The organism is Pseudomonas sp. AM8, assembly GCF_036346475.1.
Classification (GTDB): Bacteria; Pseudomonadota; Gammaproteobacteria; order Pseudomonadales; family Pseudomonadaceae; genus Aquipseudomonas; species Aquipseudomonas marginalis.
On sequence record NZ_JAOTNX010000025.1, the window covers coordinates 1 to 49,974 of the forward strand.

A 49,974-nucleotide genomic window follows, 5' to 3' on the forward strand; every position below is an offset into this window, starting at 1 on the left:
GATCTATGTGATGCCAATTATATTTTGAACCGAGTAACCACCGCATTCATTTCTATTGCCAGTCTCGACAGCTCTGTACTCGCAAGGGATGTCTGGTGCGCCCCTTCATTACTTTGTACCGAGAGATCGCGAATACTGACCAGATTATGATCGATCGAACGCGCGACTTGCGCCTGTTCTTCAGATGCGGTGGCGATCAACATATTCATACCGTTAATCTCTTGAATACCTCGCGCAATTTCAGTGAGTGCGGCGCCTGCCTCGTGAGCCACGCGGAGCGTGTCTTGTGCTCCCAGGCAGCTATCTTGCATTGATTTGGTGGCTAGCTCCGATCCTTGCAGGATGGCACCAATCATCTGTTCAATCTCCTGCGTCGATTGCTGGGTGCGATGTGCTAAAGCCCTTACTTCATCAGCCACAACTGCAAAACCTCGACCCTGTTCACCAGCGCGGGCAGCTTCAATTGCCGCATTGAGGGCCAGCAAGTTGGTCTGCTCAGCAATTGTCCTGATCACTGCCAGAACCTTGCTGATGTCATTAGATTGACCTGCCAGACGCTTTACGTCGGCGCTAGTGGCGAGGACTGTAGCGCTAAGCTTTTCGATTGCATTTACCGTACTGTTGACCCGCTGAGACCCAAGCAACGTGGATGCATTTGAATCCCTAGCTGCATCAGATGCAGCGGCAGCATTGCGTGCGACCTCGTCAACTGCCGCGGTCATTTCATTAACGGCAGTCGCTGCTTGTTCGATTTCCTGATTTTGACGACCCAACCCGTAGCTAGATTGTGCAGTAATGGTGTTCATCTCTTCAGCAGCTGAGGCCAATTGCAGTGAAGAATTACTAATTAATCCAATGGTCTGCCTTAAATTCTGTTGCATAGAAAGCGTTGACCTCTGCAGGTCGGAAAACTCGTCTTTACCTGAAATTAAGACTTCACTTCGGAGGTCTCCAGAAGCAATTCTGTCATTCGTAGCCAGCAGCTCCTTGAGTGGCCTTACTATACTACGGGTGAGCAAGATCGCCAGAACGACCGTAACAAATATTGAGATAATAATTATCATCAAAGTGAAGTTAAAGCCAGTCTCATAAGATGCCGCTGCACTTTTCTCTAACGCTTCAGCCTGATCTGAATTCATCTGAATAAGGGTATCAACCGCCGTCTGCAACGTCTGCGATACCGGAACCAAATTGGTGTCTGCGAACGCAACAGCCTCGCTATTAGCGCTTTTATTACTGAGATCAATAAGCGTCTCGCTAAGCGCAGCGAGTTTTGGAATAGTAGAGCTAACAGATTGATATATCACCCCTTCTTCTGTGCTACCCACAAATGAAGCATATGCATCGGACTGCTTTAGCAAATCATCTCTAGTATTTCTGAGGCGCTCAATAGTGACGGCCTTGGCTTGCGGATCAGTTTGCGCAATTAAACGCCTTATGTCGAGGCGCAAGCGCAAGGTGGCAATGCTAATCTTATTCGCAAGTGAGACGCTCGCCATGGCATCGGACTGAAGAGTGACCATATCATCCCGGAGTCTTTCCATTTTCCATAACGATATCGCTCCAAGCGCAATGAGCAAGCACGTGATCAGCATGAAGCTTGCGCCTGCTCGAACCGAGACCTTAAAGTTTCTCATTATCTTACCTCTGGAGGTGAGTGTTTCACGGGCTTACACCGCGCTATCGGCCACACTACGAGTAAGATTAACAAATAGTTCAATTGATTCTGTTCTGCGAGCCACAGCAGCCCCTCTAATAGTCCCTCACTCTCTCAAAGTTCGTCTGCGGCACTGCCCTGACGTTCTCATTGCAGGGGGCACTACCTGCTGGAGCGTTGCTTCTCCGGCATCGGCGCCTGCGCGCTGGCGGATTATCTTGGGAGATTAGTCGCAGTGCGGCGACTCTGCCGGGTTTGGTATTACCGCTACTTCACGCGGAAGTGTTTTTTTGAACTCCGGATGACCTTAGCCACCCGGAAAAGCCCTTGTTATAATCTCCATCTTCCATTGCGGCGTAATAGAAAAGTCGCAGGTGATGATCCTCATCTATTGTCAATTTTGAATACTCGAATGCGACGTGTCCAAGCTCCTCAATCCGTAAGCGTCGCCACCCGTGATCCGGGCCGTGAATGTCCTGCTGCTGCCACCACTCCTTAAAGTCTGGAGATACTTTTTCCAGGTCCTTGATCAAGGCGCAGATATCGGGTTCCTGCGTCGCATTGACGAAATCTCTCCTGAAGTGAGAAAGCATCTGGAGTGCTTGATCCTCCCAGGGATCGAAAAGCTCCTGGGTGAAGGGATCAGCAAACAGCATCCACAACAAATTGCGCCGCTCCGGCGTGTGCGAGGAAAAGCGGAACACCTTGTCGGCGGCCAGGTTCCAAGCCAACACGTCCCATCGTAGGTTGATCACATAAGCGGGACGTAACGCCAGATCACCCATGAGCCGATGGACCACCTGTGGGACGACACACCACGTCTTGCCGGGCTCAGCCGGTGGGCGCTGTTGAGTAAGAAGGTAGAGATAGCGTCGCTCGGCCGCATCCAGCTTCAGAACCCGGGCAAGGTTGTCCAAAAAAGTCGCTGACACACTGATGTCTCGCCCCTGCTCCAGCCACGTGTACCAGGTCAGCCCTACGCCGGCCAATGCTGCCACCTCCTCGCGGCGCAGCCCCGGCGTGCGACGGCGCGCTCCAGACGGGAGTCCGACCTCTGAGGGCGCTAGACGCTCGCGGCGACTCCGGAGGAACTCGGCCAATTCCTTCCTGACACGCTCCATATTACGAATAACACTCATCCAATCACTTTTAGTAACAGCATAAATAGTTAAATTGTAATAGATAAAAAGGCTGCACACAATCACTTCGGCTCGCCATCTCGGCCGTTCTTGGCCGGCAGTAGACAGCTGCCAAAACGCATATGAGGTGTAAAAAATAAGGAGAAATGAGCATGTACCAAAGTTTGCTGAGTGAAAAACTGAGTGAATTGAAGGCTTCCGGGCAGTACCGGACTTTCGTGACCTTGAATCGGATCCGTGGAAAATATCCGCTGGCGTGGCTCGAAGGCGAAGACAACCGTCCCGTCGTCATTTGGTGCAGCAATGACTATCTCGGGATGTCACAGCACCCGAGCGTGTGCAAAGCGATGCACGAGGCGATCGACATCTATGGCGCCGGCTCGGGCGGTTCGCGCAATATCGGCGGAACTCACGGGATCTACTGCCAGCTGGAGCGCAGCTTGGCCGACTGGCATGGCAAGGAGGCGGCGCTGGTATTCCCGACCGGCTTCAGCTCCAACGATACGACATTGCAATGCCTGCTGCGGCAGATTCCCGACTGCGTGGTGTTCAGCGATGAGAAGAACCATGCGTCCATCATCAGTGGCATTTGCGCGACCCGTGCCGAGCGCCAAGTGTTCCGCCACAACGATGTGGCCCACCTGGAGGAGCTACTGGCGCGCTACCCGCGCGAGCGGCCGAAGATCGTGGTGTTTGAGTCGGTGTATTCCATGGACGGCGATGTGGCCCCCATCGTAGAGATCGTGGCGCTGGTCCGTCACCACAACGCGCTGACCTTTCTCGATGAGGTGCATGCGGTGGGCATGTACGGCCCGTGCGGCACCGGGCTAGCGGCGCACTTGGGGGTCGCCGATCAGGTGGACTTGATCCAGGGCACTATGGCCAAGGCGATCGGCGTGATTGGTGGTTACATCGTCGGCGCTCAATGGCTGGTTGACGCCATTCGCTCGTTCGCCACCGGCTTCATCTTCACCACGTCGCTGCCGCCGGCCGTAGCGGCCGGTTGCCTGGCCAGCGTCGAACACCTGAAGGAGCAAACCGCCGAGCGTGACCGGCTGCATGCACAAACCCAGCGCCTGCGCCAAGCACTGGCCGAGAGGCGGATTCCGGTGATGGCGTGCTCCACCACGCACGTGCTGCCGGTGCTGGTCGGCGACGCCGGCAAGTGCAAGGCTGCGGCGGAGCGCCTGCTGCGCGTGCATGGCATCTACCTGCAACCAATCAATTTCCCTTCGGTGGCAGTGGGCACCGAGCGCTTCCGCGTCAATGCCACGCCTAACCACAGCGATGCGCAGATCGACCAGCTCGCCGAGGCGCTGGAAGAGGTCTTCGCGCATTTCGACATTCCGCTGCTAGCACACGGCGCCGCCGACGCCCTGCAGGAGGCGTCGTGAAATGTCGAAGGCATCCTGGAAGATTCGCCCAGCCACGCCATCCGATATCGAGGTGCTGGTAGCGCTACGAGCTCATCTGCTGGATGGCGCATCAACGGCAAGCTATGCGAGCCGCACGTCTGAGGAACGTTTGCGCTGGAAGGCCGCCTATCGGGACTGGCTGGAGCCGGTGCTAGCAGATGGCGAGCACACGAGAATCGCCGTCGCTGACCGGGACGGCGAAGTGGTGGCCTGCGCCACCGGCCTCATCGATTCACGCCCGCCCGCGCCAGACTGCCTGAGCGGCTGGTGCGGCTGGGTCCAGTCGGTGGTGGTGTCGCCGCCGTGCCGACGCCAGGGCATTGCCGAGAGGTTGATGCACGAGTTGTTGCAATGGTTCGCCGAGCGCGGCGTGACCAAGGTGCTGCTGGAGACCACCCCGGCCGCCGAGGCGTTGTACCGCAAGCTGGGTTTCGTGCGCAGCGTGGAAGGACTACTGAGTCTGTCGGGAGACCGGCCATGAAGCTGCTGATCGTCGGACTAGGCTATGCCGGCAAGCGCTACCACCGTGCCTTCCGCCATCTTGCTGGCACGCTGGACCTGCCGCTCGACATAGCCTATGTGGCACGCCAGCAGCGCATCAGCGAAGCCCTGCCCTACTACCCGGACGTTCCTCGGGCGCTGGCCGAATTCCACCCCGACGTGGTGGTGGTCAGCGTCAACGATCATGCGCACGTTGGCATCCTGCGCGACCTGGCCGGCTTCACGGGCTTCGTGCTCTGCGAGAAGCCGCTGGCCGCGCCGGGGGATGGCTGGCCTGACGCTTGCGCCGGAATGGCGAGTGCCCAGGGCTTCGCTTTGGATCTGGTGGAGCGCTATTCAGAGGCCAGCCAGCGGCTGAGGGACCGGGTGGCCGAGCAGGCGTGGTCGCTGATCCGCGCCAGCTTCCATTGGGGCAAAGACCGGCTGAACGACTATCGGCCCACATGCGGCGTGAGCAGCGAGGTCATCCATGCCCTGGACTTGGTGCAGTGGATCGGCGCGCCTGGCGAAACGTTGCGCCTACGGCAGGCGATCGGCATCGGCTCGGACTTTTCCCTTTCCGGCCCCGATGTTCCGGACACCGTGTTGCTCACAGCGACCCTGGGCGACGCGGTGGTGGCCGGCTACAGCAGCTTCGTCAACATCCAACGACAGCGCACCGTGGACTTCTCGTTCGTCGATCCGGCCGGCCGGATCTTCCACGCGCGCATCGTCTACGACACCCCGGCCTGGGACCACGACGAGTTGCGCATCTGGACCCGCGACGGCGAAGGACGGGAGGTGCTGGTGGATGCCTTCCGGACCGCACCGAGCGAGGTCGGACTCGAAACACTGCTCAAGCTGTCGCGCCTGTGCGAGGACGTTACGCGCGTGACTGCGCTGGGTGGAGCACCTAGGCGCCCCTTCGCCGGCCTCGATGAGGCGATCCGCCTTCAGGCTCTGCTCGACGGCATCGGCCGGCAGATCGGCACGCTGCCGCTTGCCCGATATGTACGCGGCGCGGCGCGGCTGCTCATACCCCAGAGCGCAGACCTTGAGAGCTTGGGCTAAGGCTTAACAACTATTTCAGGAGTGATTTATGTGTGGAATGACCGGCTGGCTTGCGTTCAGCCATCACCTGACGACGCACCGCGAGACTTTGCAACGAATGACAGACACCCTTGCACCGCGAGGCCCCGATGCAGAGGGCGTATGGATCGACGGCCCGATCGGGCTGGGGCACCGGCGTCTGTCGATCATCGACTTGGAGGGCGGCCGCCAACCGATGGTCGCCGAGCATAGTGGTCAGCATGCCGCCGCGGTCATCAGCTACACGGGAGAGGTCTATAACTTCCCGGAGTTACGCCGCGAATTGCTGGAGTGCGGCCACCGCTTCGAGACCCGCAGCGACACTGAGGTGGTGCTGCGCGCTTACCTGGAATGGGGCACGGCCTTCGTTGAACGGCTCAACGGCATGTACGCCTTCGCCCTCTGGGATCGGCTGGCCCAGCAACTGCTGCTGGTGCGCGACCGGATGGGCGTGAAGCCGCTGTACTACTTCCAGACCGACGACGGTGTGGTGTTCGGCTCCGAACCCAAGGCCCTGCTCGCCAACCCTAGAGTGCCTCGTAAGGTGAATGCCGATGGGCTGCGCGAAGTGCTGGAGATGGTCAAGACTCCGGGCCATGCGATCTTCGCCGGCATGCACGAGGTGCTGCCGGGCGAGCTGGTCAAGGTCAGCCGCGCGGGCCTGTCGCGCCATCGCTATTGGGCGCTGCAGGCCCATGAGCATGAACACACGCTGGAACAGACCGTCCGCCACACCCGCGACCTGCTGGAGGACATCATTGATCGGCAGATCGTCGCCGACGTGCCGTTGTGCAGCCTACTGTCCGGCGGCTTGGATTCCTCGATCATCACCGCCCTGGCGTCCAAGAAGCTGCTGGCCGCAGGCAAGGACAACATCCGCTCGTTCTCAGTGGACTTCGCCGATCACGGAGGAGGCTTTACCGGCGATGCGGTGCGCGGCACCCCCGACGCGCCCTTCGTGCGTGACCTGGTACGGCGCATCGGTTCTACCCATGGTGAAATCGTTCTGGACAGCAGCGAGCTGGCCGATCCGGCGCTGCGGGCCAAGATCGCTCAGGCGCTGGACCTGCCACCTGCATTCTGGGGCGACATGTGGCCCTCGCTGTACCGCCTGTTCCAGGAGATCCGCCGACATTCGACCGTGGCCTTGTCAGGCGAGTCGGCCGATGAAGTGTTCGGCGGATATCGCTGGTTTCATGATCCAGAGGCGATCGCTGCTCAGACTTTTCCGTGGCTGACCTCTGCGACTGGCAAGTATTTCGACGGCAAGACGCTGTTCGCGCAAGACCTGCTGGACACCCTGCAGATGGACGATTTCCTGCGCGACAGCTACAGCCAGGCGCTGGCCGAGACCCCGGTACTGCCCGGGGAGGATGCGACCAACCGGCGCATGCGACAGATGAGCTACGTGAATCTGACACGCTTCGTACAGACGCTGCTCGACCGCAAAGATCGCATGAGCATGGCGGTGGGCCTGGAGGTGCGCGTACCATTCTGCGACCACCGCCTGGTTGAGTACGCCTTCAACATCCCTTGGGAAATGAAGTCCTTCGACGGCAGGGAGAAAAGCATCCTGCGCGCCGCCACGCGCGACCTGCTGCCGGACAGCATCGCCGAGCGGATCAAGAGTCCGTACCCCTCGACGCAGGATCCGGCCTATGAGCGGGGAGTGCGTGAGTCGCTGGTCGCGATCCTGGCCGATCCGGCAGCGCCAGTGTTGCCGCTGCTCGATCGGCAACGTATCGCAAACACCCTTGCGAAACCCCTCAGGAATCTGTCTCCCATGCACGACCGAATGGGGATGGAGCTGGCCATCGGCTTGAACACCTGGCTCGCCGAATACCGCGTCGAACTCACTCTTTGATCCATCGCTGTGAAGCGCGTCGCACCGTGACGCGCCTCCACGCTCTTTTCTCTTAGGAGCCTCCCAATGTCACGTTCTGCGCAATCTCCAGTCTATCTTGTCGCCCTCGGTGCTTTCGCCTTGGGCATGGCGTCGTACGTTACCGCTGGCCTGATCCCCATGATCGAAACAGCCTTCGCGGTGCCCGTCGCCCTCGCGGCGCAACTGGTGACCGCTTTCACCCTGGCCTACGGTCTGGGCTCGCCTCTGTTCGTCGCGCTGCTGCCTGCTCCTCGGCAGCGAGGGGGTTTGCTGTTCGCGCTCGGATTGTTCGTGCTCGCCAACGCAGCCAGCGCCTTGGCGACCGACTTCAATGCGCTGCTGGTCTTCCGCGCTCTGGCCGGTATTGGCGCCGGCGTCTATCTTGCAATGGGTATTGCCGCCTCGGCGGCGCTGTCGCCGCCAGACCAGCGGGGCAAGGCGATCGCAGTGATCATGGGAGGTATGGCCAGTGGCACCGTGCTGGGTGTGCCGCTGAGCCTGCTGTTGGCCGAACGTCTCGGCTGGGCCTCGGCCCTGTGGCTGGTCACCGCATTGGGCGCTATCTCTCTGGTGGGGCTGGCGCTACGGCTACCTGTGTTCCCAGCCCCAGCGGCCACGCCACTCAAGGCCAAGCTGACTCTGCTGACGGATGGTCACGTGGCCTCGCTCTTGTCGGTATCGCTGCTGGCGGCAGTCGCCAGCCTGGGCATGTACACCTTCATCTCACCGTTGCTGGCTGCAAGCCAGGGCGCGGCTCGATCGGTGACATCTTACCTGTGGGTATGGGGTGTTGGTGGTGTGCTCGGCAGCTTTCTCATCGGCCCGTTGGTGGATCGCGTCAGGGGTCCGGTATTGACCCTGTGGATCATGGTAATCCTGGCTGCGGCGCTGTTCCTGCTTCCAGTGACGGCATCGATGGGGACTTGGTTGGTGATGCTTCCGATCGCTGCCTGGGGCGCGGTGGGATGGGCACTGCAGGTGCCGCAGAACAACGAACTGATCAACGCGCGCGAGCGCCAAGGCGACGGCAATCTGGCCGTGGCACTCAACGAGTCGGCGTTGTACTTGGGCAGCGCCATCGGTGCGGCGCTGGGCGGAATGTTGCTGCTCCAGCAATGGACTGCGGTAGCCTTGGCCAGTAGTGCAGGAGCAGTAGCCGTGCTCGGTGTCCTGGTGCAGTGGCTTAACCTACGTCGGACCCCGGAGGCGCCGCACAACCGGGTCAACTCTCATTGAAGGCCTAGACGCACTTGACTTTATGCAGCTTGGTAATTTTTAAACCGTGGGCATCATATGTCGTGTAGGTAAGATCTTTCCGTATTAGATCTTGGAACGGAATTGTCGGTGCCAACGACTGACAGCAAGGTCATGCAATGTGCTGCTCCGGAACGCGCTGGCATTGCATCAGAGAGACGATGAACGCTTTGCGCCAGACCGGACTTGCTTTGCGAATAGCCATTTGGGGTCCTGTTTAGTACGAACCTTCGCCCCCTGGGAGAGGTTTCGGCCCTGACGGCAAAATCCGTCGAGGCTGAGGCCCCTCCATAACGGCCTGTTCTCCGAAGCAGGCTTCCGTCCCAATCGCCTGATTACTGAAGAACAGTGCTAATCAGGCTTCGGGTAGCGCTATGAGCCTTTGTACTGTCAACAGCCCAGCCCTTACAAGTCGCTGCTTGAATAACGCAGCTAATTTGGCTCGGAGCGTGATAGTGGACCATGCGTTTTCGACAAATCCACCATTGCTCACCGATCTGTACAGACCGGCCATGGCCAACGACTTTGCGCTCGCAACGACTTGTGCAAGGCTGCAATCCCAGGTGGTATCAGGCCTTTTTTCTTCTTTTTACGTCTCGCCAAGGGAATGCTAAAGCTGATGGAGCGTGAGGGTGAATTTTCGGGTTATTAAAAATGCATTAGGAGCAGGTCATTGATGGAATTGCGGCACCTTCGCTGCTTCGGTGTCTTGGCCGAGGAACTGCACTTCACACGGGCCGCCGAACGTCTCCATATCGAGCAGCCACCCCTTTCGCGGACTATCAAGGAGCTTGAGGATGAGTTGGGGGTGATGCTCTTCGATCGAGATCGCAGAGGAACCCGGCTGACCGCGGCCGGCGCTGCATTCTTGCAAGACACTCGAAGGCTATTCACCGTCCTGGAACAAGCCCGAGAAAATGCCAAGGCCGTTGCGGCCGGCTTACGAGGTAGTCTGCGCATCGCGATATCCGATGGCGCAGTCGACCGGAGACTGTCCGCGTTCCTGGCCCATTGCCGTGAAAAGGAGCCGGAGATTGAAATAAAGCTGTCCGAGGTTCCGTTGTCCGAGCAGTTGCGCGGCCTACGGTCAGGCGACTTCGCGGCTGGGTTCGCGTACACGGCCGAGATCGATGAAGACATTGTTGCCGAACCACTTTGGCAGGACTCGCTGGTGATTGCAGTACCAGCCCGGCATGAATTGTTAGCCCACAGGGAGGTCCCTCTTCATGAACTCGGGAGCCACCCGCTCGTCTTGTGCGATCCGCAGGTGTTCGAGGGCTACTGCCGCGAACTAGCGAGGATCCTTCGACCGTTGGATCGTGAGCCCAATGTCGTTGAGCATGTGTCTTCGCTGGACATCATGCTGACCCTGGTCGGCGCAGGCTTCGGCCTGGGTTTCACCACGCAGACCAGGTCCGCAGTCTGCCAACGGCCAGATGTGGTCATCCGTCCCTTGGCGGCGGAGTCAGCAGTGATCACCACCTACTTGCTTCGGCCCGGCAGTGGCAGTTTGTCGGCTCCGCTGGAGCGATTCATCTCTCGCCTACGCGCCCATATGTGCGATTAGCGGGGCCACCCACAGACGGCCAATCGAGAATAGATGCCGCAGTCAATGTTGCGTTGCGTTCCCGATTGGCCCCAGCAGCCCGTGCTGGACAGGTATTCCCAAGGCAGGTCCCGGCCGGCCTTGAGGAGGCGCATAGCCTACCCCCAGTGCCCGCCTGGCAGTGACGATGGCTCACAAATTGGCGCCGGCACGCAGATTACTTTCAGTGGCAGTCATCAGGTCGGCTGCACTTATCCTAAGCGCCAAGGCGATTTTCAGTATCAGCGCCAGTGTGGGCATGTGCTCCCCACGCTCGATCTTACCCATGTGCGAACGCTCGACCTTGGCCAAGGCAGCCAACTCTTCCTGAGCGATTCCTTGTTCTGTGCGGGCGGCACGCACCGCTTGACCGAACGCCAGTGCCGGCTCGGCTTCATAAGTGGTTGTGCCAGGGGGACGGCCCCGTTGAACGCTACGCTTCTGCATCGCCAGAAGCGTCAAGCAATCAATGAAATTTAACCACGTTAAAGTTAACTCTTAGCTATCATATCGGCTCGCCTTTTCTGATCCGATCGTTTCTTGGGGGCTCTCAATGCACGACGCCACCAGACAGGTTTCTAATCTCCGGCTTGCTATCGCGCAAGGCGTGCCATCCTCACATCTCTCGGCGCTGCTTGCGCTGCAGCGCGCGGAAGAGCCCGAAGTCACTATCGCTTTTTTTGAGGTCACGAGTGATGCCCTGATTGCGGGACTTCGCGAGGATCGCTACGACGCAGGGCTACTACTTCAGGGATTGAGCGACCCTGCCCTGAAGAGCCAGCGCCTTTGGATCGAAAACAGGGCCGTTGCCGTACCGCTGCGGCTCCCATCGCTCAGCCAAGCAGCACTTACGATCGCAGAACTGGTGGACTATCCCCTGTTTCGCTGGCCGGCAGAGGCTTGTCCTTTGCTAGATGAGCGGCTGTCCTCCGTCACGCCGACAGACGAGCAGTGCATTCAGCGTGTGACATCCTTCGAGATGATGGCGATATGGGTGGCGGCCGGCTACGGCATCGGGATATGTGCGCAATCCCGCGTTCAGCAAGCGAATGCATTGGGGATCGACATGCGGCCTTTGTCCAACGGCCCCTACGAGATCGTGACGCACCTGCTGCGACCTAGCGGGCAAGCCAACTCGGCTGCTGAGCAGTTTGAACGCAGAGCGCTACAGATCGCCAGAGCTGGAGCAGCCTGACCCGATACCTGTTGCCCGAAGCAGTCCCGCTCCGGTCAACAGGCCGCAGCGTTGGCTTTCAAACATCTTCAAACACCGCCTCGCCATCCATGTTCCGGCGAATGCTCTCGGGGATAGACCGCATTGAGACGGTCTCGGAGGCAGTTGGATGGTGATGGTCCCCTATGATGGCCCGAACGATCGCGACCACATTGGTCGGCGTGACTACATCGATCGCTGCGCGCTCACCTAGATCTGGGTGCGGTCGGGTCAGCGATCAAAGCAGCCAATGCGAGGTGAAGCATATGCCGCCATTGCGGCGGCATGATAGCTGTCGTATTACTTGCTCAGCCACGACTCAACGGTGTCAGCACCGAACTCACTTTTCCATTCTTTCAATTGACGGTGGTTGCCACCTTTCGTTTCAATGGTTTCGCCAGTATGAGGATTCTTGTAGATCTTCACAACGCGATGACGGCGAGTTGCCTTCGGAGCCACTGGAGCAGCAGCACCTTTATGGTTAAGCGAAGCTGGATCGAGGATAGCGATCACGTCACGCAGACTCTTGCCGTATTGGCCCAGCAGGTTCCGCAGCTTCTCTTCAAATTTGATTTCTTCAGCTAAACCGGCATCACCTTTCAAAGCTTCCAGTTGAGCCATTTGCTCTGCAAGGTTTTTTTCAAGCTGACGGAATTCTGCAAGCTTAGACATAACGCAAACCTTAAATATTGGTGATGACTGATAATACATGAATTCATTCAAGTCTGAAAAGGTCAATCCGTCTTCAAGAAAAGGCTCGGATTGGCTTCATCAACTTTCTAGTTTTTTTTCATTCCACAGAACTATGCCGTCATATTGCATCATGTCCGGGCTACCGGGTTGAGGTAACGCAAATCATGAAAATGGCGTTCACATCTACACAGACCGTGGCTCGGCATCCCATACCACGGCCGTAGGTAGCCACCACAAAATGCCCTGCAAAGTCAGACTTTTGACCTACAGCACCTTCAAAATGACTCTTTGATACGCCATTGGCCTAAAAGAGCTACCTGTACCATTCGACGTCCGCGAGCGCCTTCCTAGACGCACTTGCGCGCAAACCTGCCGCAAAAAAAACAGACTGATTGCTGCATCGTGAGCCACCAGACGAATGTTGCGCGTCACGAGCAACCCCTCCGCCAGGTGCCGATGTTCATATCGAACGGCAGCGCCATGGTCGCTGTCGATGAGCTGAACAAATAGCTCTGCCGGCGCTGAACTGTTGGTTGCGCAGGTGCAGCACTCAGTTGAACGCTTGCCTAATTAGGGTGACAGCGGCCGCTGCGTCGACTCAAGATGTTATCCACTGGCTCCGCTTTGAAGACGGCAAACACCGGTAGAGGCAAGGCAGATGAAAAAGTGGGTGCATTTAATATCATGGTAGATAACGTTAGGTTAACTTCGATAAGCGTACATGGTCTAGCTGAAATGACTGCAGGATATCAATAAAGCTCTGGACGCCATTCGCAAAATTGCCCAGCAAATTAATTTATTAGCGCTTAATGCGACAATAAGGCAGCAGGTGCCGGAGAGGCTGGACGTGGATTTGCTGCAGTAGCCGATGAGGGTAAGAGCGCTCGCCCATCATATACAGCTAAATCTGCACCGCGTTGCTCTCTCCCAACCGCCAGAATGCTTTTGGTTTGTTGCGGCTATTCATATGGAATGATTTAATCAGTTTTGGACCAATTATAAATATGGGTAAACTCAATACAATGTTGGCGCTCGACGCAAAGCTTCCCACGCTGTTGACAATATGATTAAAGCGATAGCGGAGGTCGTGAAGCCTATCTCTTATAACCTTCACCTCGCGAATGTTACACATATCGTGCTAAGACGCATTCATAGGCAAACCAAGAAACATAATATCGGCAAAAGATACGAGTACCATATATCAGTGACAAACAAAATTCGACCTCTCATTTTAGATGGAGAAATCTTCGCGCTTAGCCAGAAACCGGACAGTTGCCTCCACCTTCATAGCGACTTCCCTTTTATACGTTGTTTTTTTGCAGTTATAGCAAAAAAACCCTATCGGTATCGGCTCTCTCCAGCGTCGCGAACAACTGAAGATTAACCAACCCATTCTAAAGGGCGCCAGGCTATATATTGTTAACTATTTTACATGCACTAGAATGCGATTGAGAACCACTAACAAGGATAAGCATTTAAATGACTATGCTTTATTGTGGGCAACTCATAATTTATCAGCCGCGATTGAGATTTAACATTTTTTTCAAGTGCACATCTTCAACGACCCAGCAAAAAGATAAAAGCATCGTTCAACTTCTAAATTGAGCCAAGCCATCGACAAAACTTAATCTTCAGAAGCAGAAAATATATTATTAAATCGCCGACGCGGCAAGATTTTCAGCCTCTAGAAAATATGCCCAACATCACATACAAGATCAAAAATAAAACAAAAAAAAATATATAGAATGCATTCAATTAATTTATTCACATAAACCCTCGCATTCTTATCGATTGATATCTCGTCTCAGGTCTTCGATTTGACACTTTAGATTTACAAGCTGCAATGAGCATTGAGAAAACAGCGCAAAAATCCGCCCTCCCTCCTCATCATTATTTTCATCCATGCTGATTTGACTGGATAGCACCGAGAGCCCAGCGTCAAGTTTCGCCGAAAGAAAATCCAGCTGTTTACACGCAACCTCTTTAATAGTTTCGACCTCGACAGCACAAATATAAAGCCTACCCTGTAGACTCTCTACACCTAAACTATCGATATTGCGCACGCTTTGACCCACAAATAGCATTTTTTGTTCAGTCCATCTTAAAGACTGTATAAGCCCAGCAATCGCTCTAACGACGACTTCTTGGTTATACGCTAGCAAATGAACAACCTCCACCAATCTATTTCCAGGCAACATAATATTCACCCTTATATTTCATTGCGACTTTCATTGAACAGAGATTCGTATATGATTAAGATAACTGGACATGTCCTTTCTCCAAGCGGCCATCTTGCCAGCCTTTAAACGCGCATATATATCATTTACAGCAAGTACATACTTATAATCATATGCAGGTCTTCGTTTGATAGCGCAAACAATATATATGATCCAACATAGAGAAAAAGCCTGGGCATCTGCAGCAAAAACCTCTATTAAACATATCACCGTCTTCGAGGAATCTTAAATTGATATGAGGAGCGCACATACCCTTGGCGCTTTTGGGATGCATAATATACCCGGACTTTTATATGCCTCGTCAAGCAATGGCGGCTCGTTTTGAGCATCTACAAGATTAGTAACCAAGCTTGTGATCATTGATTAAGCCTACCAACCGCCTTAACAACAACTTATTGATCATTTTTTAACTTACTTTAACTACTTCAACAGACTGCTTTTTTAGCCATATATTTACTTTTGTATTTTGATGCGACTCTTATTCGCCGGAATTTAATCATTAAAATGACGAATAGGCGTTCGCTCCAGACGGCTATCCTTCCAATCTTTAAGCGCACACACCATATCATTGACAGCAACGCACATATCTATAAGGTTTTTTAGATCCTTATGAGGCGGAGCAACTAATAAATATGAGTCGATATAACGAACAAGCTTAGATGCATCTGCGACAAACGCCTCCACCAAAAATATCGACCCCTCTAAGGAATCTTGCAAATTCTTTTGGAGAGCGTACGCATCCTTGGTACTGTCGTGATATATCACAAGTCCAGGAGATTTTAGATCATTAAGCGACGGAGATTCATTTCGGACCATGACCAAGTTAGTGATCATTTGTATCGAAAAATGCAATACTCTAATTTGATTCAATAGTTCTTTACCGACCCGGTTTTTTTCTTCAAGTACGGTCAACCAATAACTGCAAAGCGTAGGCATATTATTTTTCGCTCAGTTAATCTGTTAATAAGCTAGACTTCGTTGCCAAGTTTAGCTTGCTAAAAGCTCCAATCAATGGCATGAAGCAAGTCATAGCACGCATTGAAATCAACAATCTTCTCAACCAAAAAATTTCACTATTTTCGCTTTGTTGCGCTTATTACGTCCCTAACGAATAAAGGCTGATTAATGCTCCGAGGCAGCCCCCCTTGTTGTACTTAGCTTGTACAAGCCCTAAAAGATAATTCTACTCATGAATTGGCTAGCTGAAAGGTACGAAACAGCTGTTCCATATGTTCCCTCAAAGCAAATAATGCCACGCCTCCGATTCTTACGAGCCGCAACGCCCATACAACACAACTGAATTCGCCTGCGCGCACTGCTAACAGTTCGGAGCCCGCTAGCAAGCGCGAGTAAAATTCGGTTCCGCCCGATTGTGGTGGTACCCAGAGCTCGGACTTAATTGCGTTATAACACCAGGCAAAAATCTTCGGCGTCGCTGGCGAACCGATGGGAACTCGGGTGCTGCACTGAACCAGGTAGCGACGATCGCCGTCGTCGCCAACATTGCGATGACATGACGGCCTCAGGAATATTCGGCATGTAAGCGACCACACGGTCGCCCGGTTTTACGCCCATATCCCTCAGTCTGGATGCCAGACAGCGAACCTGAGATGCAACCTCTGTCCAACTCAGGGACTGCAGAGGACGAAGCTCGGAGCAATGCTGCAGGAAAGGCCGTGCTGGATCGCCCTTAAGCTCGTTTCGCAAAATATGTTCGGCGTAGTTGAGGCGCGTGCCTGTGAACCAACGAGTTTTCGGCATTGGATCTGCGGTGCGCACCTCATTGATCTGCCCGTCATAAATGAGGTCGAAATGGTCCCAAATCGACTGCCAAAAAGCGTCGGAATCGGCGATCGACCACCTCCACAGATCGCTGTAGCTATCGAAGTCGTGTCCCCGATGCGTACTCAGCCAAGACATATAACGACTAATATTGGCCTTACCGAGACGTTCCCGGTCCGCCTGCCATAGAAAGTGTCCTTCTTCGATCATTTCCTAAATCTCCTCCCATATTTTCAGCCTTGTCACTCAAGCGAGCTAGGGCTCCTAAACGAACAGAAGTTCGTATGGGTCTCGGCGACCAATCCCTCGGGCCAACTCATGACTGCTACCTTTTCGTTGGCTACAGACTATGCTTAAAGTACCTTTCTTGAAATGTATTGAGGGATCCGATGCTGGGACTTTTGAAACATGGTGGTCAGGGCCCCTCCGATCAGGTCGTGCCGAACTACATGCTCTATGGCAGCCATCAGGCGCTGGAGGATATTCTACATTGCGAACGCATTTCCGACCGCGCCGCGCCCAATGGCTGGGTGATCCCACGCCATCGCCATGTTGCCTTGCATCAATTCATTGCCGTCGTTGCCGGCGGTGGGGCGGTCGTAATAGAGGGAGATGCCTTCGCATTCGAAGCAGGTATGATGGTCAATATACCCAGTGCCTCAATACATGAATTTCATTTCCGGCCAGATACGGATGGATTTGTCATCACGGTTGCAGTCCAGGAACTGCCGGAAGTCATGCGGATGACTGTTGCCAATCCCACCCGCTTGGCCAGGCCCTTCGTCATAACGATGAACGAAAGAATTGCCGGGCTATTTCCTGCCATCGAATTAGAGCTTAACGGCAATGACGTTTATCGCACTCCAGCCTTACGAGCGCTCGCTATGCAACTCTCAATCGAGGCAGTACGAATGAATCGAAAAATGCCATTGAACGGGACAGAGATTACTAGACCGCCCCATCTTTCTCGATTCCTGCTGATGATCCGCCAACATCTGAGCGATCGATGGACGGTCACCAGATATGCTAACCAGACGGGGGTATCACGGGTCCATCTGAATAGGCTTTGCCAACAGATAATGCGTTGCAGCACCCAGGAAGTGATTGAGAATATTCGTTTTCAAGAGGCGTGCCGCCTGCTGACATACAGCGAACTCACGATTGCCCAGGTTGCCTTCGAACTCGGTTTCGATGACCCGTCCTATTTTTCACGCGCCTTCCGACGCAAGCTCAGAGAAACGCCTTCGAGATACAGGTCGCAGCGGCGTGACAACGATAGGTCGAGCGAAGATAGCATTGATAAAAATATATGACTGGTAAACTGTATAGCGGAGGAATTCTCTTTTCCGGCGCTACTTTATAGTTTTGAGGGGTGATAGATTTGGCGCAATTTGGTCGCGCTATTATACATTTAGAATGGTAAGCATTCGCGAGGGCTTCAGATTCTGCCTTTTCTTTCGACCGTGTCCCAGGAAGTGGTGTAACTCATCACGGTTCTGACCACTGAGTTTACCGTTTGATTGATCACGGCCGACAGCCTGGCTTGTGGGTTATCGCTGACCGCCTCAAAGGCCTGCAATTGCATATAATGCCGTTGCGGGCAATACTCGTCGTTCTGCTCGATCAACATCGCACCCACGAGCCTCTTGATCGCCGGATTATTAGGGAAGATAACATGGGTGCGGCGTTTGATTTCCGCGTTCAGCCGCTCAAGTCATCCCGCGTAAAACACAGCGCATCAGACTGCGCAAGAAGTCCGCCCAGAACGGCTCAGCCTCGGAATGGCCAACCCGCATGCCGAGGATTTCCCGTCCGCTATGGGTGCTCACGGCCACGGCGATTGTTACCGCAACCAAAACGATACGGCCTGCCTCCCCGCCAAGGCTATCAAGGCACGGACCAGCGGTGGCCCGACAAAGCGACCAGCATTAATTAACATGGCGTTAAGTACGATAGCGTTGGGCAGATCGACGGGATCAGGAACAAAGCTTGCGATCAACGCCTGACGAAGCGGAGTCTCCACGGCATTGAGCAACCCGAGCAGCAACGCCATGAGCGCAATGGTCAAGCCGCTCATCCAGTGCCCTTAGGCGAGAATCGCCAAGGCCAAAGACCGCAGAGCAAAAGAACCGTCTGAACGATCAGCAGCAGGCGACGCTTGTCGTGCCTATCCGTCCAAGCTCCGTCCAAAGGGCCACTCAGCAGCTGTGGCGCAAGGCTGAGGAAAGTAATAGCGTTGAAACACCACCCCCGAGCCAGTCAAATGATAGGTCAACCACGATAATGCGACTCGTTGAACAACTTGCTCAGGGTGGAAACGGCTTCCCTGCAAATAGATTTGAAAATTTGGATATGCCAGCGCCTTAACGGATGCGGGCCACTGACTAAGGTGCGTCGTGAGGGAGCCAGGCAAGTCATGGCTCCTGATTGACAAGTAAGAGTAACGCCCGCCCCGTCCCCTCCAATGGCACATTACGGAAGCAGGCAACCTTTTCTCTTCAGCGACTCCAGCACCCAGGTGCGGTCGTTGGTGCCCTGAGCAATTTGCTCCATCTGCTCGCTCTCGGCTGCATGCTTGGCAGCTGCGCGATCATAGACTTCGCCAACCTGATCGAATGGCACACATAGAAGTCCGTCGTCATCACCAATAATCAGATCGCCTGGCTCGATCACCATACCATCGATTGCAACGGGCACGTTGATCTCGCCCGGGCCATCCTTGTAAGGGCCACGATGTGAAATTCCTGCCGCGAACAGGGGAAAATCATCCGCGCCGATGACTGCCGAATCTCGAATGGCACCGTTGATAACGATACCCGCGATTCCGCGCTTGACGGCATAGGCAACCATCATTTCTCCGATCAGGGCGTTGGACAGATCACCCCCGGCATCGACGACCACCACGTCGCCCGGCTCCGCAATATCCAGTGCGTAATGCAGCATGAGGTTGTCACCCGGACGGGCCTTGACCGTGAGCGCCGGTCCAGCGAGCACGCCGGCACGATGCAAAGGACGCAGCTTGGGGCCACCGGCGGTCATGCGGTTCATTGAGTCGCTGACATTCGCCACTGGAATTTCCCGGTAACGTGCAACCCACTCGGCATCAACCTTGCGTGCACGCTCCAAAACTCTGAATCCAATGCTCATGTGACGTACCTCTATTGACGTTGTTTTATTGAATTTATTGGCAGTCGTTGGCTAAGCAGCCAATCCTTAATTTCAGAATTACATTTCATTTCTTCAAAATCAATACCAATTTTTATCCTACCCATCCGCGTATCAGTGCATTTCACTCTACCATATTGCAACGCCATTTCATTATGGTAGTGTTGATCTACTGCGATGCATTATTTTCGACCGTCAGCCACAACCATAAAAACAAGGTACCTGTCATGACCCGAACCATCCTGCTTACCGGGCCCGAACTCGCCGATGACGCCATGAACCTGGCCGCGAGCCATGGCGTCAGGGTAATCCCCACAATTCCCTACATTTCTTCTGAAGAATTGGAAGCGATAATCCGCGCGGAGCAACCCGATGCAATCATTGTCCGCCAAGGGCAATTGACCCGCTCCATGATTGAGGCGTCTTCCAAACTCAAATCCATTGCCAAGCACGGTGTGGGCTACAACACCATTGACATCCAGGCGGCGGCGGAGCGCGGTATTCCAGTGAGCATCGCTGCCGGCGCCAACGCGCAGTCCGTAGCAGAGCACGCCTTTGCGCTGATGTTCAGCGTGGCGCGCCAGACCGCATTGCTGGACGCGCGCATGCGCGACGGTCATTGGGACAAGTCCTCGGCGAACGGTATTGAATTGTTTGGCAAGACGCTAGGGCTGGTTGGCCTGGGCTCGATCGGCAGCATCCTGATGGACTTGGTTGCGCCTTTGAACATGAAGGTAAAGGTCTACGACCCCTACCTGAAGCAGCTACCGGAACGCGGCCATGTGGAGCGCGAAGACGATTTCGATCGACTCCTGGCCGAAAGCGATATCATCAGCCTGCATTGCCCACTGACCGACGCCAACTACAACCTGATCGGTGCTGCGCAGTTGGCGCGCATGCGCCCGGGAAGCATCCTGATCAATACCGCCCGGGGCGAGTTGATCGATACCGAGGCACTGGTCGAGGCATTGAGCGAACGCAAGATAGCGGGCGCCGGCCTGGACACCTTCAATCCGGAGCCGCCACCTTCCGACAGTCCACTCTGGGGCCTGCCGACACTCGTCGCCACTCCCCATGTCGGCGCAAATACCTCCGAGGCACGTGACCGCGTAGGCCTTGTTTCCCTTCAACAGATTTTCGATGTATGGGCGGGCAAACCTCTGGATCCACGCTGCGTTGTCAACCGACATCTATTCGATTTCTGTTCAGCGATCGAGTAATGCCCAGCCCACTGTCGTCCCTGAAAAACGGGAACCTCAAAATGAAACGCGACACTCCAGAAAAAATAATAATCGGAGAGCCTCATGACTTCAGCAACTTCCACGGTAAGCGAGCTAGAGCGCAGTACGATGCACCGAGTCGCCTGGCGCATCCTTCCATTCCTGATTATCTGCTATTTGATTGCGATCATTGACCGCGGGAATATCGGCATGGCTTCGCTGCAGATGAACGGAGACCTGGGCCTGACGGCGAAAGTGTTTGGTTTCGCGAGCAGCCTGTTTTTCGTATCCTATTTCCTCCTCGAAGTACCCAGCAACCTGGCCATGCAAAAATATGGCGCGCGTATCTGGATCGCCAGGATCATGATCACGTGGGGGCTCATCTCCGCGGGCACAGCGTTCGTGCAGGGCGCAAATTCACTTTATGTGATGCGCTTTCTGCTCGGGGCTGCCGAGGCGGGCTTCTTCCCCGGCGTACTCCTTTACCTCACCTACTGGCTGCCCTCCGCTTATCGTGCACGGATGGTCGCGATCTTCATGGTGGCTATTCCCGCGGCCAACTTCATTGGCTCGCCACTGTCCGGCCTTTTGCTCAGCCTGGATGGCTGGATGGGGATGCGCGGATGGCATTGGCTATTCATTCTAGAAGGTATACCCGCTGTATTGCTGGGACTTGCCTGCCTGTTCGTGCTGACTGATCGCCCCGAGCAAGCCAAGTGGCTCACTGATGAACAACGCAACTGGTTGGCTAAACGCCTGGCTGAAGAAGCCTCGAAAAAAACTGCAATCGGGCATATCTCCTTGTGGAAGCTGCTGCGCCATAAAGACATCTGGGTGCTCGCACTGATTTACTCGGGCGCGTCTGCCGCTGGCAGCACCATGAGCGTATGGGCCCCTCAGTTGCTCAAAACCTTCGGACTGAGCTCCCTGGAGATTGGCCTGGTGAATGCCATTCCCTACGGCATCGCCTCGGCACTCATGATCGTGTGGGGACGCAGCTCGGATCGCACAGGGGAACGTCGCTGGCACACAGCAATGACCTTATTGCTGATTGCGGCAGGGCTACTCATGACTCTATTCACCTCCTCGCTGATCGCCACCGTCATTATGCTGACCATGGTTTTGGTCGGAGCCTATTCAATGAAGGGTCCATTCTGGGCATTAGTTTCTAGCTGGCTATCGTCCTCCACAGCAGCCGCAGGGCTCGCAGCGGTAGGCGCGATGGCAAATCTGATAGGGGGCGGCCTGATGGTGAACGCCTACGGCGCGATCCACGATGCAACCGGTAGTTATGCACTGGCGCTCATGCCATTGGCAGCCCTCTGCACACTGGCCGGGGTCATGGTTTTGGTTGTAGGTCGCAAGCGTCAGCGGGAACAAGCCGAGCTGGGCGCATCCATGACCGCCAAATAAGCACATCTTAACCAAGGCTACGATGCCAAAATTCCCATATCGGAGCGTTGGCATAGCTATGTAAAAACAATAACAAGAGGTTTTGCGATGCTTCTATCTCGTCGCCGCTTTCTGCAAGCAGGCAGCGCACTAGGCGCTGTTGCGTCCATGGGCGCGTTTGCCAACATTCCTTTCAGCCAAGGGGAAGAAAAACCGAAGCTTACGCCATCGGCCGGCAGCGTGGATTGCCACATGCACTTATATGACGGCCACTACCCCGCCGCACCCAATGCAACCTTGTTCCCGCCCGATGCTTCACTTGATGATTATCGTCAACTGCAAAAACGCCTGGGCATGAAAAGGATGGTTATCGTAACGCCATCCACGTACGGCACCGACAACCGTATTTTGCTCGATGGATTGCTTCGCAGCCGAGGCGATGCGCGCGGCGTCGCGGTTGTCGATGGCTCAATCACCGACAAGGAGTTGGCGAGCCTGCACAGTGCCGGCGTGCGAGGCATACGCTTTAATCTGAGTGTTGGCGGTGCGTCACTCGATGACCTCGAACAGCTTGCCTCACGCGTGAATGAACTGGGCTGGAACGTTCAGATCGCACCCGGCCCATTCCTGGTGGATCTGGAGCCACGACTGGCAAAGCTTGCGGCAAAGGTGGTTATCGATCACATGGGACATGTGCCACAACCGGAGGGATTGAACTCTGCCGCCTTCGCCTCGATCACCCGACTGCTGGATAATGAAAAAACCTGGGTCAAACTGTCCGCCCCTTACTTGCGCTCAAAAACAGGGGCACCAATGTATGACGACGTCGGCAAGGTAGCCAGCGCCCTGATCAAGCATAATGCTGAGCGTATGCTGTGGGGGAGCGACTGGCCCCACCCGACACTTGCAATAGACCAGAAACCTGATGACGCCAATATCCTGGATCTTCTGGCGCTCTGGGCTACGGATGCAGGTACGCGCGAATTGGTTCTGCGCGACAACCCCACCTCACTTTACGGCTTCTGACTCCACTCCGGCGGTTTGTCCGTCCGCCGGCTTGAGCCCCAGGCTACGCATCAGTTCACGCGCAGCCTCGAAAAAAACGTCCTTCAAGTTATCCGCGCACTCCTGCGTCAGTCGGCTGGCAGGCCCTGAAATGACGAGCGCGCCCATCAACTCTTGCTGCCCCCCGTAGATCGGCAGCGCGATAGAGGACGCATGTGGATCCGTCGCACCACGAGAGTAGTAAGGTTTTTCCAGCGCAATGCCGACATGAAAAGGCGCTCGCAACGCCTGGGCTCCAGCCGCCTCGTCCATGGGGCGCATATCGCCAGGCTGCATATTGAGTCGCAGGCGATGTGAAGAATTCACACGGTACTGGCACATCCGATAGGCACCGTGGCGAACATAGAAAGAAACGGTTTCACCTGTTTGATCGGAGAGGTACTGCAGTCGAGGCATTACATGACGCTCAAGATCGAGCGACTCCTGATATACGGCATTAAGTCGCATGACTTCGCTGGCCAACTGATAACGTCCATCGGTCATCCGCGTGATGTAACCCTGGTTTTCAAGCGAAACCATCAACCGCATGATCGTGCTCTTGATGAGCCCCGTGCGTGTCACCAGTTCAACTAGACTCAACGCAGAATCGCCGATTCGAAATGCAGACAGAACGGTCAAGACCCGGTCAGCCGAAGCCACACCGTTCACCGCTGGACGCGGCCGCGCCTTTACCATCGAATATACCTCTATTGCTGGGCCCGTCTGAAAAACTATCAGGGCAGGAAAATCCATTATCTTACAACGATAGCCTCCTCGCCATCCCCGTGACTATTGCGTAGCCAAGGTTGGGTTTGGTCGTGCTGGGAATAGTCGTTTGGGGAGAACACTCTACTGCTGACCACAGCATTTTTTCGAACCCGCCCGCTCATAAATCGATGCTCCAATATGCCAAGCCATCAATTTGTGAAAATACAGACGGGATAAGGTTTAAGCCGTGCATCCGGTCTTGAAGTGCAGCCGGGCCTCTGCCCCCGATGGAATTCGCTGATCGGGCTCTTATCACTACAACGCCCGCGAGCGCTGTGAGAGGAGCAGAGTTACCTGATCCCGATCCTACCTGTCTTGTCATCGCGTCATGATTGCCTGAGTAACCTTGAAAGTACTCCTCTAAGGTATCTTTTTTTTAACCGCCGAGCCGACTATGCCCCCTGTTACTTCCGGGGTGTAGTCGGCTCGGAAGTTGGTGTCGTGGCCCAATGATGCTCAGGCTATCCGGGCTGTTCTATTCGCCTGTGCAATGGCCGGTATGACAACGAGCCAATAACCCTCTAGCCAGTCCGTCGACGGGCCATTTTTTCCTTCTACCACTAGAACCATCGAGCGTGCACCGTGAACCAGCTGGGCGTAAATAATCATCGCTCCGTTTACTGATTCCCAACAACGTGGGCTTTCCTCCGCTGCAATTTTGTCGTGGCACTAACTCCAGCCAGGCTGCCACTTGTCCCCCATTATGAAGCCCTTCGCATCACCTAATGATGCCACAGCGCGGTTCCAGTGAGCGAGCCAATGCCTGGTATTTGATCGTGCCCCGGAAGCGGTGTAACTGAACCAACCGAAGGCGCCTGCGGGCGAATGAGGATGGTCATCGTGGTTCTACCTATTGTTGTCACGCCGCTGCGACCTTTGTCTCGAAGGCGTTTCTCTGAGCTTGCATCGGAAGGTGTGTGAAAAATAGGACGGGGCATGATGGTTGCCATAGAGCATGTAGTTCGCCACGACCTGATCGGAGGGCCCTGACCATCATGTTTCAAAAGTCCCAGCATCGGATCCCTCAATACATTTCAAGAAAGGTACTTTAAGCATAGTCTGTAACCAGGGAAAAGGTAGCAGTCATGAGTTCGTCTGCGGGTTTGGACGCCGAGACCCATACGAACTTCGGTTCATTTAAGAGTCTTAGCTCGCTTGAGTGAAAAGGCCGCAAATATGGAGGAGATTTGGGAAATGATCGAAGAAGGACACTTTCTATGGCAGGCGGACCGGGAACGTCTCGGTAAGGCCAATATTAGTCGTTATATGTCTTGGCTGAGTACGCATCGGGGACACGACTTCGATAGCTACAGCGATCTGTGGAAGTGGTCGATCGCCGACCCCGACGCTTTTTGGCAGTCGATTTGGGACCATTTCGACCTCATTTATGACGGGCAGATCAATGAGGTGCGCACCGCAGATCCAATGCCGAAAACTCGTTGGTTCACAGGCACGCGCCTCAACTACGCCGAACATATTTTGCGAAACGAGCTTAAGGGTGATCCAGCACGGCCTTTCCTGCAGCATTGCTCCGAGCTTCGTCCTCTGCAGTCCCTGAGTTGGACAGAGGTTGCATCTCAGGTTCGCCGTCTGGCATCCAGACTGAGGGATATGGGCGTAAAACCGGGCGACCGTGTGGTCGCTTATATGCCGAATATTCCTGAGGCCGTCATCGCAATGTTGGCGACGACGGCGATCGGCGCTACCTGGTCCAGTGCAGCACCGGAATTCGGAGCGCAGACTGTCATCGACCGTTTCAGCCAGATAGGCCCGAAAATCGTCTTCGCCGCGAACGGATATCGTTATGGCGGTAAGGACTTTGATCGATCCGGGCAGATAGCCAATATCGTCGCCCTTTTGCCTACGGTGGAACAAGTTATCTGGCTCGACTACCTCGATGGTGCCGGAGATGGTTCGAACCTGTCCGTTCCCCTCATTTCGTGGGAGGGAACGATTGGTGGGCCGGAGGTTCGGGCGGAGGACTTCAGTTATGAGCGCGTTGCCTCGGATCATCCGCTTTGGGTGCTGTTTTCTTCAGGCACGACGGGCTTGCCCAAGGCGATCGTGCATTCGCATCAAGGCATCCTCCTGGAGCACTACAAATCCGCTGCCTTTCATTTCGAAATCCAGGAGGGCGACTGTCTCTGCTTCTATTCCACTACAGGCTGGATGATGTGGAACACATTGATGCAGGGCCCGATGATGAATGCGCAGGTCGTGCTTTACGATGGACATCCTACTCATCCTTCGCCCGACTTTCTATGGGAACTGGTTGATGCCTCTGGCGCTACATTGTTTGGAACCAATCCGACATTCCTGCAGATCCTGCGGGACAGCGGGTATTTTCCAAAAGCGCATCACATCCTAACGCGACTGAAGTCGCTTACTCTCATCGGTTCGCCGGCGACGCCGGAGATTTTTGCCTGGTGTTATGACGCAATTAAGTCCGAGCTCTGGGTGTCATCGCAATCGGGTGGAACCGAATTTTGCTCGGGCTTGCTAGGGGGCACCGAACTGTTAGCAGTGCGTGCAGGCGAAATTCAGTCGCGTTGTTTAGGCGTTGCAGCTTATGCATACGACGACCAGGGGCGCCAAGTGATCGACCAGTCGGGCGAGCTGGTCATCAAACAGGCGATGCCCTCCATGCCGATTTTCCTTTGGGGAGATGAAGATGGCACACGTTACAACGACAGCTATTTCACCCTCTATCCCGGCATTTGGCAGCACGGCGATCTTGTGAAGTTTAAACAACATGGGGGCTGTTTCGTTTATGGACGCTCGGACGCAACACTCAACCGCTTTGGAGTGCGCATTGGGTCGGCCGAGATCTATCGCACGCTGGAGACATTTCAGGAGATCGTCGACAGCCTAATCGTCTGCATCGAGACCGGAAAGGGAGGATATTATATGCCTCTCTTCGTCGTCCTTCGCGAGGGGTATACCTTGGATGAGGCTATGGTAAGCGATATCAAAACGCGGCTGAGAAATGAGCGCAGTCCGCGCCATGTCCCAGATGAAATCCATGCCGTACCGGCGATCCCAATGACCCTGACCGGCAAGAAAATGGAAATCCCGGTGCGCAAACTTCTTATGGGTGAACGGTTACAGGCAGTAATCAGTCCAGGTGCGATGCGTGATCCTGCGATCCTAGAGTGGTACGTCGATTTCGGCCGGTGTTATAGGCAAAAAAAGTCCTAGCAGTGGCCTGATTTAATATAAGGATAAGACCGATGGTAGATTTTTCTCGAGTTCGCGCGATCGATTTCCATACCCATGCCGAAGAGCCGTGCGGCTGTCATGCCGATGATGGATACGATGATCTCCAGGTATCGATGGCGAAGTATTTCGGCGCGCCGTGGGATCACCCTCCGACAATCGATCAGACCGCAGAACACTACAGAAATATAAATATAGCAGCAGTGATCTTTCCCGTCGATGCCGAGCGGGAAACAGGTTATAGGCGCTATTCGAATTACGAGGTTGCCGAGGCTTGCGCGCGACACGATGACATCCTTATTCCGTTTGCATCGATTGACCCTCATAAGGGCAAACTTGGTGCGCGCGAGGCTAAAGATTTGGTCGATAACCACGGTGTTCAAGGTTTTAAGCTGCATCCGACCATGCAGGGTTTCTATCCGAACGACAGGCTTGCCTATCCACTTTACGAAGCTATCGCGGCAACAGGCAAACCTGTTCTATTCCACACCGGGCAAACGGGCGTCGGCTCCGGTATGCGCGGCGGGAACGGCATGAAACTTAAATATTCCAATCCGATGTTCATCGACGATGTTGCTGTCGATTTTCCCGACATGCCCATCATTCTCGCTCACCCTTCTTTCCCCTGGCAGGAAGAGGCGCTTAGCGTCGCAACACACAAACCCAACGTCTACATCGATCTTTCAGGCTGGTCGCCGAAGTATTTTCCCGAAATACTGGTGCGCTACGCCAATACGCTGCTGAAGGATCGGATGCTCTTTGGCTCGGATTGGCCGATGATTGCCCCGGAAAAGTGGCTTGCGGCGTTTGATAAAGCACCTTTTCGCGATGAGGTGCGAATGAAAATACTGAAAGACAACGCCATTGGGCTTTTAGGCAGGATTTAAAGCGAGTTCTTCGCCAGTGAAAATGGCACAGTCCAGGCGCGCGGATCGCGCGTCTTTCACGACTTAATTTCGAGAAGCGTGTAGATCATGTCTTACATCGCCAATGTCCCCGACATCCAGGCGCGGTCCGAAGAGGATCGCGTTTATTCGAAGATAACCCGAAGAATTATACCCATTATTCTAGTCGCCTACATTTTTGCGTTCCTAGACCGCATCAATATCGGCTACGTGAAGCTCGAGATGCAACAGTCCCTTCATCTATCGGACGCGGTTTATGGCCTCGGTGCAGGCCTGTTCTTCCTCACTTATTTGCTGTTCGAAATGCCAAGTAATCTGCTTATGGCTCGGATCGGTGGACGCAAGACGTTCCTTCGAATCATGGTGCTCTGGGGCTTGACGTCCGCAGCCACGATGTTCGTGACTTCGCCTTTTCAGTTCTACGTCATCAGACTGTTGCTCGGAATGTTCGAGGCCGGTTTTTTCCCGGGTATTATCCTCTACCTTTCGTATTGGTATCCGAGCCATCGGCGGGGGCGCGTTACCGGACTGTTTCTACTTGGTATTCCGGTAGCCGGCGTCATTGGAGGCCCTCTTACGGGCGCGATCATGAGCTATTTCGAGGGAATTGGCGGCTTGCAGGGCTGGCAGTGGGTGTTTCTTCTGGAGGGTCTACCAGCCGTTCTGGTGGGAGTAGGCGTCTACCTATTGTTGGCCGACCGGCCGAGCGAGGCTTCATGGCTGACGACGGGAGAAAAGAAGCTGGTCGAAGATTTGCTGGCAACCGACCGTGGGTCGACATCGAAACACGGCAATCTGCGCGATGTTTTGCGGGATCCTCGCATCTATATGCTAGCGTTCATTTATTTCTCCTGTACGTGCGGCGCCTACACGCTGGCATTCTGGCTGCCCACGATCATCCGCTCTTTAGGAGTTCAATCGCTGGCCACGCTCGGTTGGCTGAGCGCGGTGCCTTACGTATTCGGCGCTGCGGGGGTTTTGATCATGAGCTGGAGTTCGGACCGCTTGCGCGAGCGTCGTTGGCACATAGCGATGGCATTGATATTTGGAGCTGGGGCGCTTTATCTCACCACGATGACCGCCGGTGCTTTTTTGCCGACAATGGTGCTCTTGTGCATCGCCGCGTTCTTTACCTTTTCGCAAGCATTGTTCTGGACCCTTCCGCCGACGTACCTAGGTCAGTCGTCTGCGGCAGGCGGGATCGCTGCAATAAGCTCGCTTGGAATTCTAGGTGGTTTCGTGAGTCCAACGCTGATCGGCTATTTGAACGTATTGACCGGCGACGTCACCTTGGGCTTAGGTATTATGGCGTTGCTAATCGCTCTTGGCGGTTTGATGACGCTGGCACTACCGATTAGTGCCACGCGCGTGGGAAGTTCGCCCTAAAAAATGCGTCTCCATTGGGCAAATATCCGGCGATAGAGCTATCGCCGGACGCAGAATGAGAACCGGAGTGATGTGCTGTTAAAGCGCTCCCTTCCAAGCCATGTCGGGTTGCGATTACACCACCGAAATCGGTGCGCGCAAGTGACTATCGAAGCAACCGCCGAGGTGAATCCGATATTCTCCACATTGCAGGGCTCCGGATGATCTTTCGTTGCTCCGCCCATTGAAGGTGAGGCGGAAGCATCGCCGCCGAGGGTCATCATCTTGGGGGTGGCCTGGATCGAAAATGAACAGTGATGCCGCGCGTCCTTGCATAACCGACGGGAAGTGAAGTTTTTGAACCGGTGTATCAATAGCTGACGGGAGAGTAGGCCATGTTCCGTAATATAAGCTTAAATTCGCTCGTGCACCAGAAATGTGAAATCCTACGGCGTGAAGCGTTTACCGCCATTACATGCTCAGAAAGAGGGCTGTTTTTCTCCAGAAGTACTCCGAGCTTGTCCTTATTATAGGACGCTCGCGGTTCAGTTTCCTTTACCAATTAGTCGTTAATAGGTAGTCACTGATTCGGGAATTTTGCATATCGTAAGGACTAATCGGTCAACTTTCTCACAATGCGAAGTAAGGAGGTTCTCGATGCCTGATATTACCCCGAACCTAGAACAATAGTAGAAGGCCTTTGCCATTTTTCCTGATACCAGTCGCCGTCTGGCGGGTTTTGCAAACTCCTCGACGGATCGAGTTATTTCAAGCTTGATAGTTCAGTGGCTACGCTAAGCTGACACCAACAGTAGCTTGATTCCAGTTGCTACCTGCACCAAAAACTGTCGCACCCAAACAAAAACAATAAAAGAGCGCGCGTCATGACACCTCAGGAAATAGAACTCATTCGCCAGCACCCGGAATTCATCCAGTTGGTTCGTCGTAAACAGAAACTGTACTGGTCACTGAGCCTGGCCATGCTGGTGATCTATTACGGCTTTGTGCTACTGGTGGCTTTCCCCCCTTCTTTCTACTCTGGCCAATTCGGCGGCGTGGCCGCCGTGGGCATGCAGGTGGGTGTCGTAATCGTCGGGCAAGCCTTCGCGCTGAACGGCTTCTATGTCTATCGCGCCAACAACGTGATCGATCCCCTGAATGAACAACTCAAGCAGCAGTGCGCCCGATGAGACGCCTTCTGGCCTTGTTCCTGCTGCCGCTGGCAGCTGTCGCTTATTTTGCGATGGCAGCCGAAGGCGCGTCCCGTCCCCTGAACTGGACCACCATCGGCATGTTCCTGGTGTTCGTGCTGTCCACCCTCGGCGTGACACGCTGGGCGGCACTTCGCACCCGCACCACCAGCGATTTCTATACCGCCAGTGGCGGCATGACCGGGCTCCAGAACAGTCTGGCGATTGCCGGCGACATGTCTCGGCCGCTTCGCTCCTCGGCATTTCCGCGATGATGTTCCTTAATGGCTACGACGGTTTGCTCTACGCCCTGGGCGTGGCGGCCGGCTGGCCGATCATGCTGTTCCTGATCGGCGAACGCCTGCGTAACCTGGGCAAGTACACCTTTGACGACGTGGTCTTCTATCGCCTGGAACAGACGCCGGTGCGCCTGACCTTGGCCTTCGGCAACCTGATCGTGGCGCTTATGTACCGGGTGGCGCAAATGGTCGTTGCCGGCAAGCTGATCGAACTGCCGTTTGGCATCGACTACCTCCATGCAGCAATGCCGGTTGGCGTGTTGATGGTGTTCTACGTGACCTTCGGCGGCATGCTCGCCACCACCTGGGTGCAGATCATAAAAGCGGTGATGCTGTTATTCGGCACCAGCTTCATGGCGTTCATGGTGTTCCAGCATTTCGGCTACAGCACTGAGGTAATATTTGCCGGCGCCACTGCCATACATGTCAAGGGCGGCGCGATCATGGCCCACGGCGGCTTGCTGTCCAACCCGATCGATGCGATTTCCCTGGGTTTGGGCTTGACGTTCGGCACCACCGGACTTCCGCACATTTTGATGCGTTTCTTCATCGTCAACGATGCCAAGGAAGCGTGTAAAAGCTTGTTTTACGCCACTGGCTTAATCGACTCCTTCTACTTGCTGATGATCATCGTCAGCTTCGGCGCCATCGTCATGGTCGGCACCGATCCAGCGTTCCGTGATGCCAGCGGCGCGATCATTGGCGACGGCAACATGGTTGGTATGCACCTAGCCCACGCGGTAGGCGGCAATGTGTTGCTTGGCTTTATTTCAGCGGTGGCGTTCGCGACTATCCTGGCGGTAGTCGTCGGGCTCGAGCTATCCGGTGCCTCGGCGGCGTCCCACGACCTGTACGCCTGCGTTATCCGCAAAGGTCAGGCCAGCAGGCAGCAAGAGATGCGCGTGTCGCGAATCGCCACCCCTGTGCATCGATGTGCTTGCGATCATCCTCGGTTTGCTGTTCGAGTCACAGAACATCGCCTTCCTGACGGGACTGGTTTTGGCTATCACCGCCTCGGTGAATTTCCCGATGCTGTTTCTTTCGATGTACTGGAAAGGCCTGACCAGCCGCGGCGCCGTCGTCGGCGGCCTGTCCGGACTGGTTTCGGCAATTGTCTTACGGGTGCTGAGCCCGGCGGTATGGGTCAACTTGATGCATCACGACAAGGCGCTGTTTTCCTATTCAACCCGGCGCTGTTTTCCATGAGCCTAGCGTTCTTTGGTGCATGGCTGTTTTCCGTCACTGACACCGCGCCCCGTGCGGCCCTTGAGCGCGGTCATTCTCTGGCGCAGTTCACCGTTCGATGACCGGCATCGGTGCCTCCGGCGCCAGCGAACACTAATAACAACCGATCAGTTGGCAGGGAATAAAAATCATGAAATACGCACGTACAACCTCTTACAAATCACTGTTTTCGCTTGCTGCCACATTGAGTCTGCCCATGATTGCGCCTTGCGCCATGGCCGATTTCATCGGCGACAGCAAGGCCCGTATCGAAATGCGTAACTTCTACCTAAATCGCGATTTCCGTCAGGACAACGCCCCGCAATCCAAGGCCGATGAATGGGCTCAGGGGTTCACTGCGCATGTCGAATCCGGGTTCACCGACGGCACTTTCGGTTTCGGCCTCGACGCCCTCGGGGAACTGGGGCTCAAGCTCGACTCCAGCCCGGATCGCCGTGGCACCGGCCTGCTGCCGTTCGGCACGCAGAGCCATGAGCCCGACGACGAGTACAGCGAACTAGGCCTGAACGGCAAATTGCGGGTTTCCAAAAGCGTGTTGAAACTCGGCACCCTACAACCCTCCTTGCCCGTGGCGACTTACAACGACATACGCTTGCTGAGCTCGACCTTTGAAGGTGGCTTGCTGACCAGCCAGGAAATCGACGGCCTGACGGTGAATGCCGGACGCCTGACCAAGGCCAACCTGCGGGACTCCTCCAGCAACGATGACATCGGCTTCGGCGCTGTCACCAGCGATCACTTCGACTTCGGCGGTGGCAGCTACGCGTTCAGTCCGCAACTGAACCTGAGCTACTACTACGGCAAGCTCGACCAGATCTATCGCCAGCAATTCGCCGGCCTGGTGCATACGCAACCACTGAGCAACGGTTTCAGCCTACGCAGCGACCTGCGTTATTTCGACAGCCGGGGCGACGGTGTCGAACGGGCCGGGCGCATCGACAACCGCAACTTCAATAGCATGTTCACCCTGTCCCATGGTACCCACAAGATCAGTGCCGCCTACCAGCAACTGTCTGGCGACAGCGCCTTTCCGTTCCTCAACGGTGGCACGCCTTACGTGGTCAACCTGGTGACGTTCAACACCTTTACCCGCGCCGACGAGAATTCCTGGCAACTGCGTTACGACTATGATTTCGCGGCGCAAGATATTCCCGGTCTGACCTTCATGACCCGCTACATCAACGGCAGTCATGTCAAGGTCGGCAAGGTCGACAACGGTCGCGAATGGGAGCGCGACACCGACATCAGCTACGTGATACAGAGCGGTGTGTTCAAGAACGTCAGCCTGCGCTGGCGCAACGTGACCTTCCGTTCCGGCGATGGCTTGACTACCGCCCTCGATGAAAACCGGCTGATCATCGGTTACACCCTGGCGCTTTGGTAATTCCAAAAGGGCGCGGTCGCGACCGCGCCATAACCCTTCATAATCAGGAACAATTGTGATGCCCCCTTCACCGACACTGCATGCCCTACCGTGCAAAGTTCCTCGTCGGTCGCTGGATCGGCCAACACGGCACGGCGCACAAATGCAGGGCAGCGACGTCGACGGACACTAAATCGCCCGCACTCACGAAGAACATCCGGACTTCGCCGAAGCCATCAAACACGGCCGTCGCCAGGACATTAGTGGTTTGATGGCGCGAGACTTCCAGCAGCGCGCCTTGTACCGGAGCGAGCGCTGATACAGCACTTCAGGAAAGGCAGTGCGAAGCACCTGAGACATCTTACAGCATGACCCAATGCTTGGCAGTTCCTTGCCCAGTAGTGCGCTCCGCCAAAGGCCTCCTTGTCTACCAGGCACGGTTCTAAATGGCAAAAAAAGTTACACCGTGCTCAGGTTTAAGCTGCTTTCTCAACAAGCTTTCTCATGTTCGTCGATCGCGTGAAGCTGAAACAGGTTTTTTGCCAAATCAAACGAAGCAGTCGCGACCTTCATGAGACTCTCCCTTCCATTAAGTGTGGGTAACACTTTAAATTCGGCAAATAGATGCCGTTAGGAAGGGGGGCGTCCATACCATTACTACCGAGGAATTTTTCAGCCTTTGAACGCTGTGTAGATACCTATGCCGTGATGCGTGGGGTAGGTCTAATCTTCTTCATCGGTGCGATTGCGAGGAGTCACGAACGCATGACCGAACATTTAAGTGGAATACCGGCGTCAGTTGCCCTCCACCATATACACCTCCGCAGCCGTCCCACTGAATAACCTGTCCTTCTGATCGTCCGTAAAGTCAAAGACGACCCGCTTGAAGGCATTCCACAGTACTCGGTAGCTGAACATTCCCTTATCCACCGGAAAATTACTCTCGAACATGCAGCGCTCAACACCGAACGTTTCGATTGCGTGGATAAGGTAGGGCCTCCAGAGCTGAGCAAGTTCAGAGGAGCCAGGAGGATCAGGCCGCGTGTCCAGATCGAAACCTGCCACTCTCATGCCCATACCGCCGAGCTTCATCCTTATGTTCGGATACCGCGCCAGCCGCACCAGCATAGAAGCCCAGGAAACAAAGACCTCGTCTCGTCTTCCGGCATAGGGGCCCGCGCCCAGTGGTCCGCCCAAGTGATCAACAATAATGACGAGCTCAGGGAAAGCCTTCGCCAACTCCACGACCTCATCCAACTGAGTGTGATAAGCCCATACATCGAGGCTGAGACCGTGTCGCGCCAAATGAGCGACTCCCCGCCGAAACGCTGGCGCTTGCAGCAAGCCGGGAGGCGCAGGTTTCGGATTCGATACAAGACGCTGATCAGCATGCCAGGCGGTGGCATTACGTATACCCCGAAATCGATTTCCTGCTCTGTGCCGCATTAGTTCCAGGACTGGCGCAACTTCATCACCCAATAGAAGATTTGCTCCGCCGACAATAGCAGTACACATCCGCAAACTCCCCATCAGCCCACTCGCACTGTGCGCCGCAACGCCATTGGCGTACTCAACTTCCCCCAAAGGCTGCACAGGTTCAGCCGCATCGACAGACAGCATCGAACGACACTGAACGTAAACCGACGCAACCACTCGATGTCCGCCGGTTACATCGACCAAATAGTCTTCGGCCAAGTATCGCTGCCCAGGTCGATCCCACAAATGATGGTGTGCGTCGACAATTGAACGGCCAGGGTCGACAACTGGCTCTTGCACCCGCGCAAGCCAATCCGGTCGTATAGGTGCATGGGGAGATTGCATGATCACTCCAGGACTGAAAGTCTAGAACAGCGCCAGCGTGTAGCTGACGATCAGGCGATTCTGATCACCATTGCGCGTGGCCTCGCTACGCGCCATACCGTTGCGCCAGGCGAACCCGACACCTTTGAAGGTGCCCGTCTGCACAACATAGTCCAGCGACAGGTCTCGCTCCCACTCTGACTGCTCCGCTCCACTTCTGGTTTGGATATGGTCACCCTTGAGGTACATCACAGAGGCCTTAAGTCCCGGAACACCAGCAGCCGCAAAGTCGTAAGCGTATTGTGCAAATCCGGTGCGCTCACCCGCACGTGTAAAGCTGAGCAACATTTTGTCGGTCCACAGGTACAGGCTGCTGCCTCCGGCGCCTTTATCGATGGAACCCTGGTTTATCTGAACGAAATTGCTGTTATCGGATACATCCTGATAGCCCAGCGTGACGGCGTGGCCACCCAAGCGATAGGTGAATGCCGCGCTCCACAAACTGTTATCGATCTTGCCGTCCCCATCCGCCGTGTAGCCGCTGGCCACATAGCCTTGAGAACGGCCGGCAGCACTGCCATTGGCCCCGTCGGAACGAGTACGAAAATAGCGCAGATCAGTGGCTAGGGAACCTACATCGCCAAGACTCCAACTGTGGTTGAGCCCCATAAAACTCTGCGTGTAATAGTCTTTGAGCTGCCCGGTGTAGTACTGAAGCGTGAGCGATTTATCAACGCGATAATCGACCCCGGCGAAGTAAAAACGATTGCTTTGCCGGGTACCGCCATTCACCGCCAGCCCCGTGCGATCAGTAGAGGCTCGCCCCGTTGCACGATCCAGCGCGCCCCCCATCAATGTGAAGTCCTTGAACTCTCTGGACTGCATCTGTACGCCCTGGAACGCTTGCGGCAACAGACGGCCGTCCGACGCCACAAGGACCGGAATCTTTGGCATCAACTGACCGTACCGAAGCTCGGTTTCGCTCATTTTCACCTTGGCCGTCGCGCCAAACCGACTCCACTCACTTGCAGCCCCGTCGCCATCGGACGGAATCATCGAACTCCCCGGATGACGCCCACGGCCGCTATCCAATGTAACGCCGAGCATACCCATGGCATCCACACCGAACCCTACAACGCCAGGTGTGTAGCCGGAGCGATAGTCAAGCAGAAAGCCCTGGGCCCATTCCTCGGTCATGGAAGGCTTGGCCGTTCCGTCCCGGTTGTCGCTATTGAAGTAAAAGTTACGCATCGACAGATCGGCATGACTATCCTTCAGAAAATCAGCGTGTGCGTGCACGCCAGCAAGACCACAACCCAACGCTACCGTCAGTCGGGAGAAGGTAAATACGGTTTTCAAGACAAACGCTCCCAACGAGCGCCCAGTGGGCGCCCGGTTCTAATTATTATGGAGTTATTGTTGATTAGCCCTGCATGCCCCAACGCCGCACGGTAAGGACTTCGATACTGCGGAACACCAACCCTTCAACCACCAGGCCGATGACAATCACCATCAGCAAACCCGCGAATACATTGGGGGTTTCCAAGGCATTGCGATGCTGGAAAACATACCAGCCCAACCCACCTGAATTGCCCGACACACCAAACACCAATTCCGCGGCAATCAGCGTACGCCAGGCAAACGCCCAGCCAATTTTCAAGCCTGCAAGGATTGAAGGCACGGCCGCGGGAATCAGAATCCTGAGTACAAGACCCAGACCACGCAGGCCGTAATTACGCCCAGCCATGCGCTGCGTTTGACTCACCGACTGGAACCCTGAATACGTATTGAGTGAGACGGCCCAGAGGACGGAGTGGACGATCACCAACATCAAGCTCTGAACCCCCAGGCCAAACCACAACATGGCCAATGGCAGAATGGCGATGGCTGGTAAAGGGTTGAACATGGCCGTCAGTGTCGCAAGCACATCAGTACCCAGCCGCGTGGAGACCGCCAATGTGGTGAGCACCGCCGCCAGGGCAATAGCCAGCGCGTAGCTGATCAGCAGCACCTTGAGCGAACTGGCCACCGCCTGGGGCAAAACGCCACTCACCAGATCCTGCGCCATTGCGACAGCGGTCTCGCTGAATGTGGGAAACATGAGCGAGTTACCCAGGTAGCGCGCGTAGACCTCCCAAATCAACGCCAGCACCACCAACACCAGTGATCGTCGTACTCCAGCGTTGGCGTAAAGACGCTCAACCAGTCCCAGGCGACGGGCAATATCACCGACCTGCCCGGTTCTGACGGGGGCATACTCGATATCCGGACGCGCTTGCACCACTTGCTTATTCATGAGCAGTCTCGCTGTGACCAAAGAGCATTTGATTGATGCGCTGATGAAATGCCCCGAAGGCTGCCGATCCCTGCTCGGCAAAGCCGAAGGGACTTGCGTCGAGTTCGGCACGCACCTGTCCGGGGTGCGGGGTAAGCACTAAAATACGTGAGCCCAGCACGATGGCCTCGTCGATAGAATGGGTAACGAACATCAGCGTGAAGGGCGCCTGTTCCCATAACTCCAAGAGTTCCTCCTGCATGCGCCGTCGAGTGAGCGCATCGAGCGCTGCAAACGGCTCGTCCATCAACAAGACGGCGGGCTCCATCGCCAGAGCTCGGGCGATAGCCACCCGCTGCTTCATGCCCCCGGAGAGCTGATGCGGGTAGGCATCCTTGAATTTTTCGAGACCCACTTTTACCGCAGCACGAGTAGCGCGCTCTACAATCTCATTGCGGGGAAAGCGGCCGGATACCCGGAGCGGGAACACGATGTTGCCAAGGACAGTCTTCCATGGCATCAGTTGATCGAACTCTTGAAACACCATCATCCTATCCGGGCCAGGTTCGCGCACAACCTGCCCATCAAGGCAGATCTGCCCGGCGGCAGGCTCGATGAACCCACCCACACTCTTGAGCAGGCTCGACTTACCGCAGCCCGACGGCCCCAGCAGCACAAAACGATCATTGCGCTGCACATTGAAAGACACCCCATGAGTAGCCGTGATCAACTGTTCGCGGGTCTTGTACTGCAGCGTTACGTTCTCGACGGTGAGCAGCGCGCGGGTCGTGACCTCAGGACGCGAAAGGGATGAGAGAGCGCCCATATCAGCTTCCCTCCCCTTCGGATACTGGCGCGAAGAACACCTGTCGCCAGTCACTCGGTGCGACTTTGAGCGCTCCCGAACGCACCATGAAATCCGCCAGCGCCATGACGCCGCGCGGTTGCACCGACCACTCGCCACTCACTTGACGCAGCATCGCTTCCACTTGGTCAACGGAAAGACTTGAAGACTCACTGGCCAAAAACAGCTCTGCTGCCTTACGCGGCTCTTTCCGGATGTAGTCGTTAGCCTCGCTGATGGCGTCCACTACCGCAGCGCTAAGCTCAGGGTTTTTCTTGACGAAACGTCCGGTGCTGGTCAGCACGCCACTGGTCATTTGCAGGTTCAATTCGGTGGAAAAGTCGAAAAGCTTGCTGACACGCGGGTCCTGGGAAAGCTGATAGCTGTAAGGGTTGGGCCCAATGTAAGCCTTGACCCCGGTTTTATTGAGCAAGCTGGAGGTCGCATCGGGGTGCGGCAGACTCACCATCAGGTTGTCCAATCGGTGTACCCCGTCGGGGCCGAATTGGCGCTCCGCAGCCATTTGCAGCAACAGTGCCTGCTGACCGCTCGGAGAGCTGACCGCGATCTTGTCGTTGGGCTTGAAGTCTGCAATGGACTTGATAGAAGAATCATTGACGAAAAGACCATTGTCACCCGCCACGAGGCCACAAAGCGCTCGGACATCCAGTGAGGTACGAGTCTTGCTCCAAGCCACCAGAGTCCCTGAAAGGCCATAACCTCCGATGTCCACATTGCCGCTGAGCAAGGCATCGTTGATCGCTGGAGAGCCGCTGATGCGTTTTATTTCAAAGGTGGTTTGCGCTTGGCCATGGGCTTTGGCATGGGTCTGGAACATACCCAACTTGTCGGCGACCGTGACCGGGAGGTAGGCATAGCCGTACTGGATGGCGAGCGTGACTTTATCCTGCTCGGTTTGAGCGCATGCGGGGCCAGCTAAAAGCGCGAAAGCGATAGAGGCGAAGCAAACGGATAACGCAGGGCGACAGCCTTTTTTCCGGAGAGAACTGAGCATACGGATAACCTCATTATTTTTATTTTTGAAACGCCATTTCCTTTTATAGCAAGTCATAAAGCATGCCCTGCGTCAAGCATGTCGATTCATCCAATCAATAAATCTGTTTTCAAACCATAGATGGATCGCCTTTTGTCAGAATTTGCTTTATTTTGAAACGTCATTGCATTAAATAAAATAAATAATAATGCATGGGTAACCACGCCCATATCGCCGCCAGGAGCGAAAATGAGCTTTTTTGCCGCCCCGCCGACCCTCAAGACTAGCGTTTTCACGCGTCTGCCGGACCACTTTCGCAAACTACGCCCAACGGTCTGGGCGAATGCCAACCGCCAAGGCCGAGTAATAGATTCGTTTCTGGAAGGGCCATCTTTTGACCGAGAGGGTCGCTTGTACGTAACCGACATCCCCAACGGGCGCATCTTCAGGATTTCCCATCTCGGCGAATGGGAACTGATATGCACGTATGAGGGCTGGCCGAATGGCCTGAAGATCCACCAGGACGGACGCATCTTCGTGACCGATTACAAGCGCGGGATCATGGTGCTCGATCCAGCAACCGGCGATATTCAGCCACTTCTGGATTCGGCGGGCTCTGAGGGTTTCAAGGGCGTGAATGACCTCGTCTTCTCTCCCAATGGCGACCTGTACTTCACCGATCAGGGCCAGACCGGCCTGCAAGATGCGAGCGGCCGCGTCTACAAGCTCGACATCAATGGCAACCTGACTTGCCTGCTCAATACCGTCCCCAGCCCCAACGGCATCGTCTACGACCCCAACCTTAATCACCTGCTGGTTGCCGTCACCCGCGCCCAACAGATTTGGCGTATCCCGCTGGGCAACGGATCGATCGTTGGCAAGGTTGGGGTTTTCGCCCAACTGCACGGAGGCCTCGGTGGCCCCGATGGGCTGGCGCTTGACGCAGAGAGCAACCTCTACATTGCGCACACAGGCTTCGGTTCCGTCTGGAAATTGTCGAAAGTGGCGGAGCCGCTGCAGCGCATCGTTTCGTGTGCGGGCATCAGCAATACCAACCTGGCTTTCGGTGGCGAGGACGGTCGAACGTTGTTCATTGTCGAGTCCGAAACCGGGAGCATTCTGCAAGTCAAAACCGCCACACCTGGGTTGCCGATGTATTCCCATAGCTAAATCCGCAGTGCAGTTCACACTACAACTATAAGAGACGTGACCCTATGACTTACGATCCGATCCCCTCTGCGCCGCTTGACGACGCCGAGGGTGAGCGCCTGATGCGCCGCATCCTGTGGCGCGTCGTTCCGTTCATTTTCATCTGCTACGTCGTCAGCTACCTCGACCGCACAAACGTCGGGTTCGCGGCGATCAGTATGAACAAGGATTTAGGGCTGACCGCAACCATGTTCGGCTGGGCCGCAGGCCTGTTCTTCTTTGGCTATTTCATCTTTGAAATCCCCAGCAACCTCCTGATGCAACGCTTTGGTGCGCGGATATGGATCGCTCGCATCATGATTACTTGGGGCCTGATTTCCATGGCCACGGCGTTCGCTACCGGCCCAATCAGCTTCAGCATTGCACGCTTTCTGCTAGGGGTTGCCGAGGCCGGATTCACCCCAGGGGTCTATCTGTACTTCACCTACTGGTTCCCGGGTAAATGGCGCGCCAAGGCGACTGCCGCATTCTTACTCGGCATCCCGGTGGCGAACATCGTCGGTTCACCATTGTCGGGTTGGTTGCTCGAACAACACGGCGTTTTGGGGTTACAGAACTGGCAGCTACTACTCATTATTGAAGCGCTGCCCGCTGTACTTCTGGGCATCGCATGTCTCTTTTTGCTGGTAGACACCCCCCTGAAGGCTCGGTGGTTATCGGATCGCGAAAAAACTTGGCTCAACAATCGCCTTTCTGAAGAGCAAAAAGCGATTGGCGCCTCCCATGGCAACACGTTGCGGGCGGCCCTGACCAATCCGAAAGTATTCACGCTCGCGGTCATTAACTTCTGCTGCATCGTGGGCTCGGTGGGTATCGGTATCTGGCTGCCGCAAATCGTCAAGAGCCTGGGAATCGCCAGTGGAACCCTGGGTTTTGTCGTCGCCCTGCCCTATTTGGTAGGCGCAATCGCCATGACACTCTGGGCTCGCCTGGCCAACCGAAGCACCCACCGACTACCCTATGTCGTGAGTGCGTTGGCAATGGCCGCGGCAGCGCTTGTGGCAGCGGCGTTGACGGAACACCCCGTACTAAAAATTGCCGCTCTTTGCATTGCAGTGGGCAGTATCCTCTCCTTCCAGGCAACGTTCTGGGCAATCCCGTCCACTTTTCTTACCGGTCGTGCTGCAGCGGGTGGTCTGGCCATGATTGTCTCGATCGGCAACTTGGGTGGTTTTACCGGCCCGTTCATGATCGGACTGATTAAAGACTCTACCCATAGTTACTCCATGCCTTTCTTTGCGGTAGCAGCCATCCTCCTGGCAGGCATGTGCCTAATGCTCTGGTTGGGAGATCCTGCTCGCAAAAACCAAGTCGGTGACGCCAGGCTAGCGGGTAAACAGAGTTAGTGGTGCTCCCTCCATTTAGCCACTCTGAGTGGCCCTTTAAGGTCTTTCACAGCGGGGTTTAAGTGGGCGGCGCAGACGTTTTCTGGCATTTGGGTGGCTTCCGACCCGATTCAAAAATCGCAAGATCTTTTCAAGACAGCGTCACGACAAACCCGGTCCTTGCCGACAGCAAGGATGGCGTCGGGGGGGGGGGTACCGCGTCAGGCTGCGTCGCAGCGGCGCTGCCTTTTGTCGACTAACTCCTCTGACTTGTAAAGTCTATGCACTCATGAGTAGCGCTAGATGGTCCGACGCAAGCAGCGATGTCCGTTAAACAGCGCGTATGTTAATTCAGCTCAAACCTAGGGAGCTGCAAGCGATGTGAGCCTTCACGTCAAAATTCGCCAGAATGAATACATCGAAGCCAAGTCTTTGTAGAAATCGTAAAACTTGCGCGGGGCGTGAATCCAGCAGGCGGCTTCCTAAATAGTGCCCATCGCATGCAACTGAGCAAAACCGGCGTAGCCGTCAAAAGCCCTTGAGATAAGGGCGAGGATGTTGCCCCTTGCAATTCGGCGAGTAGGCAAACCAAACCGCCGCCGGTGTACAGTCACCCGCAGGTCGGTCGTCCCGTACGTATGTCCACAGGCGAGCCGTTTGGGTCTTGCCGTTTCCCAGTGCAAGTACGCCAATCGGCGTGTCGTCGCCATGGACTTTGTGACCGCTCATGAGGGATGCTCAAACGCGCACAAAGATAGGCCATCACGATCAAAGATCGCGATGGCCGATAAGGTTAGTAGGATTACAGTGAGTCACAGGGTCGCGGCCTACATCAAGATCACAGCAGTCATCATTTTTTCTCTCTGTGAAATATAAATCAGTTGCTGTGATGAACTGCCGTCGACTGTAAAAAACCATGAGGCCGAGTCGTAAAGCGGAACAATTTCCTTGACAGCTTCTTCGAGCTCCTTCGAACCGAAGTGGAGCGTCAATTGGATAGTGCAATCCACTTTCAGACTAGCCTCCAGGCCGCTTTGCAGCCTAGCCTTCTATGTTTGAAGCAGGATTGAGCCAGTCGAAGCATTCCCATAGCGCTGACTCTTGAATAAATATCACATACTCCAAAGACGAAGAAGAACGTTCTATTTGCGACCTTTTGTCACGATTACGGAGCAAGCCCTTAAGTCAATGCTACCCCAGTCGATGTAAAAAGGGCCGATAAATATCCTGTGCGTGGTTTCTTAATGAAATTCAAGTCGATTCAGTTTTCTATTGCGGCACTGGCCGGGGCCATTGTCCTCAGCGTGGTCGCCGTGCTGGTTCTCTACGCCTTGTTTAGCGGCGCGCGAACCCAAGCGATGGTGCAACAACGCACGCAAGTACAGTCCGAGCAGATGATCGAAAAACGGCTCACGGCGCTTGCACAAACACAGGTCACCTTGATTCAGCGTGAGCTGGAGGGCCCGCTAGTGACGGCTAAAGGCTTGGCCACCACCAACGCCCTGCTTGCGATGAAAGATGCTAAGGGCGAACCGGCCCTGCAGGTGGACCGCGAACAACTCATCAACTTGCTACACGAAACTGTGGTGCGCAACCCGAAAATTCTCGGTGCCTATATTGGCTGGGAACCTAACGCGATCGATCACAACGACGCAGCTTATGTGAACCGTTCCATCTTAGGCGTGGGCGCCGACGGACGCTTTCTCCCCTGGTGGTATCGAAACGCGGATGGCAGCTTGAATCTGAGTAAACTAGAAAAAGTGGACGACCGCAGCATCCTTTCGACTGGAGTGCGTGCCAGTGAGTACTACTTGTGCTCCATGGAGAGCAATAAGTCCTGCATCATCGACCCCGCGCCTTATAAAGTGGGTAATGCGATGGTGATGTTGGCGTCGTTTGTCGAGCCGATCATCGTCGATGGTGCATTTCAGGGCATCGTCGGAGCGGACCTGTCGGTGAACTTCATACAAGATATGCTCTCCAGCGCCGATCACCAGCTCTACAACGGTGCCGGTGAATTGGCACTTATCTCCACCAACGGACGGCTGGTGGCTTACACGAAGGACGTCAGCAAGCTGGGCGAAACAGCCAGCGACCTGCTCGACGGTAATGAACTAAACAATCTGGATCAGCTTAAAGTTGGTGAAGTGCGCTACGACATCGACCGAAAACGGGGAGTCATCACGCTGTTCCTGCCGTTCGCCATCGGCCAGGCTGACGCTCGCTGGACCTTGATGATTCAACTGCCCCTTCAGGCAGTCATGGCCGACTCGCAAAAACTGCAAAGCGATCTGGAGACTCAATATAGGACTGACATCTTAGGTATGACCGTTGCCGGTCTTCTGATTGCCGGTATCGGCTTGCTGGTCATCTGGCTGGTCGGCCATGGAATCGCCCGCCCGCTCAGACAAATGGTAGCCATGCTAAATGACATCGCCCAAGGCGAAGGCGATCTTACGCGGCGCCTGACCAGTGATCGTGCCGACGAACTTGGGGCGATTGCAAACGGATTTAACACGTTCCTGATGAAACTGCAGGGTATGATCACTCAAGTTGTGGGTTCGGTGCAGAAAATCAATGACTCTTCGAAACAGACCGCCGATATTGCGACTCGCACCAACCAAGGTGTGCATAAACAAATGGTGGAGATCGACCAAGTGGCCACCGCCGTACATGAGATGACAGCAACTGCGCAAGACGTGGCGCGTAACGCTACACAGGCTGCACAGGCCGCCAGTCATGCCGATCAGGCCGCTAGCCAAGGCATGCGCGTTGTGCATGATACTTCCACAGCCATTGGCGCACTTGCCGAGGAAATAAGAAAGGCCGTGGACGTGGTGCAGACGCTGGCCAAAGACAGCGAGCACATCAACATAATCCTGATTGTTATTCGCGGGATTGCCGAGCAGACCAACCTACTGGCACTCAATGCTGCTATTGAAGCGGCACGGGCCGGCGAGCAAGGCCGTGGTTTTGCTGTGGTGGCTGATGAAGTGCGCAACCTCGCGCAGAAAACCCAGAAGGCTACAGAAGAAATCCAGACCATGATTCAGCAACTGCAACAGGGCACACGGGATGTGGTTCGCGTGATGGAGGACAGCCAGAACTGCACTAATCAAAGTGTGCAACACGCCGCCAAGGCCGCTGAAGCGCTAGTGACGATTACCCAAGCTGTATCAGTGATCAACGACATGAACACCCAGATCGCCAGCGCGGCCGAAGAACAGAGCGCGGTAGCCGAAGATATCAATCGTAATGTGATCAATATCGGAAAAGTTGCCAATGAAGTAGCGGAAGGAGCGGATGAGTCCACCTCCGCCAGTGCAGAATTGACCAAACTGGCGGAGCAGCAAAGGCATCTGATCAATCAGTTCAAGGTTTAATACGGGTGTGCACTTCGGCCCGATGGGCTTCAGATCATATTGCTCGGTACTACCTAACCAAAAAGGGGTGGGGGCGCTGATAAAACTGCCCCCCGAAGGTTGCTGATTTCTGTAATAGGAACTGCTTATAATTTGAAATGCCCAACAAGCTTGTTGAAGGATATTGCCAATTTTGATAGTTCCTGACTTGAGACGCTGGTTTGATTCGCGCCGGCTGCGGTCTGCGAAGATAGGTCCTGTATGTTAATTAGATTGCGATCAATCTCTCTAGCTACTTGTGCTTGCTCTTCGGCAGCGCTTGCAATTACTAAGTTCTGCTCATTGATTCTATTCACACCTTCGCTTATTCGCTCCAGCGCCAACCCAGCTTCAGTCGCTAAAGACTGAGTGTTCAATACAAGACTCCGGCTTTTACCCATAGCGCTTACAGCCTCATCGGCACCGTCACGTACCCGACTAATCATAAGCTCAATCTCTCCAGTTGATGCCTGAGTCCGATGGGCGAGTGCGCGGACCTCATCGGCAACTACTGCAAAACCTCTGCCCTGCTCACCGGCACGAGCTGCTTCGATAGCAGCATTCAAGGCGAGCAGATTGGTTTGCTCAGCTATACCTCGGATAACCTCTAAAACTTTAGTGATCTCATGAATCTGAGAGGCCAAATCTTCTACTAGTTTTGTGGAGTCCGTAATTACGATAGTAACGCTATCAATCCCGGCAACTGCTTGTTGAACCTGCTTTTGGCCCTTGATAGCTTCATCAGCTGTCTGAGTTGAAATCATAGAGGCACTTACAGCGTTGCGAGCCACCTCTTCGACTGCGGCAGTCATCTCTGTCACCGCAGTTGCTGCTTGTTGGATCTCACCGTTCTGAGTCGCCAAACCTCGAGTACTGTCGTCTGTAACAGCTGTTAGCTCCTCAGCCGCAGATGCCAACTGAGAGGCAGCATCCGCAATCTGGCGGACAGTTCCAATAAGGTTATCTTGCATATTTGAAAGTGACTGCAAAAGCTGGCCGGTTTCATCTGTACCGCTATACTCGATAACTTGTGTCAGATCCCCCTTCGCTACTCGACTCGCGCCAGCTACAGACTTATATATTGGACCTGTAATTAATTTCGTCATAAATATGCCTAGTGCGATGGCAAGCATAACTGCAATCAGGCAACCTATAGCTAATGTCCAAGTTAGATCCGAATAAACGTCTTTGATAGCCTCACTAGATTGATCCATCTGCCGGGAGTTTGACTCGAATATAGCAACAAGATCTTTGCTTACTTTTACATAATTCGACGAAACATCTGATAGAGCGATCTTTCTAGCCTGTTCAATATCGCCCTTTCGTAGGGCTGCAAAACTACTCTCAATAGCGGCGGTATAAGCTGGCCAGTCGCTATCGAAATTCGCTGCAGCTATCTGCTCATCTTCCTCCATAGGAGTAGTTCGGTATTTTTTATATGATTCTTCAGCTTGCGCTTTATTATTCTTATAAGTTTGAAATAGCGACTCAAGCTCATCGGCGCCTGAGCCCGTTGATGCTAAAGCAATCGCTTTATAAACATCGCGGTTGGTGGAAACAGTTTTTTTATTGGTTTGTTGGACGAGCCCTACGGATAGCACAAGATTCCAACGACATTGTCTACTTGAGCATTTAGCTTGGAGAGGCCAGACTGGCCCAAAATAGCTATTACAATCGTAATGATTGCACATATGCCAAATGCTGATAGCAACTTCGACTTTAATTTCATATCTCTTATTACTGACATATATGTGTCACTCTTTTAAAGCCTTATAGGCTATGAGTTTGTAATGAATGAGCCTGCATTATGGAATCTATGGCCTAAATCGATCGGTTTTACGCATATCTCGCTCCACATCTTTCAAAACGTTAAGTTTCGCAACAAGCTCAGCCTTAGCAACGTTAAGCTCAGTAGCTTCATAACCTTTCAAATCTTCAAAGCAGATTACCGCAGCCTCACCGTTCTGAATCAAAAGCTTAATGCTTTTCGCTAACAGCTTTTCCATTCGCAAAGTTTGTTCCAGCATTAGGCTCATATCTCTGCGTGCAATTTTTTGCATTAGCCCACGTCTAACTACGTTGTCGATTTCGATATCTTCACGAGTTTTCGATACCGCTGACTCAATCTCGTGATACGCCATCTCTAGTCGTTTTACAGTAATCAACGCCTTGTTTACCTGCGTGGAAAATTCTCCAGACAAATCAATAAACCGCTGAACCGTATCTTGATAACGCGTAACATTCACAGTAAAATCCTCTCTAAACAAACTTACATACTCAAATCATTTTCTGCGCAGAGGTAGTAGTTTAATGACCGTGAGCAATTAAATAGAAAAATTCTAGCGCGACAATGACTGCATCTAAAATCTTATGTCGGCAAATTAGAAAACATCCCACCCGCGACATTTATCTGCACAAAGCATGATCTTTGGAAGAACTGCTCAGGTTGGGAGACAGTAGCCCCGAACGCCGATCCCCTCCTAGCACGAGCCCATCGCAGCACCTTGTGTCTTGATTCGCCTGGGCTTTCCATTTTGCGACGGACATTGGCTTCCTGACCTCACCGATAGCTATTCTAGAAACACTCACTGAACGCTCTGCCGTTTCACTGCGCAACTCTGCGATCACATTCGCGATTGCGCGACTTGAGTTCATGCCGCTGGTTGTCATTGACGTGTCTAGAAAGTCAACATGACCAGAGGTCGGCTCGATCCATTTCCCAAGGCGCCTTTATGCCAGGGATTGGACAGCCCGAAAATTCCGTCCTGAGAGCCCTTGTAAAAAGCGATCCATTCAAGGCAGACAAGTTAGCCAACCGCTACTCCCTGAAAAGCTACAGCTATACGCAACACCCCAAATTGTTTGCATTCAGTGAGATGCCCATGTTGCAACGCCCAATTTCCTGCACCGTCAACTTGTAGCCCCGCCCTAGAAGCACGTATACACATGCTGTTGGAAAAGCACATGGCCGCGAATGAGAACGATTGCAAAGCGATGCTGACAGCGGCGCAACGCTCGAATGCAAAGTTCATGATTGTTGATGCTAACCCCAGGTTGATACACTTGCCGACGCAAGAATGACCCATCTCCAAAATAGCGACAATCGATCAAAATCAATGATTCACAACGATTCCGACAGGGTCAGTGACTTCGCGGCAACTGGGTCAACTCGGCATCGGAGTCAACAGCCAGCGAGCAAAATCCGTACTTTCCCCATAGTAAATGTAATCGCACTTAGTGTCCCAATGGGGCCTAGCCGCACAGCCATCTTAAAATCCTGTGACAAACAGGCCTACCTCGATTAAACATCGTAAGCCAGCTGTGAAGCATTGGACGGAGTTTCTCTATTGGCAACTCCACTGACCGCTGACACCGCTTCTAACGTAGCTGTACGAACGGAGTGCATAGCCTTGTCCGCCGCGTAAGCTAGTTCAACCCCACGCAGAGCTGAAGCTTTGGCAAAACTTATGCTTTTGATCGTGTCCTGTGTCTCTTCCAAGATTACTTTAATCATTTGAGCGATTTCAGTGGTGGATTGGGCCGTTCGGCTAGCCAAGGATCTGACCTCATCGGCTACTACGGCAAACCCACGACCTTGCTCACCCGCCCTCGCTGCTTCAATCGCCGCATTTAGGGCTAATAAATTCGTTTGCTCAGCGATGCTCCTGATCGTATTTACGATCTTTGTAATCTGCTCAGACCGGCTGCCTAACCGTACAACCATCTCGGAAGAAATCTCGACACTAGTTGAGATTGATTTTATCTCTCCAAGCGTTTGCTCGAGAATGGCTGAGCCGGATTCAACCAAGCGCTCAGTCTTCTTGCAAATTTTGTAAGCTTGAGTTGCTCCCTGATGCTCAAGATCAGCAGCATTTATTCTTTCGCTCACGTCGCTGGCAAACTTTACAATTTTTATAATGTTATCATGACCATCATAAACAGGCGCATAAGATGCCTCTAGCCAAACGACGTTGCCTTTTTTACCTATCCTTTTAAATAAACCCTTGGAACTTATTCCGCTACTTAAGTTTTTCCAAAACACGTGATAATCCTTACTCGCAACAAAACTGCTTTCACAAAATATTTTGTGATGGTTGCCGATAAGTTCTGACTCAACATAACCCATCACCTTTAAAAAATTGTCATTGCACCCGATGATGTTTCCGATAGGGTCAAACTCGATCATAGCAATAACTCTGCCTACGGCATCAAGCACATTGCGCGCTTCCTGCGCGGCTACAATTTTGGCACTGATATCTACTGCATAAAAGGTTATAGATGCAATATTCCCCAAGACGTCCACTATTGGTGTGTAAGAACCCTCGAACCACACGGATGTGTTGTCCTTTGCTTTTCGCTCAAATGCACCGGACAGACTATCTTTGATTGTCAATGGCTTGCCGAAGTCGTACCCGTCATTTAGAACTTGATACAGCTTGCTCTCGTGCATGCCGATAAGCTCATCGGCCCGGAAACCTAGCGAGGAGGCAAATTTTGAGTTAGCATAAGTGATCACACCCTCTAG

At 54.4% G+C, this 49,974-nt stretch carries 37 protein-coding genes and 6 pseudogenes; 22 read left to right on the forward strand and 21 right to left on the reverse strand.

Annotated features, from left to right (window positions below; all coding sequences use genetic code 11):
* Positions 1 to 17 precede the first annotated feature (17 nt).
* The gene (locus V3W40_RS33490; RefSeq protein ID WP_330208612.1) at positions 18 to 1,637 is read right to left on the reverse strand and encodes a methyl-accepting chemotaxis protein; all 1,620 of its coding nucleotides are present in this window, start codon (positions 1,635 to 1,637) and stop codon (positions 18 to 20) included.
* A 292-nt stretch (positions 1,638 to 1,929) separates the two neighbouring features.
* Positions 1,930 to 2,796: a helix-turn-helix transcriptional regulator gene (locus V3W40_RS33495; protein ID WP_330208613.1), complete on the reverse strand. Its 867-nt coding sequence runs from the start codon at positions 2,794 to 2,796 to the stop codon at positions 1,930 to 1,932.
* Positions 2,797 to 2,948: 152 nt separating this feature from the next.
* Here V3W40_RS33495 and hemA point away from each other — a divergent pair, with 152 nt between their 5' ends.
* The 6 genes from hemA to V3W40_RS33525 all read left to right on the forward strand — a co-directional run bounded on the left by hemA (position 2,949) and on the right by V3W40_RS33525 (position 10,486).
* The gene (hemA, locus tag V3W40_RS33500) at positions 2,949 to 4,190 is read left to right on the forward strand and encodes a 5-aminolevulinate synthase (RefSeq protein ID WP_330208614.1); all 1,242 of its coding nucleotides are present in this window, start codon (positions 2,949 to 2,951) and stop codon (positions 4,188 to 4,190) included.
* A gap of 1 nt (position 4,191) precedes the next feature.
* Positions 4,192 to 4,692 carry a GNAT family N-acetyltransferase gene (locus V3W40_RS33505; RefSeq protein WP_330216451.1) on the forward strand — a complete coding sequence of 167 codons (501 nt, stop codon included), beginning with the start codon at positions 4,192 to 4,194 and terminating at the stop codon, positions 4,690 to 4,692.
* On the forward strand, positions 4,689 to 5,762 hold the full coding sequence (locus V3W40_RS33510) for a Gfo/Idh/MocA family oxidoreductase (RefSeq protein WP_330208616.1): 1,074 nt from the start codon (positions 4,689 to 4,691) through the stop codon (positions 5,760 to 5,762). Before V3W40_RS33505 ends, V3W40_RS33510 begins: the two co-directional genes overlap by 4 nt.
* A 28-nt stretch (positions 5,763 to 5,790) precedes the next feature.
* A complete protein-coding gene (gene asnB, locus V3W40_RS33515; protein ID WP_330208617.1) occupies positions 5,791 to 7,644 on the forward strand; it encodes an asparagine synthase (glutamine-hydrolyzing) in 1,854 nt (617 codons plus the stop codon).
* A gap of 66 nt (positions 7,645 to 7,710) precedes the next feature.
* Positions 7,711 to 8,901, forward strand: a complete 1,191-nt coding sequence (locus V3W40_RS33520; RefSeq protein WP_330208618.1) for an MFS transporter — start codon at positions 7,711 to 7,713, stop codon at positions 8,899 to 8,901.
* Positions 8,902 to 9,595: 694 nt separating this feature from the next.
* On the forward strand, positions 9,596 to 10,486 hold the full coding sequence (locus tag V3W40_RS33525; protein WP_330208619.1) for a LysR family transcriptional regulator: 891 nt from the start codon (positions 9,596 to 9,598) through the stop codon (positions 10,484 to 10,486).
* Positions 10,487 to 10,657: 171 nt separating this feature from the next.
* Here the strand turns inward: V3W40_RS33525 and V3W40_RS33530 are convergent, their stop codons facing one another.
* Entirely contained in the window at positions 10,658 to 10,951 is a 294-nt protein-coding gene (locus V3W40_RS33530) for a helix-turn-helix domain-containing protein (protein WP_330208620.1), read from the reverse strand.
* 106 nt (positions 10,952 to 11,057) lie between these two features.
* Between V3W40_RS33530 and V3W40_RS33535 the strand changes: the two genes are divergently transcribed.
* Positions 11,058 to 11,699 carry a LysR substrate-binding domain-containing protein gene (locus tag V3W40_RS33535; protein WP_330208621.1) on the forward strand — a complete coding sequence of 214 codons (642 nt, stop codon included), beginning with the start codon at positions 11,058 to 11,060 and terminating at the stop codon, positions 11,697 to 11,699.
* 318 nt (positions 11,700 to 12,017) lie between these two features.
* Here the strand turns inward: V3W40_RS33535 and V3W40_RS33545 are convergent, their stop codons facing one another.
* From V3W40_RS33545 to V3W40_RS33560, 4 genes are all read right to left on the reverse strand, one after another.
* Positions 12,018 to 12,389: a histone-like nucleoid-structuring protein, MvaT/MvaU family gene (locus V3W40_RS33545; protein ID WP_330208622.1), complete on the reverse strand. Its 372-nt coding sequence runs from the start codon at positions 12,387 to 12,389 to the stop codon at positions 12,018 to 12,020.
* A gap of 1,805 nt (positions 12,390 to 14,194) precedes the next feature.
* Positions 14,195 to 14,617: a hypothetical protein gene (locus tag V3W40_RS33550; RefSeq protein WP_330216452.1), complete on the reverse strand. Its 423-nt coding sequence runs from the start codon at positions 14,615 to 14,617 to the stop codon at positions 14,195 to 14,197.
* A gap of 522 nt (positions 14,618 to 15,139) precedes the next feature.
* Positions 15,140 to 15,559, reverse strand: a complete 420-nt coding sequence (locus V3W40_RS33555; RefSeq protein ID WP_330216453.1) for a hypothetical protein — start codon at positions 15,557 to 15,559, stop codon at positions 15,140 to 15,142.
* 492 nt (positions 15,560 to 16,051) lie between these two features.
* A complete protein-coding gene (locus V3W40_RS33560; protein ID WP_330216454.1) occupies positions 16,052 to 16,639 on the reverse strand; it encodes an acetyl-coenzyme A synthetase N-terminal domain-containing protein in 588 nt (195 codons plus the stop codon).
* Positions 16,640 to 16,818: 179 nt separating this feature from the next.
* Here V3W40_RS33560 and V3W40_RS33565 point away from each other — a divergent pair, with 179 nt between their 5' ends.
* Positions 16,819 to 17,742: an AraC family transcriptional regulator gene (locus V3W40_RS33565; protein ID WP_330216455.1), complete on the forward strand. Its 924-nt coding sequence runs from the start codon at positions 16,819 to 16,821 to the stop codon at positions 17,740 to 17,742.
* Between the two features lie 286 nt (positions 17,743 to 18,028).
* Here the strand turns inward: V3W40_RS33565 and V3W40_RS33570 are convergent.
* The 3 genes and pseudogenes from V3W40_RS33570 to V3W40_RS33580 all read right to left on the reverse strand — a co-directional run.
* Positions 18,029 to 18,300 (reverse strand): annotated as a pseudogene (locus tag V3W40_RS33570) (transposase); the annotation flags it as partial.
* Positions 18,273 to 18,497 carry a hypothetical protein gene (locus V3W40_RS33575; RefSeq protein ID WP_330208797.1) on the reverse strand — a complete coding sequence of 75 codons (225 nt, stop codon included), beginning with the start codon at positions 18,495 to 18,497 and terminating at the stop codon, positions 18,273 to 18,275. The pseudogene V3W40_RS33570 and the gene V3W40_RS33575, both read right to left, overlap by 28 nt.
* A gap of 404 nt (positions 18,498 to 18,901) precedes the next feature.
* On the reverse strand, positions 18,902 to 19,576 hold the full coding sequence (locus tag V3W40_RS33580) for an RraA family protein (RefSeq protein WP_330208796.1): 675 nt from the start codon (positions 19,574 to 19,576) through the stop codon (positions 18,902 to 18,904).
* A 245-nt stretch (positions 19,577 to 19,821) separates the two neighbouring features.
* On the opposite strand from V3W40_RS33580, the gene V3W40_RS33585 reads away from it, so the two are divergent.
* The 3 genes from V3W40_RS33585 (at position 19,822) to V3W40_RS33595 (ending at position 23,232) form a co-directional block, all read left to right on the forward strand.
* Positions 19,822 to 20,814 (forward strand): hydroxyacid dehydrogenase, encoded by a 993-nt coding sequence (locus V3W40_RS33585; RefSeq protein ID WP_330208803.1) that lies wholly within the window; start codon positions 19,822 to 19,824, stop codon positions 20,812 to 20,814.
* An 84-nt stretch (positions 20,815 to 20,898) separates the two neighbouring features.
* On the forward strand, positions 20,899 to 22,227 hold the full coding sequence (locus V3W40_RS33590) for an MFS transporter (protein ID WP_330208795.1): 1,329 nt from the start codon (positions 20,899 to 20,901) through the stop codon (positions 22,225 to 22,227).
* Between the two features lie 87 nt (positions 22,228 to 22,314).
* The gene (locus V3W40_RS33595; protein ID WP_330208794.1) at positions 22,315 to 23,232 is read left to right on the forward strand and encodes an amidohydrolase family protein; all 918 of its coding nucleotides are present in this window, start codon (positions 22,315 to 22,317) and stop codon (positions 23,230 to 23,232) included.
* Here the strand turns inward: V3W40_RS33595 and V3W40_RS33600 are convergent.
* Together V3W40_RS33600 and V3W40_RS33605 are read right to left on the reverse strand one after the other, a co-directional pair.
* Positions 23,215 to 23,946 (reverse strand): IclR family transcriptional regulator, encoded by a 732-nt coding sequence (locus tag V3W40_RS33600; protein ID WP_330208802.1) that lies wholly within the window; start codon positions 23,944 to 23,946, stop codon positions 23,215 to 23,217. The genes V3W40_RS33595 and V3W40_RS33600 overlap by 18 nt on opposite strands.
* 594 nt (positions 23,947 to 24,540) lie before the next feature.
* Positions 24,541 to 24,791, reverse strand: a pseudogene (locus V3W40_RS33605) (transposase); the annotation flags it as partial.
* A gap of 421 nt (positions 24,792 to 25,212) precedes the next feature.
* Here V3W40_RS33605 and V3W40_RS33610 point away from each other — a divergent pair.
* From V3W40_RS33610 to V3W40_RS33640, 7 genes and pseudogenes are all read left to right on the forward strand, one after another.
* A complete protein-coding gene (locus V3W40_RS33610; RefSeq protein WP_330216456.1) occupies positions 25,213 to 27,216 on the forward strand; it encodes an acetoacetate--CoA ligase in 2,004 nt (667 codons plus the stop codon).
* A gap of 32 nt (positions 27,217 to 27,248) precedes the next feature.
* The gene (locus tag V3W40_RS33615) at positions 27,249 to 28,121 is read left to right on the forward strand and encodes an amidohydrolase family protein (protein ID WP_330208792.1); all 873 of its coding nucleotides are present in this window, start codon (positions 27,249 to 27,251) and stop codon (positions 28,119 to 28,121) included.
* Positions 28,122 to 28,208: 87 nt separating this feature from the next.
* A complete protein-coding gene (locus V3W40_RS33620) occupies positions 28,209 to 29,525 on the forward strand; it encodes an MFS transporter (protein ID WP_330216457.1) in 1,317 nt (438 codons plus the stop codon).
* A gap of 863 nt (positions 29,526 to 30,388) precedes the next feature.
* Positions 30,389 to 30,694 carry a DUF485 domain-containing protein gene (locus tag V3W40_RS33625; RefSeq protein ID WP_330208790.1) on the forward strand — a complete coding sequence of 102 codons (306 nt, stop codon included), beginning with the start codon at positions 30,389 to 30,391 and terminating at the stop codon, positions 30,692 to 30,694.
* A pseudogene (locus V3W40_RS33630) lies at positions 30,691 to 32,335 on the forward strand (cation/acetate symporter). The gene V3W40_RS33625 and the pseudogene V3W40_RS33630 overlap by 4 nt, the downstream one beginning before the upstream one ends.
* A gap of 33 nt (positions 32,336 to 32,368) precedes the next feature.
* The gene (locus tag V3W40_RS33635; RefSeq protein WP_330208789.1) at positions 32,369 to 33,622 is read left to right on the forward strand and encodes an OprD family porin; all 1,254 of its coding nucleotides are present in this window, start codon (positions 32,369 to 32,371) and stop codon (positions 33,620 to 33,622) included.
* An 80-nt stretch (positions 33,623 to 33,702) separates the two neighbouring features.
* A pseudogene (locus tag V3W40_RS33640) lies at positions 33,703 to 33,917 on the forward strand (phenylacetic acid degradation bifunctional protein PaaZ); the annotation flags it as partial.
* A 479-nt stretch (positions 33,918 to 34,396) separates the two neighbouring features.
* On the opposite strand, the gene V3W40_RS33645 reads toward V3W40_RS33640, so the two are convergent.
* The 5 genes from V3W40_RS33645 to V3W40_RS33665 form a co-directional block, all read right to left on the reverse strand.
* Entirely contained in the window at positions 34,397 to 35,422 is a 1,026-nt protein-coding gene (locus V3W40_RS33645) for an amidohydrolase family protein (RefSeq protein WP_330208788.1), read from the reverse strand.
* Between the two features lie 21 nt (positions 35,423 to 35,443).
* On the reverse strand, positions 35,444 to 36,733 hold the full coding sequence (locus V3W40_RS33650; RefSeq protein ID WP_330208801.1) for an OprD family porin: 1,290 nt from the start codon (positions 36,731 to 36,733) through the stop codon (positions 35,444 to 35,446).
* 91 nt (positions 36,734 to 36,824) lie between these two features.
* Positions 36,825 to 37,697 (reverse strand): ABC transporter permease, encoded by an 873-nt coding sequence (locus V3W40_RS33655; RefSeq protein WP_330208787.1) that lies wholly within the window; start codon positions 37,695 to 37,697, stop codon positions 36,825 to 36,827.
* A complete protein-coding gene (locus V3W40_RS33660) occupies positions 37,690 to 38,502 on the reverse strand; it encodes an ABC transporter ATP-binding protein (RefSeq protein WP_330208786.1) in 813 nt (270 codons plus the stop codon). Before V3W40_RS33660 ends, V3W40_RS33655 begins: the two co-directional genes overlap by 8 nt.
* A gap of 1 nt (position 38,503) precedes the next feature.
* Complete coding sequence (locus V3W40_RS33665) at positions 38,504 to 39,592, reverse strand: ABC transporter substrate-binding protein (protein ID WP_330216458.1); 1,089 nt, start codon at positions 39,590 to 39,592, stop codon at positions 38,504 to 38,506.
* Between the two features lie 171 nt (positions 39,593 to 39,763).
* Between V3W40_RS33665 and V3W40_RS33670 the strand changes: the two genes are divergently transcribed.
* Together V3W40_RS33670 and V3W40_RS33675 are read left to right on the forward strand one after the other, a co-directional pair.
* Positions 39,764 to 40,684, forward strand: a complete 921-nt coding sequence (locus tag V3W40_RS33670; protein ID WP_330208784.1) for an SMP-30/gluconolactonase/LRE family protein — start codon at positions 39,764 to 39,766, stop codon at positions 40,682 to 40,684.
* A gap of 44 nt (positions 40,685 to 40,728) precedes the next feature.
* A complete protein-coding gene (locus V3W40_RS33675) occupies positions 40,729 to 42,069 on the forward strand; it encodes an MFS transporter (RefSeq protein ID WP_330216459.1) in 1,341 nt (446 codons plus the stop codon).
* 398 nt (positions 42,070 to 42,467) lie between these two features.
* Here the strand turns inward: V3W40_RS33675 and V3W40_RS33680 are convergent.
* Positions 42,468 to 42,780: pseudogene (locus tag V3W40_RS33680) on the reverse strand (IS66 family transposase); the annotation flags it as partial.
* Between the two features lie 1,592 nt (positions 42,781 to 44,372).
* On the opposite strand from V3W40_RS33680, the pseudogene V3W40_RS35075 reads away from it, so the two are divergent.
* Positions 44,373 to 44,573, forward strand: a pseudogene (locus tag V3W40_RS35075) (HAMP domain-containing protein); the annotation flags it as partial.
* A 114-nt stretch (positions 44,574 to 44,687) separates the two neighbouring features.
* Positions 44,688 to 45,431: a methyl-accepting chemotaxis protein gene (locus V3W40_RS35080; protein WP_442962891.1), complete on the forward strand. Its 744-nt coding sequence runs from the start codon at positions 44,688 to 44,690 to the stop codon at positions 45,429 to 45,431.
* A 125-nt stretch (positions 45,432 to 45,556) separates the two neighbouring features.
* Here V3W40_RS35080 and V3W40_RS33690 read toward each other — a convergent pair whose 3' ends face one another.
* From V3W40_RS33690 to V3W40_RS33700, 3 genes are all read right to left on the reverse strand, one after another.
* Positions 45,557 to 47,140 carry a methyl-accepting chemotaxis protein gene (locus V3W40_RS33690; RefSeq protein ID WP_442962890.1) on the reverse strand — a complete coding sequence of 528 codons (1,584 nt, stop codon included), beginning with the start codon at positions 47,138 to 47,140 and terminating at the stop codon, positions 45,557 to 45,559.
* 123 nt (positions 47,141 to 47,263) lie between these two features.
* A complete protein-coding gene (locus V3W40_RS33695; RefSeq protein ID WP_330208780.1) occupies positions 47,264 to 47,695 on the reverse strand; it encodes a hypothetical protein in 432 nt (143 codons plus the stop codon).
* 1,055 nt (positions 47,696 to 48,750) lie between these two features.
* On the reverse strand, positions 48,751 to 49,965 hold the full coding sequence (locus tag V3W40_RS33700) for a methyl-accepting chemotaxis protein (RefSeq protein WP_442962892.1): 1,215 nt from the start codon (positions 49,963 to 49,965) through the stop codon (positions 48,751 to 48,753).
* Positions 49,966 to 49,974: the final 9 nt, after the last annotated feature.

Coding starts and splice junctions, on each gene's coding strand:
- V3W40_RS33490 (WP_330208612.1), bottom strand. CDS start 1,637: ATGAGAAACTTTAAGGTCTCGGTTCGAGCAGGCGCAAGCTTCATGCTG.
- V3W40_RS33495 (WP_330208613.1), bottom strand. CDS start 2,796: ATGAGTGTTATTCGTAATATGGAGCGTGTCAGGAAGGAATTGGCCGAG.
- hemA (WP_330208614.1), top strand. CDS start 2,949: ATGTACCAAAGTTTGCTGAGTGAAAAACTGAGTGAATTGAAGGCTTCC.
- V3W40_RS33505 (WP_330216451.1), top strand. CDS start 4,192: ATGTCGAAGGCATCCTGGAAGATTCGCCCAGCCACGCCATCCGATATC.
- V3W40_RS33510 (WP_330208616.1), top strand. CDS start 4,689: ATGAAGCTGCTGATCGTCGGACTAGGCTATGCCGGCAAGCGCTACCAC.
- asnB (WP_330208617.1), top strand. CDS start 5,791: ATGTGTGGAATGACCGGCTGGCTTGCGTTCAGCCATCACCTGACGACG.
- V3W40_RS33520 (WP_330208618.1), top strand. CDS start 7,711: ATGTCACGTTCTGCGCAATCTCCAGTCTATCTTGTCGCCCTCGGTGCT.
- V3W40_RS33525 (WP_330208619.1), top strand. CDS start 9,596: ATGGAATTGCGGCACCTTCGCTGCTTCGGTGTCTTGGCCGAGGAACTG.
- V3W40_RS33530 (WP_330208620.1), bottom strand. CDS start 10,951: ATGCAGAAGCGTAGCGTTCAACGGGGCCGTCCCCCTGGCACAACCACT.
- V3W40_RS33535 (WP_330208621.1), top strand. CDS start 11,058: ATGCACGACGCCACCAGACAGGTTTCTAATCTCCGGCTTGCTATCGCG.
- V3W40_RS33545 (WP_330208622.1), bottom strand. CDS start 12,389: ATGTCTAAGCTTGCAGAATTCCGTCAGCTTGAAAAAAACCTTGCAGAG.
- V3W40_RS33560 (WP_330216454.1), bottom strand. CDS start 16,639: ATGATCGAAGAAGGACACTTTCTATGGCAGGCGGACCGGGAACGTCTC.
- V3W40_RS33565 (WP_330216455.1), top strand. CDS start 16,819: ATGCTGGGACTTTTGAAACATGGTGGTCAGGGCCCCTCCGATCAGGTC.
- V3W40_RS33580 (WP_330208796.1), bottom strand. CDS start 19,576: ATGAGCATTGGATTCAGAGTTTTGGAGCGTGCACGCAAGGTTGATGCC.
- V3W40_RS33585 (WP_330208803.1), top strand. CDS start 19,822: ATGACCCGAACCATCCTGCTTACCGGGCCCGAACTCGCCGATGACGCC.
- V3W40_RS33590 (WP_330208795.1), top strand. CDS start 20,899: ATGACTTCAGCAACTTCCACGGTAAGCGAGCTAGAGCGCAGTACGATG.
- V3W40_RS33595 (WP_330208794.1), top strand. CDS start 22,315: ATGCTTCTATCTCGTCGCCGCTTTCTGCAAGCAGGCAGCGCACTAGGC.
- V3W40_RS33600 (WP_330208802.1), bottom strand. CDS start 23,946: ATGGTAAAGGCGCGGCCGCGTCCAGCGGTGAACGGTGTGGCTTCGGCT.
- V3W40_RS33610 (WP_330216456.1), top strand. CDS start 25,213: ATGATCGAAGAAGGACACTTTCTATGGCAGGCGGACCGGGAACGTCTC.
- V3W40_RS33615 (WP_330208792.1), top strand. CDS start 27,249: ATGGTAGATTTTTCTCGAGTTCGCGCGATCGATTTCCATACCCATGCC.
- V3W40_RS33620 (WP_330216457.1), top strand. CDS start 28,209: ATGTCTTACATCGCCAATGTCCCCGACATCCAGGCGCGGTCCGAAGAG.
- V3W40_RS33625 (WP_330208790.1), top strand. CDS start 30,389: ATGACACCTCAGGAAATAGAACTCATTCGCCAGCACCCGGAATTCATC.
- V3W40_RS33635 (WP_330208789.1), top strand. CDS start 32,369: ATGAAATACGCACGTACAACCTCTTACAAATCACTGTTTTCGCTTGCT.
- V3W40_RS33645 (WP_330208788.1), bottom strand. CDS start 35,422: ATGCAATCTCCCCATGCACCTATACGACCGGATTGGCTTGCGCGGGTG.
- V3W40_RS33655 (WP_330208787.1), bottom strand. CDS start 37,697: ATGAATAAGCAAGTGGTGCAAGCGCGTCCGGATATCGAGTATGCCCCC.
- V3W40_RS33660 (WP_330208786.1), bottom strand. CDS start 38,502: ATGGGCGCTCTCTCATCCCTTTCGCGTCCTGAGGTCACGACCCGCGCG.
- V3W40_RS33665 (WP_330216458.1), bottom strand. CDS start 39,592: ATGACTTGCTATAAAAGGAAATGGCGTTTCAAAAATAAAAATAATGAG.
- V3W40_RS33670 (WP_330208784.1), top strand. CDS start 39,764: ATGAGCTTTTTTGCCGCCCCGCCGACCCTCAAGACTAGCGTTTTCACG.
- V3W40_RS33675 (WP_330216459.1), top strand. CDS start 40,729: ATGACTTACGATCCGATCCCCTCTGCGCCGCTTGACGACGCCGAGGGT.
- V3W40_RS35080 (WP_442962891.1), top strand. CDS start 44,688: ATGGTGGAGATCGACCAAGTGGCCACCGCCGTACATGAGATGACAGCA.
- V3W40_RS33690 (WP_442962890.1), bottom strand. CDS start 47,140: ATGTGCAATCATTACGATTGTAATAGCTATTTTGGGCCAGTCTGGCCT.